The 57671-nt window shown below is 69.7% G+C and carries 47 protein-coding genes (2 of these 47 running past the window's edge); 26 read left to right on the top strand and 21 right to left on the bottom strand.

All coding sequences use genetic code 11. From position 1 onward, the window contains the following. The 4 genes in view from H7F49_RS00495 to speD are tightly spaced (each overlapping or abutting the next) and all read left to right on the top strand, a layout consistent with a single transcriptional unit that may run on beyond the window. A protein-coding gene (locus H7F49_RS00495; RefSeq protein ID WP_185681599.1) for a DUF350 domain-containing protein crosses the window boundary here: on the top strand, positions 1-104 show its 3' end. The gene continues 106 nt to the left of window position 1, outside the view; 104 of the gene's 210 nt are visible here — the last part of the coding sequence; its start codon lies beyond the left edge, outside the window; the stop codon is at positions 102-104. Further along, a complete protein-coding gene (locus H7F49_RS00490; RefSeq protein WP_185681598.1) occupies positions 97-1647 on the top strand; it encodes a polyamine aminopropyltransferase in 1551 nt (516 codons plus the stop codon). Before H7F49_RS00495 ends, H7F49_RS00490 begins: the two co-directional genes overlap by 8 nt. Then, the gene (locus tag H7F49_RS00485) at positions 1637-3256 is read left to right on the top strand and encodes a flavin monoamine oxidase family protein (RefSeq protein WP_185681597.1); all 1620 of its coding nucleotides are present in this window, start codon (positions 1637-1639) and stop codon (positions 3254-3256) included. The genes H7F49_RS00490 and H7F49_RS00485 overlap by 11 nt, the downstream gene beginning before the upstream one ends. Beyond that, positions 3256-3639 carry an adenosylmethionine decarboxylase gene (gene speD / locus H7F49_RS00480; RefSeq protein WP_185681596.1) on the top strand — a complete coding sequence of 128 codons (384 nt, stop codon included), beginning with the start codon at positions 3256-3258 and terminating at the stop codon, positions 3637-3639. The genes H7F49_RS00485 and speD overlap by 1 nt, the downstream gene beginning before the upstream one ends. On the opposite strand, the gene H7F49_RS00475 is transcribed toward speD, so the two are convergent. Beyond that, positions 3620-5227, bottom strand: a complete 1608-nt coding sequence (locus H7F49_RS00475; protein ID WP_185681595.1) for a hypothetical protein — start codon at positions 5225-5227, stop codon at positions 3620-3622. The genes speD and H7F49_RS00475 overlap by 20 nt on opposite strands. A 128-nt stretch (positions 5228-5355) precedes the next feature. On the opposite strand from H7F49_RS00475, the gene H7F49_RS19850 reads away from it, so the two are divergent. Further along, entirely contained in the window at positions 5356-6255 is a 900-nt protein-coding gene (locus tag H7F49_RS19850) for a sensor histidine kinase (protein ID WP_214647584.1), read from the top strand. A gap of 66 nt (positions 6256-6321) precedes the next feature. Here the strand turns inward: H7F49_RS19850 and H7F49_RS00465 are convergent, their stop codons facing one another. The 5 genes from H7F49_RS00465 to H7F49_RS00445 all read right to left on the bottom strand — a co-directional run bounded on the left by H7F49_RS00465 (position 6322) and on the right by H7F49_RS00445 (position 11979). Beyond that, entirely contained in the window at positions 6322-6852 is a 531-nt protein-coding gene (locus tag H7F49_RS00465) for a GNAT family N-acetyltransferase (protein WP_185681593.1), read from the bottom strand. Between the two features lie 9 nt (positions 6853-6861). After that, the gene (gene ggt, locus H7F49_RS00460; protein WP_235981491.1) at positions 6862-8637 is read right to left on the bottom strand and encodes a gamma-glutamyltransferase; all 1776 of its coding nucleotides are present in this window, start codon (positions 8635-8637) and stop codon (positions 6862-6864) included. Between the two features lie 123 nt (positions 8638-8760). After that, on the bottom strand, positions 8761-10428 hold the full coding sequence (locus H7F49_RS00455) for a M20/M25/M40 family metallo-hydrolase (RefSeq protein ID WP_185681592.1): 1668 nt from the start codon (positions 10426-10428) through the stop codon (positions 8761-8763). Positions 10429-10494: 66 nt separating this feature from the next. Next, positions 10495-11088, bottom strand: coding sequence for a TetR/AcrR family transcriptional regulator (locus tag H7F49_RS00450; protein ID WP_185681591.1), 594 nt, complete (start codon positions 11086-11088; stop codon positions 10495-10497). Positions 11089-11212: 124 nt separating this feature from the next. Next, positions 11213-11979 (bottom strand): IS5 family transposase gene (locus H7F49_RS00445; protein WP_185681906.1). Its coding sequence is split into 2 segments (ribosomal slippage): positions 11213-11655 and positions 11655-11979, totalling 768 coding nucleotides; the frame shifts between segments, so codons are not numbered across the junction. Between the two features lie 111 nt (positions 11980-12090). On the opposite strand from H7F49_RS00445, the gene H7F49_RS00440 reads away from it, so the two are divergent. Beyond that, entirely contained in the window at positions 12091-13113 is a 1023-nt protein-coding gene (locus H7F49_RS00440) for an IS110 family RNA-guided transposase (RefSeq protein WP_185681590.1), read from the top strand. A 297-nt stretch (positions 13114-13410) separates the two neighbouring features. Here the strand turns inward: H7F49_RS00440 and H7F49_RS00435 are convergent, their stop codons facing one another. Further along, positions 13411-14577 carry a glycerophosphodiester phosphodiesterase family protein gene (locus tag H7F49_RS00435; RefSeq protein ID WP_328806406.1) on the bottom strand — a complete coding sequence of 389 codons (1167 nt, stop codon included), beginning with the start codon at positions 14575-14577 and terminating at the stop codon, positions 13411-13413. 481 nt (positions 14578-15058) lie between these two features. On the opposite strand from H7F49_RS00435, the gene H7F49_RS00430 reads away from it, so the two are divergent. The 8 genes from H7F49_RS00430 (at position 15059) to H7F49_RS00395 (ending at position 26905) form a co-directional block, all read left to right on the top strand. After that, positions 15059-17629 (top strand): beta-glucosidase family protein, encoded by a 2571-nt coding sequence (locus H7F49_RS00430; RefSeq protein WP_214647583.1) that lies wholly within the window; start codon positions 15059-15061, stop codon positions 17627-17629. Between the two features lie 103 nt (positions 17630-17732). Then, complete coding sequence (locus H7F49_RS00425; protein ID WP_185681589.1) at positions 17733-18731, top strand: 2-dehydropantoate 2-reductase; 999 nt, start codon at positions 17733-17735, stop codon at positions 18729-18731. Between the two features lie 73 nt (positions 18732-18804). After that, a complete protein-coding gene (locus tag H7F49_RS00420; RefSeq protein WP_185681588.1) occupies positions 18805-19296 on the top strand; it encodes a TspO/MBR family protein in 492 nt (163 codons plus the stop codon). A 116-nt stretch (positions 19297-19412) separates the two neighbouring features. After that, a complete protein-coding gene (locus tag H7F49_RS00415) occupies positions 19413-22958 on the top strand; it encodes a hydantoinase B/oxoprolinase family protein (protein WP_185681587.1) in 3546 nt (1181 codons plus the stop codon). Continuing rightward, positions 22955-23638 (top strand): DUF969 domain-containing protein, encoded by a 684-nt coding sequence (locus H7F49_RS00410; RefSeq protein ID WP_185681586.1) that lies wholly within the window; start codon positions 22955-22957, stop codon positions 23636-23638. Before H7F49_RS00415 ends, H7F49_RS00410 begins: the two co-directional genes overlap by 4 nt. Continuing rightward, entirely contained in the window at positions 23635-24579 is a 945-nt protein-coding gene (locus tag H7F49_RS00405; RefSeq protein WP_185681585.1) for a DUF979 domain-containing protein, read from the top strand. The genes H7F49_RS00410 and H7F49_RS00405 overlap by 4 nt, the downstream gene beginning before the upstream one ends. Next, positions 24576-25574: a DUF2891 domain-containing protein gene (locus H7F49_RS00400; protein WP_185681584.1), complete on the top strand. Its 999-nt coding sequence runs from the start codon at positions 24576-24578 to the stop codon at positions 25572-25574. Before H7F49_RS00405 ends, H7F49_RS00400 begins: the two co-directional genes overlap by 4 nt. A 53-nt stretch (positions 25575-25627) precedes the next feature. Next, the gene (locus H7F49_RS00395) at positions 25628-26905 is read left to right on the top strand and encodes a dicarboxylate/amino acid:cation symporter (protein WP_185681583.1); all 1278 of its coding nucleotides are present in this window, start codon (positions 25628-25630) and stop codon (positions 26903-26905) included. Here H7F49_RS00395 and H7F49_RS00390 read toward each other — a convergent pair. The 3 genes from H7F49_RS00390 to H7F49_RS00380 form a co-directional block, all read right to left on the bottom strand. Next, complete coding sequence (locus tag H7F49_RS00390; protein ID WP_185681582.1) at positions 26865-27296, bottom strand: thermonuclease family protein; 432 nt, start codon at positions 27294-27296, stop codon at positions 26865-26867. The two genes, H7F49_RS00395 and H7F49_RS00390, sit on opposite strands and share 41 nt — an antisense overlap. A 308-nt stretch (positions 27297-27604) precedes the next feature. Then, complete coding sequence (locus H7F49_RS00385) at positions 27605-28933, bottom strand: sigma-54-dependent transcriptional regulator (protein ID WP_185681581.1); 1329 nt, start codon at positions 28931-28933, stop codon at positions 27605-27607. Continuing rightward, positions 28930-30654, bottom strand: coding sequence for a sensor histidine kinase (locus H7F49_RS00380; protein WP_185681580.1), 1725 nt, complete (start codon positions 30652-30654; stop codon positions 28930-28932). The genes H7F49_RS00385 and H7F49_RS00380 overlap by 4 nt, the downstream gene beginning before the upstream one ends. A 211-nt stretch (positions 30655-30865) precedes the next feature. Here H7F49_RS00380 and dctA point away from each other — a divergent pair, with 211 nt between their 5' ends. The 3 genes from dctA (at position 30866) to H7F49_RS00365 (ending at position 36417) form a co-directional block, all read left to right on the top strand. Continuing rightward, entirely contained in the window at positions 30866-32278 is a 1413-nt protein-coding gene (dctA, locus tag H7F49_RS00375; RefSeq protein WP_185681579.1) for a C4-dicarboxylate transporter DctA, read from the top strand. 31 nt (positions 32279-32309) lie between these two features. Further along, a complete protein-coding gene (locus H7F49_RS00370) occupies positions 32310-34898 on the top strand; it encodes a TonB-dependent receptor plug domain-containing protein (RefSeq protein ID WP_185681578.1) in 2589 nt (862 codons plus the stop codon). Between the two features lie 253 nt (positions 34899-35151). Continuing rightward, complete coding sequence (locus tag H7F49_RS00365) at positions 35152-36417, top strand: 2OG-Fe(II) oxygenase (RefSeq protein WP_185681577.1); 1266 nt, start codon at positions 35152-35154, stop codon at positions 36415-36417. 7 nt (positions 36418-36424) lie between these two features. Here the strand turns inward: H7F49_RS00365 and H7F49_RS00360 are convergent, their stop codons facing one another. The 3 genes from H7F49_RS00360 to H7F49_RS00350 all read right to left on the bottom strand — a co-directional run bounded on the left by H7F49_RS00360 (position 36425) and on the right by H7F49_RS00350 (position 39934). Beyond that, on the bottom strand, positions 36425-36757 hold the full coding sequence (locus H7F49_RS00360; RefSeq protein ID WP_235981489.1) for a hypothetical protein: 333 nt from the start codon (positions 36755-36757) through the stop codon (positions 36425-36427). Positions 36758-36927: 170 nt separating this feature from the next. After that, a complete protein-coding gene (locus tag H7F49_RS00355) occupies positions 36928-39030 on the bottom strand; it encodes a TonB-dependent receptor (RefSeq protein WP_185681576.1) in 2103 nt (700 codons plus the stop codon). A 133-nt stretch (positions 39031-39163) separates the two neighbouring features. Beyond that, positions 39164-39934, bottom strand: a complete 771-nt coding sequence (locus tag H7F49_RS00350) for a thioesterase family protein (RefSeq protein WP_185681575.1) — start codon at positions 39932-39934, stop codon at positions 39164-39166. A gap of 122 nt (positions 39935-40056) precedes the next feature. Between H7F49_RS00350 and H7F49_RS00345 the strand changes: the two genes are divergently transcribed. Together H7F49_RS00345 and H7F49_RS00340 are read left to right on the top strand one after the other, a co-directional pair. Next, positions 40057-40779 carry an alpha/beta fold hydrolase gene (locus tag H7F49_RS00345; RefSeq protein ID WP_185681574.1) on the top strand — a complete coding sequence of 241 codons (723 nt, stop codon included), beginning with the start codon at positions 40057-40059 and terminating at the stop codon, positions 40777-40779. A 149-nt stretch (positions 40780-40928) separates the two neighbouring features. After that, a complete protein-coding gene (locus H7F49_RS00340) occupies positions 40929-41954 on the top strand; it encodes an oxidoreductase (protein WP_185681573.1) in 1026 nt (341 codons plus the stop codon). Between the two features lie 4 nt (positions 41955-41958). On the opposite strand, the gene H7F49_RS00335 is transcribed toward H7F49_RS00340, so the two are convergent. Next, the gene (locus H7F49_RS00335; protein WP_185681572.1) at positions 41959-43014 is read right to left on the bottom strand and encodes a DUF2889 domain-containing protein; all 1056 of its coding nucleotides are present in this window, start codon (positions 43012-43014) and stop codon (positions 41959-41961) included. Between the two features lie 97 nt (positions 43015-43111). Beyond that, complete coding sequence (locus H7F49_RS00330; protein WP_185681571.1) at positions 43112-44008, bottom strand: LysR family transcriptional regulator; 897 nt, start codon at positions 44006-44008, stop codon at positions 43112-43114. Positions 44009-44098: 90 nt separating this feature from the next. On the opposite strand from H7F49_RS00330, the gene H7F49_RS00325 reads away from it, so the two are divergent. From H7F49_RS00325 to H7F49_RS00310, 4 genes are all read left to right on the top strand, one after another. Then, on the top strand, positions 44099-45598 hold the full coding sequence (locus H7F49_RS00325) for a CoA-acylating methylmalonate-semialdehyde dehydrogenase (protein ID WP_185681902.1): 1500 nt from the start codon (positions 44099-44101) through the stop codon (positions 45596-45598). Between the two features lie 57 nt (positions 45599-45655). Continuing rightward, a complete protein-coding gene (locus H7F49_RS00320; RefSeq protein WP_185681570.1) occupies positions 45656-46798 on the top strand; it encodes an acyl-CoA dehydrogenase family protein in 1143 nt (380 codons plus the stop codon). A gap of 166 nt (positions 46799-46964) precedes the next feature. After that, positions 46965-47837, top strand: coding sequence for a 3-hydroxyisobutyrate dehydrogenase (mmsB, locus tag H7F49_RS00315; protein WP_185681569.1), 873 nt, complete (start codon positions 46965-46967; stop codon positions 47835-47837). Positions 47838-48053: 216 nt separating this feature from the next. After that, entirely contained in the window at positions 48054-49424 is a 1371-nt protein-coding gene (locus H7F49_RS00310; protein WP_185681568.1) for an L-serine ammonia-lyase, read from the top strand. A gap of 274 nt (positions 49425-49698) precedes the next feature. Here the strand turns inward: H7F49_RS00310 and H7F49_RS00305 are convergent, their stop codons facing one another. Next, positions 49699-50358 carry an SDR family oxidoreductase gene (locus H7F49_RS00305; protein ID WP_185681567.1) on the bottom strand — a complete coding sequence of 220 codons (660 nt, stop codon included), beginning with the start codon at positions 50356-50358 and terminating at the stop codon, positions 49699-49701. Positions 50359-50605: 247 nt separating this feature from the next. Between H7F49_RS00305 and H7F49_RS00300 the strand changes: the two genes are divergently transcribed. Further along, entirely contained in the window at positions 50606-51379 is a 774-nt protein-coding gene (locus H7F49_RS00300; protein WP_185681566.1) for an SDR family oxidoreductase, read from the top strand. A 37-nt stretch (positions 51380-51416) separates the two neighbouring features. Here the strand turns inward: H7F49_RS00300 and H7F49_RS00295 are convergent, their stop codons facing one another. Further along, positions 51417-52820, bottom strand: coding sequence for an aldehyde dehydrogenase family protein (locus H7F49_RS00295; protein WP_185681565.1), 1404 nt, complete (start codon positions 52818-52820; stop codon positions 51417-51419). A 204-nt stretch (positions 52821-53024) separates the two neighbouring features. On the opposite strand from H7F49_RS00295, the gene H7F49_RS00290 reads away from it, so the two are divergent. Beyond that, on the top strand, positions 53025-54071 hold the full coding sequence (locus tag H7F49_RS00290; protein ID WP_185681564.1) for an enoyl-CoA hydratase/isomerase family protein: 1047 nt from the start codon (positions 53025-53027) through the stop codon (positions 54069-54071). Beyond that, positions 54068-54850, top strand: coding sequence for an enoyl-CoA hydratase-related protein (locus H7F49_RS00285; protein ID WP_185681563.1), 783 nt, complete (start codon positions 54068-54070; stop codon positions 54848-54850). The genes H7F49_RS00290 and H7F49_RS00285 overlap by 4 nt, the downstream gene beginning before the upstream one ends. Before the next feature lie 16 nt (positions 54851-54866). Here the strand turns inward: H7F49_RS00285 and H7F49_RS00280 are convergent. From H7F49_RS00280 to H7F49_RS00265, 4 genes are all read right to left on the bottom strand, one after another. Next, a protein-coding gene (locus H7F49_RS00280; protein WP_185681562.1) for an IS5 family transposase occupies positions 54867-55624 on the bottom strand; the annotation gives its coding sequence in 2 pieces (ribosomal slippage) (positions 54867-55291 and positions 55291-55624; 759 coding nt in all). A 158-nt stretch (positions 55625-55782) separates the two neighbouring features. Then, the gene (ribH, locus tag H7F49_RS00275) at positions 55783-56202 is read right to left on the bottom strand and encodes a 6,7-dimethyl-8-ribityllumazine synthase (protein ID WP_185681561.1); all 420 of its coding nucleotides are present in this window, start codon (positions 56200-56202) and stop codon (positions 55783-55785) included. Between the two features lies 1 nt (position 56203). Further along, positions 56204-57463, bottom strand: coding sequence for a 3,4-dihydroxy-2-butanone-4-phosphate synthase (gene ribB / locus H7F49_RS00270; protein WP_185681560.1), 1260 nt, complete (start codon positions 57461-57463; stop codon positions 56204-56206). Between the two features lie 113 nt (positions 57464-57576). Continuing rightward, on the bottom strand, positions 57577-57671 hold the 3' portion of the coding sequence (locus H7F49_RS00265) for a replication protein RepA (protein ID WP_185681559.1). 1210 nt of this gene lie beyond the right edge of the window; the window shows 95 of its 1305 coding nt (coding positions 1211-1305); its start codon lies off the right edge, out of view — the gene reads right to left on this strand; its stop codon occupies positions 57577-57579.

The following is a 57671-nucleotide window of genomic DNA, read 5'->3' as shown; positions in this document are numbered from 1 at the left end:
TGTGGCGGGAGATCATCGAGCGCAAGAACATGGCGGTCGCGCTGCTGGCCGGCGCCGTGGCCATCGGCATCTCGAACATCATCGCCGCGGCCGTGCATGGATGATCATGCCCCGGCGGCGAGCGAGCCGGGTGCCCCGCAGGCCCCCGCCCCGCTTGCGGTCATCCTGCTGGTCTCGGTCCTGGTCGTCGCCACCTGCGGGCTGATCTACGAACTGCTGGCCGGGACCCTCGCCAGCTACCTGCTGGGCGACAGCGTCACCCAGTTCTCCACCGTGATCGGCACCTACCTGTTCGCCATGGGGGTGGGCTCGTGGCTGTCGCGTCATGTCCACCGGCGCGAGCTGGCGGTGTTCGTGCGGGTCGAAATCCTGATCGCCGCGCTGGGCGGCTGGTCGGCCGCCGGGCTGTTCCTGCTGTTCCCGCTGGTCGGCGATTTCCGTATCGCGCTCTATGCCCTGGTGCTGAGCATCGGCGTGCTCGTGGGGCTCGAGATCCCGCTGCTGATCCGCATCCTGCGCCACCGCTTCGCCTTCCGCGAGCTGGTCTCGAACGTCCTGACCTATGACTATGTCGGCGCGCTGATCGCCTCGCTGCTGTTCCCGCTGGTGCTGGTGCCGCAGCTTGGCATGATCCGCACCGGGTTCGTCTTCGGGCTGGCCAATGTCGCGGTCGCCATCGCCCTGCTGGTCGCACTGCGGCGGCAGGAGCGGGTCGGCGCCGATCTTGCCGCCGCGCTGCTGGTCGCCGCCTCGCTGCTCGCCGGCCTCGCCATGGCCGACCGGCTGCAGCGCTGGAGCGAGATCGCCTTCTACAACGAACCGGTGATCTACGCCCGCTCGACCCCTTACCAGCGGATCGTCCTGACCCGCCGGAATGCCGACCTCCGGCTCTATCTCAACGGCAACCTGCAGTTCTCGACCCGCGACGAGTACCGCTATCACGAGGCCCTGGTCTGGCCCGTGCTCACCCGGGTGGCGCAGCCCCGCCGCGTGCTGATCCTGGGCGGAGGGGACGGGCTGGCCGCGCGCGAGGTGCTGCGCGATGCGCGGGTCGGCCATGTCACCCTGGTCGATCTCGATCCCGAGATGGCCCGGCTGTTCCGCGACACCCCGCAGCTCGCCCAGCTCAACGGCGGCGCCCTCGCCTCGCCGCGGCTGACCCTGGTCAACGCCGACGCCTTCCGCTGGGTCCGCACGGAGCAAGGGCGCTACGACGCGATCCTGGTCGACTTTCCCGATCCGACCGAATTCTCGCTCGGCAAGCTCTACACCGAAAGCTTCTATCGCGAGGTGGCCCGATTGCTCGCGCCGCAGGGGATGATGACAGTGCAGAGCACCTCGCCTCTGGTCGCTCCGCGCTCGTTCTGGACGGTGGCCAGCACCCTGGAAGCGGCCGGGCTGCAGGCGCGAGGCTATCATGCCTATGTCCCCAGCTTCGGCGAATGGGGCTTCACCATGGCGGCCCATGGCCCGATCGCCGCGGCCGCCCCCCTGCCGCCGGGCCTGCGCTTCCTCACCCCCGCCAGCGAGCGGGCGATGTTCGATTTTCCCCCCGACATGGCCCGCCGGCCGACCCCTGTGAACCGGCTCGACAACCAGGCGCTGGTGCGCAGCTTTGCCGAGGAGTGGGGCCGCTATGACGGCTGAGACCACCCGGCGCGCGGTGCTGGGCGGGGCACTGGCCGGATCGGCCGCTGCGCTGCTGGAGGGCTGTGGCGAGCCGCAATGGCCCGGCACGCTGGGCGGGGCGGACTGGCAGCGCGGGCACCTGCTGCGCGCGGCCACCCTTCCCGCGGCGACCGGCCCGGTCGAGGAGGTGGGCGTGCTGATCGCTGGCGGCGGGGTGGCCGGGCTCGCCACCGGCTGGCGCCTGGCCGAGGCCGGCTGGACCGACTTCAGGCTGCTCGAACTGGAGGACCGCGCCGGCGGCAATGCTCGGTCGGGCCGCAATGCTGTCAGCGCCTATCCGCTCGGCGCGCATTACCTGCCGGTGCCCAACCGCGAGGCGCGGGCGCTGCGCCACATGCTGGAGCGGCTGGGCATGATCGTGGGAGAGGAGGACGGGGCTCCGCTCTATGATCCCTACCAGCTCTGCGCCGATCTGGAGGAGCGGCTGCTGTGGCGCGGCGGGTGGCAGGAAGGGCTGGTGCCGCAGGGCGGCCTGTCTGCCGCCGACCGGGCGCAGTGGACCCGGTTCCAGGCCACCATGGCCGATTTCCGCAGCGCGGTCGGCCAGGACGGGCGACCGGCCTTCGCCTTGCCGATGGCCCTGTCGAGCAGCGATCCGCGCTTCCGGGCGCTGGACGCGCAATCCTTCGCCCAGTGGCTTGACCGTCAGGGCCTGACCGCGCCGACGCTGCGCGCCCATCTGCGCTATTGTTGCCGCGACGATTACGGGACCGAGCCCGAACAGGTCTCGGCCTGGGCCGGAATCCATTACTTCGCCGCGCGGCGCGGCTGGGCCGCACGCGGCGATGGCGACCGGGAGCTGACCTGGCCGGAAGGCAACGACCGGCTGGCCAGGGCCATGGCCGAGCGGCTGACCGGGCAGCTCCGCACGGGCCATTCGCTGATCCGCCTGACGCGCGACCCCGCCGGTCCCGGCGTGCTGGGAGACGTGCTCGATCATGCGCGCAACACGGTCCGCCGCATCCGCGCCCGCGCGGCGGTGCTGGCCATGCCGCACTTCGTCGCCCGGCGGGTGGCGGCGGACTTCACCGCGCCCGGCGGCTTCAGCTATTCCCCCTGGGTGGTGGCCAATGTCACGGTGCGCCGCCCACCGGGGGGCAAGGGCGTTCCGCTGGCCTGGGACAATGTCTCCACCGCCAGCGAGAGCCTGGGCTACGTCGTCGCCACGCACCAGAGCGCGGGTGCGGCGGGCGGACCGACCGTGCTGACTTGGTACCTGCCGCTCAGCCGCGAGGACCCCGCGCAGGTGCGCAAGCTGCTGCTGACCCGCAGTCTCGGTGCCTGGCAGCGTCAGGTCGCCGCCGATCTGCTGGCGATGAACCCCGATCTGGATGGGGCGATCGAACGGATCGACGTGTGGCGCTGGGGCCACGCCATGGTCCGCCCGACCCCCGGCTTCCTGACCGACCCGGCGCGTCTCGATGCCGCGGCGGGGCGGGCTCCGGTGTGGTTCGCCCATTCCGACCTGTCGGGGCTGTCCCTGTTCGAGGAGGCGCACTATCGCGGGGTGATCGCCGCCGAAGCCGCCCTGGCGCATTGCGGCCACCCGTTCGAGAGCCTGGCGTGATGGCCCATCCCCCCGGTACCAGCCTGCACCTGATCGCCGACCTGATCGTGGACCGGGCGGATGGCCACGGCCTGGGCGATGCCGTCCATGTCGAACAGGTGCTGCGCACCGCCGCCAGCGCGGCGCGGGCCACGATCGTGGGCGTGCACCTTCATCACTTCGGTCCGGGCATGGGCCTGACCGCAGTGGCCATGCTGGCGGAATCGCACATCTCGATCCACACCTGGCCCGAAGCCGGGGTGGCGGCGGTCGACCTGTTCGTCTGCGGCGTCCAGGCCGATGCCGAGGCCGGCCTGCAGGCGATTGTCACCGGTCTCGGCGCCCGGGTGGTCCGACGCGAGGCGATCGCACGCCTTCAGCCGGTCAGGGACCAATGTCCTTGAGCAGTTGCAGCGTGTCCGGGTCCTTGACGCGATAGGCCAGCGCGGCACGGGCTTCGGCGCGTGCCCCGGCGCGATCGCCCGCGGCCAGCAGGGCCCGGGCCAGTTCGCGGCGGACCGGAAAGTGCCAGGCGGGAGGATCGGACACGTTGGAGAAGGCCTTGCTCTCCTGGATCTCGGCCGCCTGGCGAAACGCGAAGGCGGCCTCGCGCGGGCGGCGGTCGAGCATGGCGGCGCGGCCGGCGAGGACATTGCGGGCAATGAAGGTGAACTGCTGCGCCTCACGCGAACCGTCATCGGGCAGGTCCCCGGCCAGCGCCCGGATCGCCGCCGCCTCAGCGCGCAGCCCGGCCGCATCGCGCTTGCGGGCAAAGGCTTCGCCCCGGGCATAGTGCCAGGCGACCGTCAGGACCGGCAGCCGGGGTTGCGGCAGGGCCAGCACCTCGGCCGGGTCGGCGAACTGCGCCAGGGCAAAGTAGCCGTTGGCCGCGATCAGTTGCGAGTAGGCGCCCTCATGTTCGCGCGTCTGGGCCCGTTCAACCAGCGGGCGGCCCAGCGCCAGCGCGGTCGTCGCATCCCCCGCCTCGAGCGCGCCGCCCAGGCCATAGGTCACGTTGTGCGCGTGATAGGGCAGGCCCCAGACCCCATCGGGCGGCGGCAGGCCCAGGGCCCTGGCGTTCTCGATCCCGATCTCGACCGCGCGCAGGTTGGTCAGCCCGGCCTCGCGGTAGCGACCGACCCAGTAATAGGTGTGGCTGGGCATGTGGACCAGGTGGCTGGCGTGCGGGGCCAGGCGCGCCAGCTTGTCGGCATAGGGTTCGGCCCTGCCTGCCACCCCGGCGATTTCCGTGGCATGGATGTAGAAGTGGATCGCACCGGTGTCGTCGGGGTGCCGCTTGAGCACGGCTTCCAGCAGGGGCATGGCCAGTTCGGCATTGATCCGCCAGTCCTCGGCATTCCCGGCTTCGGTCATCAGCCAGGCATCGGCCGTCATGATCGCGATCTCGTCATCCTCGGGGTAGCGGGCGGCCAGGGTCGCCATGGCCTTGGCGAAGGCCAGGTCCCCCGGCTTGCCACCGCCCCCGTCGCGATAGCGCAGACCGAGCGCACGGATCAGGGCGCGCTCGCGGTCGGTTCCGGCCGTGGCCGCCAGCGCGGCGGCCTTGTCGACCATGGCGACCAAGGGCTCCAGCTCGGCCTCGGACTTGCCGTAATTGATCGTCGGACCCGAGGCCCAGGCCTGGCCCCACAGGCACATCGCGCAGGCCGGATCGAGCCGCACCGCCTCGGCCATGGCCGCGATCGCCGCCTTGTGCGCGAAAGCGTGGGCCAGTTGCATGCCATTGTCGAAGAAGGCCTGGGCCTGCGGCACCCGGGTGGTGATCGGGAATCCCCCCGTCCCGTAACCCGACAGGATCTCGGGCACTTTCGGGGCGAGCATGTCGGCATGGTTCATGCCGGCGTGGTCCGGGCCCGCCTGGCCCAGTTCGGTCTGGGTGACCGGGACCGGAGGATCGGCCTGCACGACCGATGCCGCCAGGCCCAGAGCCAGACCACCCCCCCGGATCAGCCCGCGGATCGTCCTTCGCATCGTCCCGTCTCCCCGCGTGCCATGCCCTCGTGGGCCGTCTTTCGTGCCGATATTGTGCAATTGTAATAGACCGATAGGCAAGCCTCCCCACGCATGCCAGAAGAGCAACGGGAGAAGGAAACAAACCAGTGCGGACCAAGCCGGTGCAGGTAAGGCCGATGTGGCTGAGAGTGGCAGCATCGGTGGTCTTCTCGATCAGCGTCACGCTGGTGCTGATGTTCGCCATCTCGCGCTTCCCCGGCCTCGAAATTCCGCTGCCCTACTGGATCTTCGGCACGATCTGCCCCGGGGTGCTGTCACTGTCGGTGTCGCTGCTGCTTGCCCGCCAGACCGAGCGCATCCGCGAACTGCAGCGCCAGCGCGACGAGTTCATCGACCTGCTGTCGCACGACATGCGCGCGCCGCAGGCCTCGATCCTGGCCCTGCTCGACGATCCGGCAACGCCGTGGAACCCCGATCTGATCCAGCGCATCAAGAGCAACGCCCGGCGCACCCTCGCGCTGGCCGACGGCATGGTCCACTTGTCGCGCGCGCAGATGCCGCACTACCGGCTCGACGAGGTTGACCTGGTCGGCATCGCGCAGGATGCGGTCGATGCCCTGGCGCCCCAGGCCGGCATCCGGCGGGTGACGCTGGCCTTGTCGAGCGGCGAGGACAACCTGCCGGTCCGTGGGGAAGCCTCGCTGCTCGCCCGGGCGCTGATCAACCTTCTGGACAATGCGGTGCGGTTCAGTCCCGCCGGCAGCACGGTGCGGCTGGCGATCGCGCGCGCCGGACGCGAGCGCGCGGTCTGCGCGATCAGCGACAACGGCCCGGGCATCCCGGCCGACCGGCTGCCGGGCCTGTTCCAGCGGTTTGCGACCGGCGGGGTCTTGCGGAGCGGTCCCGGCACGCCCCCCGCAGGCGGAACGGGACTGGGGCTGGCCTTCGTCATGACCGTGGTCGGCCGCCATGGCGGAACGATCGCCTGCGACAGCCGCGAAGGGCTCGGCACGACCTTCCGGCTCGAGCTGCCCGCCCTGGCCTGACACCCCGCCGCCCAGCGCGGCGACATGGGTGGAAAGCGGCCCGCTGCCGCGTCAGGGGAAACGGCTTCAGAGCTGCTTGGTCATCAGCAGCAGAGGCACCGTCACGCCATCGATCGGGGCGGATTGCACCTCGCGCACCGGCGTGTAGCCGCAGGCGCGGTACAGCGGCACGCCGGCCATGGTGCCCATCAGCTCGACCCGGCCGAACCCCGCCGCCCGCGCCGCGTCCTCGCACAGCGCCAGCAGCAGCTTGCCCACCCCGCGCCGGGCGAAAGCCGGTTCGGTGTACATGGCCCGGACCTTGGCCGCATCGGTCGCAGGATCGAGCCGGACCGGCTCGCGCGCCACCACGCTGTCGTCACCACCGTAGAGGGTGGCGCGGAAGCTCCACCCGCCGCAGCCGGCCAGACGCCCGTCCTCCTCGATCATGAAGTAGGTCCGGTCCTTCACCAGTTGGGTGTCGAGCCCCATCACCTTGTGGCTGGCGCGGACCTGCGCAGGGGAGAGGAAATCGTCCTGCAACTGCTCGATCGCGCGGGTCATCAGCGCGCGCAGCGCGGGCAGGTCGGCTTCGGTGGCGATGCGGTGCGTGAACATCGGCGCGGCTCAATACCCTTCGGCGCTGCCCGTGGGGAGACGCGGATCGATCACCCCGTAAAGCCGTGCCGTGGCGCCGTTGGCCGGAGCACCGATGGGCCGGTCATCGGCGGCAGCCGGACCCGCCGCGGGCCGCCCCACCACGATCGCGGCGATCTGGTTGTGATAGCCCATCTCGACCAGTTGGTGGCCGCGGGCGCTCAGCGCCGCCATCGTGTCCGGGCTCAGCGCGAAGCGTTCGTAGGCGACCTCGTCGGGCAGCCACTGCGCGTGGATGCGCGGGGCTTCGACCGCCTCGGCCAGGTCCATCCCGTAATCGACCACATTGCGGATCACCTGGAGCACGCCGGTCGGGATGTGGCTGCCGCCGGGGGTGCCGACCACCATGGCAAGGCGCCCGTCGCGCGTGACGATGGTGGGCGACATCGAGGACAGGGGCCGCTTGCCCGGCGCGATCGCGTTGTTGCTCCCTTCGACCAGGCCGAACATGTTGGGGACGCCGGGCTTGGCCGAGAAATCGTCCATCTCGTCGTTGAGCAAGATCCCCGTGCCCGGTGCGGTGACCCGGGCGCCGAACCAGTCGTTGAGGGTATAGGTCAGCGAGACCGCATTGCCCGCCTTGTCGACGATCGAGACGTGAGTGGTGCTCTGCCCCTCCGGCAGGGCCGTCGGCAGGCCGAGGCTGGCCGAAGGCGTAGCCTTGTCCGGCGCGATCCCCTCGCGCTGGCGGGCGGCATAGCCCTTGTCGGTGAAGCGGGCGACGTCGAGCTTGACGAAAGCCGGATCGCCCAGCTGGGTGTTGCGATCATGGAAGGCCCGGCGCAGCGCCTCCACCTCGTAATGGACCCCCTGCGCCGAATGGAAGCCGAGCGCGGCCATCGGATAGCCTTCGAGGATGTTGAGCGTCTCGCACAGGACCACCCCGCCCGAGCTGGGGGGCGGGGCCGAGACGATCCGCCAGCCGCGGTATTCGCACGTGATCGGCTGGCGCTCGACCGCCTGATAGGCGGCGAAGTCGCCCGGCGCGAGGATTCCGCCGTTGGCGCGGGAGGCCGCGACAATCCGCTGCGCGATCGGCCCGGTGTAGAAGGCCGCCGGCCCATCGCGGGCGATCAGCGCCAGCGCAGCGGCCAGATCGCTCTGGACCAGGCGGTGCCCCGCCGGCCAGGGCTGCCCCCGGTTGAGGAAGATCGCCGCCGAGCCCGGATCGCGGGCGAAGTCCTCCGCCCCGCTGGCGAGGAACCGGGCATCGCCGGAGTCGAGCACGAACCCGTCCCGGGCCAACGCGATCGCCGGAGCCATCAGCTCGGCACGGGGGCGCGTGCCATAGCGCGTCAGGGCCAGCTCGAGCCCGGCCACCGTGCCCGGCACGCCGACCGCCTTGTAGCCGCGCGTGCTCTGCCCGGGGATGACCTTGCCCGCGGCATCCTGATACAGCGTGGGCCCGGCCGCGGCGGGGGCGGTCTCGCGGAAATCGATGAAGGTTTCCCGCCCGTCGGCCAGCCGGATGGTCATGAAGCCGCCGCCGCCGATATTGCCCGCCTCGGGATAGGTCACGGCCAGGGCATAGGCCACGGCCACCGCCGCATCGATCGCGTTGCCCCCGCGCTTCAGCACCTCCACCCCGGCCGTGCTGGCCAGCCGGTGGGCCGAGACGACCATGCCGTTGTCAGCGGCCACCGGCTCGCGCGAGGCGGCCGAGACGGCGGGAACCAGCCCGGGCAGGACCGCCGGAACCAGCGCCGCCGCGGCGACCATCGTGACGAGTTGGGCGAACAGGCGCATGGCATTCTCCTCCTGCCACGGCGGATCCGCCGCGAACCGAGCCCTGGGAAATGCCCAAGCCTCTGTCCCGGCGCAAGGGCACCGGGGGCTCCGTGCCGGATTGTGCCCGACCGGGGAGCGGGCTCAGCGCCCGTCGGCGGTCCGCGTCTGGCGGAACTCCGAGCCCTCGCGCCATTGCGGCCACCGGGTCGACATCGCGAGGTCGCGCCCGACCTGGTAGGCCAGGCCCACGTCCTGCGCAGCACCGGTGAAATCGAGCCCCGGGTTCCAGTCGTCGCAGGTCTGGTGGTAGCAGCGCATATAGCCTTCGAGCCAGGCCTGCCCGGCCCCGCGCCCGCCGCGCACCAGATCGGGCGCACCGCTGATCGCCATGAACAGCAGGGTCGGCACCCCGAGCTTGGCCAGCGGGAAGTGGTCGGCGCGGTAGAACAGCCCGCGTTCGGGCAGGGCTTCGGGCGTGACCGTGCGACCTTGCCGCGCCGCAGCGGCGACCAGATCGTCCTCGAGGCCGTTCTGCCCCTGCCCGACCAGCATAACATCCCGCGCGGGTCCGCCGGTCTGGAGGATATCCAGCGTGATGTTGGCGACCGTGTCCGCCGCGCGATAGACCGGGCGGTTGGCATAGGTTTCGGACCCGAGCAGGCCACGCTCCTCCGCGGTCCAGAAGGCGAAGACCACGCTGCGGTCCGGGCGGGGGCCGCGGCGGAACGCCCGCGCGATCTCCAGCAGGCCGGCCACCCCGGCGGCATCGTCATTCGCGCCCGGGCGCACGGTGCGACCCTGCGCATCGGGCGCACCCTGGCCATAGGCGTCCCAGTGGGCGCCGAACATCACCACTTCACCCGGACGCTTTGCCCCGGGCAACTTGGCCAGGACGTTGCGGCTCATCAGCGTCTCGTGCGTGACCGGCAGATCGGCGGACAGCGTCAGCCCCAGTTCGACCGGGCGGAAATCGGGTGAACGGGCGCGCAGCCGCTGCGCCGCCAGGTCCAGCCCGGCTGCGGCGAACAGGCGGCTCGCCGCCTCGCCCTCGATCCAGCCCTGCAGGGCCACCCGGTAGGGCGCGGCGGCGATATCGTAATTCTCGCCACCCGGGGCGACCACGGTGTTCCAGCCATAGCCCGCGCCCGGCGTATCATGCACGATCAGCGCCGCGATCGCCCCGCGCCGGGCGGCTTCCTCGAACTTGTAGATCCAGCGGCCGTAATAGGTCATCCGGCGGCCGCCGAAGCGCCCCGCCACCGGCTCGCCCGCGGCGGCCTCGAAGTCCGGATCGTTGATCAGGACAACCGCGACCTTGCCCTTCAGGTCGACCCCCTTGAAATCGTCCCAGCCGCGCTCGGGCGCGGTCACGCCATAGCCGACGAAGACCAGCGGCGCCGCGGCCACCCGGGCCCGCTCGGCGGCGCGGACGGTGCTCAGGTAGACATCGCGCTGCTGGACCCAATCGATCGGCTGCGAGCCACCGGCAACCGTGACCGGCCCGGCGCCCAACTGGGTGCGGACCAGCGGCACGGGCTGGGTCCAGGCCCCGTCAGGACCGCCGGGCGCCAGTCCGATCGCCTTGAGCTGGCCGACCAGCCAGTCGACCGTCTTCGCCTCGCCCGCGGTGCCCGGCGCGCGGCCGGCGAAGCCTTCGGAGGCCAGGGTCTTCACATCGGCGGACAACCGCTCGGGCGCGATCCCGGCATCGGGCGCAACGGGCGGAGTGGCAGCGGCGGTCACAGCGGAGGCGGAGGCAAAGGCGGCCGCAAGGGCCAGGGCGAGCAGTCGGGACAGCGGTCTGGTCATGCCTCCTGTCTAGCCCGTGGCAACGACCGGTCCAGACCTATTCGGCGCCCCGCCCTCTCTGCGCCGTCACTGGGCTGCCGCCGCCACCGCCTCGCGCACACGGGCCTGCGCTGCGGCCAGCGGATCGGACTCGCCCAGCAGCGCGAAGGTGCCGTTGAGCGCGAAGAAGCAGTGCCCGTGCACCGTCGCGAGGAGCGAGCGGGCCAGATCGGGGGCCCTCGCGCGGCGCGCCGGGGGGAGTGCCGCTGCCACCTCGGCGACCACCAGCCCGGTGATCGCGGCCACCTTCTCGGCATAGAACGGCGGCAATGGCGTGCCTTCGGGCAGGCGGAAATCGTACAGCGCGGTCCAGGCGTGGCGGTTTGCCAGGGCGAAGTCGAAATAGGCCCCGATCGCCGCGGTCAGCCGATCGCCCGGCGCCTCGTCCAGCCGCGCCGCCAGCTCGGTATGCCACAGGTCCAGCGTGCGCCCGTTGATCGCCAGCATCAGCCCATCATAGCTGCCGAACACGTTGTAGAGCGTACCGATCGAATAGCCGATCCGCTTGGCCACTTCGCGCGCGGAGAACCGGGCGAATCCGGCCTCGGCCAGATGCGCGTGTCCCGCCGCGACGATCAGTTCGGCCAGTTCCTCCCGGGTGTGATCGGACCTGCGGCCCATGGCTCCTACGTCCTGCAGCGCTGCCTGGTGCCCACCCGATAGGTGAAGAATTGAACAACGTCCATTACAGCGGGGCAAACCGATGGTCTGCTGCGGCGGATCGTGCGGCGCGGCGAGAGGGGGCCTAGGTAGTGGACTCATAAGCTCGGGTCCACAGGCGGGTTGAGGCGAGCATTACGGCGGCGAGGAAGTTTCTGGCGAGCTTAGCGAAGCGAGTAGCGATGCCTCGGAAGTGCTTGAGCTTGCAAAAGAAGCGTTCGACCAAGTTGCGCTGACGGTAAAGCGTTTTGTCTATGGAGCGCTGGACCTTGCGGTCCTTCTGGGTCGGGATGTGTGCCTCGCCACCGGCTTCGCGCACCAGGTCGATGATGGCTTTAGCGTCGTAGCCGCGGTCGGCAATCAGTGCCTTGGCCGGGGGCAGACCTTCGATCAGAGCGGGCACGGCGGTCTTGTCAGACGCCTGGCCCGCCGAGAGCACGATCCTGACGGGCAGGCCCTGTTCGTCTACCAGCGCGTTGATCTTGGTGCTCAATCCGCCACGAGAACGGCCAATGGCGTGATCCGGACCCCCTTTTTTCCACCGGCGGCGTGTTGGTGAGCGCGGATGATGGAGCTGTCTATCAGGTGCAGCGACTGAGGCGACTGCGCCGCCAAGGTCTCGAATATGCGCAGCCACACACCGGCCTTCGCCCACCGGTTGAAGCGGTTGTACACCGTCGTATACGGACCGTAGCGCTCGGGCAGGTCCCGCCACGGCGAGCCCGTCCGAAGCACGTAGAAGATCCCGTTGATCACCCGCCGATCATCCACTCGCGGAACACCTCGCGGCTTGTTCGGCAGCAGGGGCTCAATCAATCGCCACTCAGCTTCGGACAGATCATACCTCGCCATCATCAGGGCTCCTTTCAGCAGCCTTGATGAGGTGGACGGCCCCCACCCAACGGCATCGAGTCGTGCCATGATGGTGCTGTCATAGACCATCAGTAAGAGGGAGCCGCCCACATGGAGATTACCACGATAGGCCTCGATATTGCGAAGAACGTTTTCCAGCTTCATGGCGTCGATGGCGATGGCCGCGCCGTGCTGCGCCGAAAGGTAAAACGCGATCAATTACTTGCGCTGCTCGGAGATCTGGAGCCGTGTCTGATCGGGATCGAGGCCTGCGCGACGGCGCATCATTGGGCTCGCCAACTTCAGGCGCTCGGTCACGAGGTGCGGCTGATGCCGCCAGCCTATGTGAAGGCTTACGTGAAGCGGAACAAGAACGACGCGGCAGATGCCGAAGCGATCTGCGAGGCCGTAACGCGACCGACGATGCGGTTCGTGCCGATTAAATCAGCCGATGCCCAAAGCGTCCTGATGTTGCACCGCGCCCGTCATCTGCTGGTTCGGCAGCGGACAGCGCAAGTAAGCGCGATGCGGGCGCACCTGGCGGAATATGGGGTCATCGCTCCCAAGGGTCGCGCACATGTCCGCGACCTGGTCGAGACGCTGACTGACGGCACAGCGCCGATACCGGAACTTGCTCGACAGACACTGTTGCTGATCGCCGGCATGATCGAGGGCCTAAGCCGACAGATCCGCGCGATTGAGATCGAGCTGCTGGCATGGCATCGCGCCAATGCCATATGCCGTCGGCTGGAGACTATACCGGGCATTGGTTTCATTACCGCCACAGCACTTGCAGCTACCGTTGGCGACGCAAAAGTCTTCCGCTCAGGCCGCCAATTCGCCGCATGGCTCGGGCTTGTGCCCAAACAGCATTCCTCGGGCGGTAAAGAGCGGATGGGCGGAATATCCAAGATGGGTGACCGCTATCTACGCCACCTCCTTGTCGTCGGCGCCACCGCCGTCATTCGCTACACGCGCCGCAAGACAACGACAGTCAGCGCCTGGGCAGCTCAGCTGCTCGAACGCAAGCCGGCAAGGCTAGTAAGCGTCGCCGTTGCTAACAAAACAGCGCGGATTGCTTGGGCTGTCATGACGAGAGAAGAGAATTACCGCGCGGCTCCGGCCACCGCCTGAAGCATGCGCAGAACAAGTTTGGGCAGGAGAGAACGAAACGAATGATGCCAACCCGGTCATGCCGGGGATCGGAAGAACCTGACTGATTCAACGCGCTCACAGCGCGGCACCTTGATGAGGTTCCGATCCACCGACACCATCATGGCCAGCGGCCTTTCGCGCCGCGCGGACAGGCCGGACACATGAATGAACCTGACCAGGCAAACATCATCCGTTGAAAATCACTCTTGTCCAACGGGGGGCGTCCACACATGAATCAAGCTTCGGCCTTCACATCAAGCTTTATAGGTACAGAACCTAGGCCGTAAAGCCATTACCGTCGCGGGCGATCCGCCCCAGCGCCGGATCGTCGGTGAAGAAGGCGTCGAGCCCGGTGGCGAGATAGCGGCGAATCTCGGCGATGCTGCCGGCTTCGTGCCGCGCGCCGGGCTCGCTACCGTCGCGGAAGTCGGCCGCGAGGTAGCGGTTCTCGGGACGGAAGGTCCAGGTCCCGACCAGCAGGCCGGCCGCGTGTGCCGCCTCGACCAGCCCGCTGGGCGCGGCCAGGCGGTCGCCCGGGCCGAGCGGGATCAACTGGCGCATGTTCGGCGCGACATAGTCGGCATAGGCGGCGATCTCGGTCAGGCCCGCAGGGGTCAGCATGTCGCGATAGGTCGTGGTCAGGCCCGCCGCCCGCCAGTCCCATGGTGCCCCGTCCGGATCGTCGACAAGCTGCATCAGGCGGACATTGGCAAAACCGGAAAGATCGCGGCGCAGGGCTTTCAGGTTGCCGACCTCGAACGACTGCACGATCACCGGGGCCTCGCGCAGATACCGGCTGGCCGCCAGCTCGGCCCGGAACCGCGGTTCGAGCGGCAGGCCGATCCCGGCGAAAAAGGTCGAGTGCTTGATCTCGGGCACCAGGCCGATGGTCCGCCCGCGTGCCGTGGCCTCGGCCGCGACGAAGTCGGCGATCTCGGCGAAGGTGCACAACCGGAACATGCCATCATAGGCATGGCTCTCGGCCCGCATCCCGACGAGCCGTTCGCGCGCGCGCAGGGTCCGCAGTTCGGCGAGGGTGAAATCCTCGGTGAACCAGCCCTGCTGCGCCACGCCGTCGATGGTCTTGGTGGTCCGGCGTGCCGCGAATTCGGGCCGGTCGGCCACGTCGGTCGTCTCGGCGATGTTGTTCTCGTGCCGCGCGACCAGCCAACCGTCCCTGGTCCCAACCAGATCGGGCTCGATGAAATCGGCACCGTCGGCAATGGCCTGGGCATAGGCGCCCAGGGTGTGTTCCGGCCGCCGAGCCGAGCAACCGCGATGGGCAAGGAGCAGCGGCCGATCGGGGCGCGCCAGGGCTCCGCTGGCCCGGCCCGTCGGATTGGCAGCGGGCGGCAGGGCGGCGGCCCGCGAGGAAAGCGCGCTGGCCAGGGTCAGCACCCCGCCGCTTCGCAGCACGCCGCGCCGGGTCATGTCAGGCTGCACGGTGAACTCTCCCCTGAATTGCGGCCGCGACCCGCGGGACGGATCGGAGCCGGGGTGGCGGGCAGCGGCAAGGCCATCATCGCATTCTTCCATCGGGCGTCCATCGGGCTGATCCGGGTCTGGCCAGCCTTAACCCCGGTCCATGGCAATCTGGTGGCAGCCGGGCAACGGCAACGCCTGCGGGATGGTGACGGGTCATCGCACCCTTGTCGACAATGGGCCTCCGGGCCGGGCCGCAACGATACGCCTCGATTTTCCAGTCGGTCAGGGCACGATCCGGATATGGCGGCATTTTGGTAAGTCCAAATAACGGGAGTGCCGACTCCCGGAAATCGGCAAGGCCGACCCCCGCGCCCGACCCCATCGATCAAACCGGTTGGTTTTGCCTCTGAAATTTCACGCCAGATGGCGGTTGACCAAAGATGGGGGGCTGGCCATAATCGGTCTTACCAAAAAATCCGACACAACGGAGAGTGATTCCATGGCTGCGACAATCCCCTTCCGGGCCGCCCTGTTGGCTTGTGCCGCGATCGCGAGCCCCCTCGCGGCCGCGGCCCCCGCCCCGGTTCCTGCCGCGATTCCCGCAGCGGCTCCGGCTGCCACGGCGGTTCCGGCGCCGGTCAACCCGTGGATGACCCCGGCGATCGTGGCCGAACAGGCCGCCGCGGCCGGTGACGCCGGGCGCGAGGCGGTCGCCAACCGCCGTGCCAAGATGCTGGTCGCCGCGATGACCCTGCCGCAGAAGCTGCAGCAGCTCACCGGGGCCAAGCCCGAGATCCTGCCCGAGCTGCCGCAATGCTTCGGCGGTCGCCATGTCAGCGCGATCGCGGCGCTCAACATCCCCACGTTCCGCATCACCAACGGCCCGGTCGGGCTCGGCCAGAACGACTGCGTCTCGCCCGAGGTGGCGAACAAGCCGCTGACCATTCCGGGCTTCGGGGTGATTTCGGCCGCCTATGGCCACCCCAGCTCGGCCAAGGCCACCGCCCTGCCCTCGGCCACGGCCGTGGCGGCCACCTTCGATCCGGCGGTCGCCGCCCGGTTCGGCGAAGTGATCGCCAACGAGATGAACCAGTTGGGCCTGCACGTGTTCGAGGCGCCGGGGGTCAACCTGGCGCGCCTGCCGATCCTGGGCCGCAATTTCGAGTATTTCGGCGAGGACCCTTACCTTGCCGGGGCCATGGCCACGGCCGAGATCAAGGCGATCCAGGACCGCGGCCTGATCGCCATGGTCAAGCATTACGTGGCCAATGAGCAGGAGACCAACCGGATGCAGATCCAGGAGACGGTCGATCGCCAGGCCCTGCGCGAGCTCTATCTCCTGCCCTTCGAGATGGCCGTGAAGGATGGCAAGGTCGCCGCGGTGATGTGCTCGTACAACTATCTCAACGGCCAGTCGGCCTGCGAGAACCGCGAAGTGCTGACCGACGTGCTGCGCGGCGACTGGAAGTTCAGCGGCTATGTCCAGTCGGACTTCTTCGCCACCAAGAGCACGGTCGCCACCCTCGCCAACGGGCTGGACCACGAGATGCCCCTGCCGATCCACTGGGCCCCGGAAAAGATCAGCGGCGCACTGGGCAGCGGGGCGCTCAACGAGGCGCAGGTCGATACGGCGCTGGTGCGGCGGTTCACCCAGATGTTCAAGGCCGGGATCTTCGATCGCCCGGTGGTGCACCAGCCGATCGACTTCGCGGCCGGCGGCAAGGCCGCGCGCGAGATCGGCGCGCGGTCGGTGGTGCTGCTGCAGAACAATGGCGCGCTGCCCTTGAACCCTGCCGCCAGGTCGGTGGTGCTGATCGGCAAGGCCAGCCAGGTCTATGCCCAGCAGGCCGTAGCCGGAGGATCGGTCGTCGGGGAACCGATGGGCGGTGGCGGCGGCAGTTCGGACGTCGTGCCGAACTACACGGTCGCGCCGATCGACGGCCTGCGTCAGGCCATGACCGATGGCAGCCGGGCGCAACTGGTGCTGGTTGACGATGACAACCGCACGGCGACGGTCGACGGCAAACCGGCCAGCTTCGCCGAGGTGCTCGCGCTGGCGGGCAAGGCCGAGGCGGTGGTGATCATGGCCGGCACCGTGGCCGAGGAAGGGGCCGATCGCGCCACCTTCACCGATGCCAGCGGCCACCAGCTCGCGGCGCCCGCCGCCGCTGGCAGCACCCTCGACTGGTACGCCCGCCGCTCGAACCACATCGCGACGACGACCGGCGATAACGTCGCCAGGAACAGCCGCACCACCGACATGATCGCCGCCCTGATGGCGGCGCGCTCCACCTCGGGCCGGACCATGGCCGCCAAGTCGGTGCTGGTGCTCAAGGACAACGCCGGTCCGTCCCTGCCGGCCAGCCTGGTCGGCCCGCGCGGCCCGGCGATCCTGGAGGCCTGGCTGCCCGGACAGGAGGACGGCAACATCGTCGCCGATGCCCTGTTCGGGCGGACCAATCCGGCCGGCAAGCTCCCGGTGACGATCCCCCTGACGGGCAAGGGCTTCCTCGACCGGATAACCGCCGCCCAGTTCCCCGGCGTGGTCGGGTCCGATGGCAAGACCCAGACCGTGACCTACAGCGAAGGGCTCGCGATCGGCTACCGCTGGTATGACGCCAACGCGGACGGTCGCTGCGGCGTGGTGGCCGGGCGCAATCCCTGCGTCGCCTTCCCGTTCGGCCATGGCCTGTCCTACACCCGCTTCGCCCTGGGGCAGCCGCGGCTGGAGGCCGATGCCGCCAAGGGGACCTGGACGGCCCGGGTCCGCGTGAGCAACACCGGCCCGCGCACCGGGGCCCAGGTGGTCCAGGCCTACGTCACCCTGCCGCCTGCCCCGGGCCTGCCGCAGCCGCCGAAGCGCCTGATCGGCTTCGCCCGCCTGGACCTCGCACCCGGCGCCTCGGGCGAGGCGGCGATCACGCTTGATCCGGGCGCGAGCCATCACCCGCTGTCGGTCTGGAACGAGGCCGAGAAGCGCTGGGTGATCCCGCAGGGCACGTTCAAGGTCTGGCTCGGCACCTCGTCGGCGCCGGCCGACCTGGCGCTGGCGGGGACGTTCACCCGCTGACCCCGAAGACAGCCATGGGCCTTGCCTGCCCGCCTGCTGTAGGCCAGGGCCCAGCGGATGCGCCGCTCCTCGGCAGGAGCGGCGCTGGTGGGGGATTGCGGGCATGAGGATCGCCATCGTCGGGGCGGGTGCAATCGGCACCTGGCTGGGAGCGCGGATCGCGGCGGCCGGGCACGAGGTGAGCGTGCTGGCCCGGGGTGAGACCCTGGCCACCGTGGCGCGCGACGGCCTGCGGCTCGATCTTGACGGGGAGAGGATTGGCGCCCCGGTCCGCGCGAGCGACCGGGCAGAGGATCTCGGCCCCCAGGATGCCGTGCTGATCGCGGTCAAGGGCAATGCCCTGATCGATCTGGCCGGACAGCTCGCCCCGCTGATCGGGCCCGACACGCTGATCGTTCCCGCCATGAACGGGGTGCCCTGGTGGTTCATGCTGGGCGGGTCCGGGGACCATTCACCGCTGCCGCTTGACCCCATGCCCCTGACGAGCGTCGATCCTGCCGGAACGATTGCGGCAGCCCTCCCGCTGGACCTGGTGGTCGGGGCTGTGGTCCATGCCTCGGTGGGCTCGGCGGGGCCGGGTCATGCCGTGCACAAGGCGGGCAACCGGCTGATCCTGGGCGCGCCGTTCGGCCCGGCCGGGCCACGGCTGCAGGCGCTGGCGGAAACCCTGGCCGAATGCGGCTTCACGATCGAGCTGAGCGACAACATCCGCCAGGCGATCTGGTACAAGCTGTGGGGCAACATGACGATGAACCCGATCTCGGCGTTCACCGGCGCGACCTGCGACCGCATCCTGGACGACGACCTGGTCGGCGGCTTCGTGCTGGCGGTGATGGAAGAGGCGCGGGCGATCGGGGACCGGATCGGCTGTGCCATCACCGAGCGGGGCGAGGATCGGTGTGCGGTGACCCGTCAGCTGGGCGCCTTCCGCACCTCGATGCTGCAGGACGTCGATGCGGGCCGCCCGCTCGAGATCGACCTGCTGCTCTCCGCCCCGCGCGAGATCGCCGTGGCGCTGGGCATCGCCACGCCCTGCCTCGACGCGCTGACCGGCCTGACCCGCCTGTTCGCCCGGACGCGCGGGCTGTACCCGGACGTGTGACAAACGGCGCAAGCCCGGCCATTGCCCGCTGGCGCACGTTGTGCCGGAGCCCTGTCATCCCCATATGGGCCGGATGCCAGCACCCCATGTCATCGCGGCCGTCCTCTGGGCGGTCATCCTCGGCTTTGCCGGAGGCATCCTCACCGAGATCGGGCCCTGGTACCGCAATCTGCGCAAGCCCGCCTGGCAGCCGCCGGACTGGCTGTTCGGGCCGGCCTGGACCGTGATCCTGGGCCTGGCCGCCTGGGCCGCGGTGCTGGCCTGGAACGGCGCCACCGACGAGGCGGGTCGGATGACCGTGGCGGCCCTGTTCGCCACCAACTTCGTGTTCCACTTCCTCTGGTCGCCGCTGTTCTTCACCCGCCGCCGGCCGGACTGGGCCCTGGTCGAAGTGCCCTTCCTGTGGGTTTCGGTGCTGGCGCTGACCATCGGCCTGCGGCCCTATTCGGTGCTGGCCACCTGGCTGATCGTTCCCTACCTCGCCTGGGTCAGCTTCGCGGCCTGTCTGAACGTCACGATCGTGCGGCTGAACGCGCCGTTCGGCCGCGACGGGTCCGCAGACTGACCATCCGGCCGATCATCCGGCTCCGGGTCTGGACAGCGGGGGCGCCGAGCGCCTAGGTCCGGCGATCCGGAGCCGCGCGTCCCGTCGGGCGGCCATGGCGGCGAGGATCGAGCACAATGACAGCCTGGCGCTTCGCGGTGGATCGCGGCGGCACCTTCACCGATGTCGTGGCGACGACGCCGGACGGCCGGCTGGTCACCGAGAAGCTGCTGTCGCACAACCCCGCCGCCTATCCCGATGCCGCCAGCGAGGCGGTGCGGCGGCTGATGGCGCGGCATGGCGCCGGGCCGATTGCCGAGTTCCGCATCGGCACCACGGTGGCGACCAACGCCCTGCTCGAACGGCGGGGCGAACGGCTGGCCCTGGCGATCACCCGCGGGTTCGGCGATGCGCTGCGGATCGGCACCCAGGCCCGCCCCGCGATCTTCGCGCGGCACATCGTCCTGCCCGAGCAACTGCCCGAACGGGTGATCGAGATCACCGAACGCGTCGGCGCCGATGGCACGATGCTGTGCCCGCTGGACGAGGCCGGCACCCGGGCCGCCCTTGCTGCGCTGCGGAGCGACGGGTTCGACGCGCTGGCCATCGTCCTGCTGCACGGCTGGCTGCACCGCGATCACGAGGCCCGCGTGGCGGCCATCGCCCGCGAGCTGGGCTTTGCCCAGGTCAGCGTCAGCCACGAGGTCGCCCCGCTGATCCGGCTGATTCCCCGCGGCGACACCACCGTGGTCGATGCCTATCTCTCGCCCGTGCTGCGCCGCTACACCGATGGGCTGCGGGCCAGCCTGCCCCCGGGCGACAGCCTGCGCTTCATGCAATCGAACGGCGGGCTGGCCGATATCGATGCGTTCCGCGGGAAGGACGCGATCCTGTCGGGGCCGGCGGGCGGGGTGGTCGGGATGGTGGCGGCCAGCGCGCCGCTGGGCCACGACCGTCTGATCGGGTTCGACATGGGCGGCACCAGCACCGACGTCACCCATTACGCCGGCCACTATGAGCTGACCGGGGACAGCGTGATCGCCGGGGTGCGGATCGCCGCGCCGATGATGCAGATCCACACCGTGGCGGCAGGCGGCGGATCGGTCTGCCGGTTCGATGGCGCCCGCTTCCGGGTGGGTCCGGAGAGTGCCGGAGCGGACCCGGGGCCAGCCTGTTACCGCAAGGGCGGGCCGCTGACCGTGACCGACTGCAACCTGTTCCTCGGCCGGATCGATCCGGGCCTGTTCCCGGCCGTGTTCGGGCCGGAGGGAGACCAGCCGCTCGACCCCGCCGCCGCTGTCGCGCGGCTGGCGGAGGTGGCGGCGCTGCTGCCCGAGCCGCAGCCGCTGGAGGCCATTGCCGAGGGGTTCCTGGCCATTGCGGTCGACAACATGGCCCATGCCATCCGCAAGATCAGCGTGGCCCAGGGGCACGACGTGACGACCTATGCCCTGGCTTGCTTCGGCGGTGCGGGCGGTCAGCATGCCTGCCGCGTCGCCGATGCCCTGGGGATGCAAACCGTGCTGGTCCACCCGCTGGCCGGGGTCCTCTCGGCCTACGGGATCGGCCTGGCCCCGGTGAAGGCCATCCGCGAGGCCAGCCTGATGCGCCCGCTGACGCAAAGCTTCTCCGCCGAGCTGGCCGGGCTGGAAGACCTGGCGCGACAGACGCTGATCGACCAGGGGCTGCCGCCCGCCGCGGTCGAGCTGCGGCGCACGGCCCGCCTGCGCTTCGCCGGCAGCGACAGCACGCTCGACGTCGCCTGCGACGGGGCGGAGGAGATGGACCGGGCCTTCCGGGCGCTCCACCGGCAGCGGTTCGGCTACTCCGATGCCGGGGCGGCGATCGTCGTCGAGGCCCTGCGGGTCGAGGCGAGTGGGCAGGCGGGCGGTCTGGCGCGGCTTGCCCCCGCCCCGGCCGCCGTGACCGGGCAGGCGACCGGATCCTGGCCAAGCTTCGCCCGCGCTGAGCTGGCCCCCGGGCAGGTCGTGCGCGGGCCGGCGCTGGTGATCGATCCCGCCTCGACCACGGTGATCGAGGCGGGGTGGGCGGCCGAGCTCGCCGCCGAGGGCAGCCTGGTCCTCACCCGCGCCGTGCCCGCGACCCGGGCCCCGGCGGGCGGGACCGCGGTGGATCCGGTGCGCCTGGAGGTGTTCAACAACCTGTTCATGGCGATCGCCGAGGAGATGGGCGCCGTGCTCCAGTCGACCGCGACCTCGGTCAACATCAAGGAGCGGCTCGATTTCTCCTGCGCCCTGTTCGACCGGACCGGGGCGCTGATCGCCAATGCCCCGCACATTCCGGTCCATCTCGGCTCGATGGGGGACAGCGTGGCGCGGGTGATCGCGACACGCGGTGACGGGCGCGACGGGCGCGGAATCCGCCCCGGCGACGCCTATGTCCTGAACGATCCCTACCACGGCGGGACCCACCTGCCCGACATCACCGTGATCATGCCGGTGTTCCATGACGAACGCAGCGCGACACCCGACGCCTTCGTCGCGGCGCGCGGGCATCATGCCGACATCGGCGGGATCGCACCGGGATCGATGCCGCCGGACAGCCGCACGATCGCCGAGGAGGGCGTGCTGATCGACAATGCCCTGCTGGTCGACGCGGGGGTGCTGGACGAGGCCGGGATGCGCACCCGCCTGGGCGCGGGCCCGTTCCCGGCGCGCCGCCCGGATCGCAACCTGTCCGACCTGCGCGCCCAGTTGGCCGCCTGCACCCGCGGCGCCGAGCTGCTGCAGGGCGCCGCGCGGGATCATGGCGCGGCAACCGTCGCGGCTTACATGGATCACGTCCTGGCCAATGCCGAGGAGAGCGTGCGGCGCCTGCTCGACCGGCTTGAGGAAGGCCGCTTCGCCTATGCGATGGACAACGGCGCAACCGTGCAGGTGGCGATCCGGATCGATCGCGCCCGGCGCTCGGCGGTGTTCGACTTCACCGGCACCAGCGCGCAACTGCCCGACAACTTCAACGCCCCGCTGTCGATCACCCGCGCCGCCGCGCTGTACGTGGTGCGCACCCTGATCGACGACGCGATTCCGATGAACGACGGCTGCCTGCGCCCGATCACGCTGATCGTGCCCGAGGGTTCGATGCTCAACCCGCGGCCCGGGGCGGCAGTGGTGGCGGGCAATGTCGAGACCAGCCAGGTGGTGACGGACGCGCTGTTCGCCGCGACCGGCCGCCTGGCGCCGAGCCAGGGGACGATGAACAACTTCACCTTCGGCGACGCGCAGCACCAGTACTACGAGACGATCTGCGGCGGGTCCGGCGCCGGGCCGGATCACGACGGCACCAGCGCGGTCCAGACCCACATGACCAACAGCCGACTGACCGATCCCGAGATTCTCGAGACCCGGCTGCCGGTGCGGCTCGACCGTTTCGCCATCCGGCGCGGCTCGGGCGGGACCGGGGCGCATCGCGGTGGCGACGGGGTGGAGCGGGCGATCACCTTCCTCGCCCCGATGCGCGCCAACATCCTGGCCAACCGCCGCCGCGTCGCCCCGCCCGGGCTGGCGGGGGGTGGAGCCGCCCAGCCCGGCCGCAACTGGGTGGAGCGGACGGACGGCCGCCGCGAGGAGCTGGGCGCAACCGGCGCGGCCGAGATGAACCCCGGCGATCGCTTCGTCATCCTGACGCCCGGCGGCGGCGGCTTCGGAAAGGAACCGGCATGACCCTGTGGCCGCTGCTCGGCATCGTGATGGTGATCGCCGGCTTTGCCCTCCGGCTCAATCCGCTGCTGGTCGTGGTCTGCTCGGCGCTGGCGACCGGCCTGCTCGCCGGGCTGGAGCCGCTCGCCGTGGTTGCGGCGCTGGGCAAGGCGTTCAACGACAACCGCTACATCTCGGTCACCTGGATCATCCTGCCGCTGATCGGGTTGCTTGAACGCCACGGCCTGCAACAGCGGGCGCAGAGCCTGGTCCGGACCCTGCGCGGCGCCTCGCTGGGGCGCCTGCTGGTGGCGTACCTGGCCTTCCGCCAGATCACCTCGGCGCTCGGCATGAAAGACATTGGCGGCCATGCCCAGACGGTCCGCCCGCTGGTCGCGCCGATGGCCGAAGCGGCCGCCGCCCAGACCCATGGCGATCTGTCCGCCGAGCAACGCGAGCAGATCCGCGCCATGGCCGCGGCCACCGACAATGTCGGCCTGTTCTTCGGCGAGGACATCTTCTTCGCGATCGCCTCGATCCTGCTGATCCAGGGCGTGTTCGAAAGCGCCGGACACGCCCTGACTCCGCTGCAGCTATCGCTCTGGGCCGTGCCGAGCGCGCTCTGCGCCTTCGCCATCCATGGCAGCCGCCTGCTGCGCTTCGATCGCCGCCTGGGCCGGGGTGGCACGGGGGGCGGCCAATGATCACCTATGCCGCACTCTACACGCTGGCCGGCCTGGTCTTCGGCACCTGGGCCTTGCTCTCGCTGCGCGGCGGGCGCTGGGCCAATGCGGCGTTCTGGGGGCTGCTGGCGACCAGCTTCCTCGCGGGCGACCACATGTCCGACCTGGCCAATGGCGCGCTGGTCCTGGGGCTGGTGGCGCTGGCCGCTTCGGGTCGGCTGCGGCGCAGCACCCCCGCGACGACCGGCCCCGCCGAGCGTCAGGACCTGTCCGAGCGGCTGGGCAACCGGCTGTTCCTGCCCGCCCTGATCGTCCCGCTCACCGCGGTCTGCGGAACCCTCGCCTATACCTATACCCCGCTCGGCCGGACCGGGCTGCTCGAGGCCCGGCACGAGACGCTGATCCTGTTCGGCATCGGTGTGGTCGTGGCCCTGGCCACAACCCTGGCATGGCTCCGGCCGCCACCGGTCGCCGCGGCCGAGGAGGGCGGGCGCCTGCTCGATTCGATCGGCTGGGCGGCGATCATGCCGCAGATGCTGGCGGCGCTCGGCGCGGTCTTCGCCCTCGCCGGGATCGGGCCGCTGATCGGTGGGCTGGCCGGGTCGGTGATCCCGCCGGGCTCGGTCCTGCTCACCGTGGTGGTCTATGGCCTGGGCATGGCGCTGTTCACGATGGTGATGGGCAATGCCTTCGCGGCCTTCCCGGTGATGGCCGCGGCGATCGGCATTCCGGTGCTGGTCGAACAGTACGGCGGCCACGCCGCGGTGATCGGCGCCGGGGGCATGCTCGCCGGATTCTGCGGCACCCTGCTGACCCCGATGGCGGCCAATTACAACATCGTCCCGGCCGCCCTGCTGGAGCTGCGCGACCCCCACGGGGTGATCCGCCAGCAGGCTGGCACCGCCCTGCCGCTGTGGGTCTGCACCGTGGCGATCATCTATGTGGGAGCCTTCGTGCTGTGACCCTGACCCCCGACCTGGCCCGTCACTTCGCCGCGATCGCGCTGGGCCACGTGGTCCGGCCCTATCCCTGCAAGGACGATCACGTGCTGGACGGCGAGGACGACGTGCGCGCGCCGCGTCTGGCCCATCCGGTGTTCTACGGCAGCTACGATTGGCACAGCTGCGTCCACGGCTGGTGGACCCTGCTCACCCTGCGGCGGCGGCATCCCGCGATGCCCGAAGCTGCCGCCATCGCCGCGCTGGCCGGAGACACCTTCACCACGGCCAAGCTCGCGGTGGAGCGCGCCTACCTGGATCGGCCGAGTTCGCGGGGGTTCGAACGGCCCTATGGCTGGGGCTGGCTGCTTGCCCTTCACCATGAGGCGGAGCGGCATCCGGACCAGCCCTGGGGCGATCGGCTGGCCCCGCTGGCCAAGGCCTTCGCCGCGCGGCTGCACGATTACCTGGCCGTGCTGACCTATCCGATCACGGTCGGCACCCATGGCAACACGGCTTTCGCCCTGATCCTGGCACGCCGCTGGGCGCTGGACCATGACGCCGCCCTCGTGACCCGGATCGACACCTGGGCCGAACGCGTCTTCGCCGATCGGCGCGATTATCGCGGCTGGGAGCCCGGTGGAGACGAGTTCCTCTCCCCGGTGCTGACCGCAGCGCTGCTCCTGGCCGACATCCGTCCGCCTGCCACCTTCACCCCCTGGTTCCGGGCGCTGGTGGTGGACAACGGCTGGATCGACCGCGAATGCCGCCCGGTCACCGTGTCCGATCGCAGCGATGGCAAGATCGCCCACCTCGACGGGCTGAACCTGAGCCGCGCCTGGTGCCTGCGGCGGATCGCGGGGGTGGTCGACGACGAGACGCTGCGCGAGCCGCTGCGGCGCCGGGCGGACGAGCATGTCGCCGCCGCCCTGCCCCATGTCGCGGGCGACTACATGGGCGAGCACTGGCTGGCGAGCTTCGCCCTGCTCGCCCTGCTCGGCGAAGACGGCGCGCTCTAGCGTCCGGTCCCCGCCCTGGGCTAAGGCGGGGCGTTCGTCTGCCGGGAGCCCGCATGAGCCGCACGCAATGGATTCTCGCCGCCCTGGTCGCGGGCGTGCTGGCGGGCATGGGGGTCCGCTGGCTCGACCAGCCGGTGCTGACCGGAATCGCCACCGCGGCCATGCCGATCGGGCAGATGTGGGTCCGCGCGCTGCAGATGACGCTGATCCCGCTGATTTTCGCGATGATGACCCACGGGGTCGCCCAGGCGGTGATGGGGGGACGCGGCGGGCGCCTGATCTCGACCACCCTGGGCGTGTTCTTCGGGATCATGGTGGTGACGGTGATCCTCTGCACCATCCTGACCGAAACCGTGCTGCGGATCTGGCCGCTGCCGGCCCACGCGCTCGACAGCCTGCTCGGCAGCGCCGCGCCGCAGCCCCTGCCCGGCTTCGCCGAGCAATTGGTGGCGATCGTTCCCGACAATCCGGTGGCGGCGGCGGCGCAGGGACAGATCTTTCCGCTGGTGATCTTCGCGCTCGGTTTTGGGCTCGCCCTGGCGCGCCTGCCCCGCGCGGCGGACGGCGGCGAGCCGGTGGTGCTGCGGGGCCTGGCCGAGGTGGCGCAGGCGATGATGGTGCTGGTCGACTGGGTGCTGGTGGCCGCGCCGCCCGGCATCTTCCTGCTCTCGCTGGGGCTCGGCATGGCCTCCGGGGTGGGCGTGGCCCAGGTCCTGGGGGTCTTCGTCGCGCTGTGCTTTGCCACCACGTTGCTGATGGCGGCGCTGTGCTATGTCGTGGTCGCGCTGGCCGGCGGCATGCCGCTGCGCGAGTTCGCCGCGGCGATCGCCCCGGCCCAGGCCATGGGGGCGGGAAGCTGTTCCAGCATGGCGACCACCCCGGTGATGATCGAGGTCGCGCTCGAACGGTTGCGCCTGCCCGAGGACGTGGTCGGGCTGGTCATCCCGATGGCGGTCTCGATCTTCCGTCTCGGCACGACCGCCCATGCGGTCGCCGCCGTGCTGGTCGCCGCCCATGCGGTGGGGATCGAGCCGGGACCGGTGCAGCTTGTCCTGGCCGGGTTGGCGGTGATCCTGGGCAGCGTCAGCGGGGCGGGACTGCCGGGGGCGGCGGTGATCTATGCGATCTATGGCCCGGGCCTGCAGGTGCTGGGCGCGCCGATGGCGATGATCCCGCTCTACCTGGCGGTGATCGCCCTGCCCGATCCGGTGATCACCGGGACGACCGTGACCGGGGACCTGACCGCCGCGGTGCTGATCAACCGCCTGCTCGGCCGGCGCACGGGCGCGGTCAGTCGCAGCGATGGTCGCGCCAGTAGCGATCCCACCTGAGCACGGTCCCGGTCCGCAGCATCGCGCAGGACAGGTCGCGCCCGTCGGCAAGGACGCACCAGGCCGCGGTGCGGCTACCGCCCGCCGGACCGGCGGAACGGCAGGACAGGGCGGCGGTCCTCACGCGGACGTGGCCGATGGCCAAGGTGCCACGCGGCCCGCCGAGCAGATCGACCAGGGCATCGCGGGCCGCGATCGCTGTCGCATCCGGACAAGGCTGGTTGGCCCGGCAGTGCCCGTCCATCTCGCGCGCCGCGATCCCCGCCAGCCGCAGCCGCGGCCCCTCGGCGCACCACACCGGGCCATCGCCGTCCCATACCGCCGTGGGCGTGCAGGTGAAGGTTTGATCCTGAGGAACGACGGTCAGGGCCAGGGCCAGCAGCAGGGACATGCCGGCCCGCCTAGCAGAGGTACTTAGTCTATTGGATTAGTTTTCTACTCTGTTGGATGGGGCGCCTGGATCAGGTCAAGGGCCGCCTTCGCCCGATTGCGGACCTTTGCTTCCTCCCCGGCACGGGGAGGGGGACCATCCGCAGGATGGTGGAGGGGCACTCTCCTTGGGGCGCGGCAGTTGGTCAAGGCGGGGTGCCCCTCCACCACCTTCGGTGGTCCCCCTCCCCCGCTGGGGGAGTATCGAAGAACCTCCGCTCCCCACCCAGGCCGGTCATCCAGCCTGCCCATGGATCTGCCCCCAAAGCCCTAGATCCGCGCCCAGAGTTCGGAATTGCGCCGCAGGCCCGGCAGATCGATCCCCAGCTTGTGGACCCGGTTGTAGAAGGTCTTGCGCGGGATCCCCAGCGCCGCGATCGCCTTGCCGATCTCTCCCTTCGCCGCAATCACGGCATCGATGATGGCCTCGCGCTCGAAGGCCTCGACCCGTTCGGTCAAGCCCGGCTGGGCGGCAAGACCCGGCGCGGCCGAATCGAGATCGAGCAGGCCCAGCACGAAGCGTTCGGCGAAATGGGCCAGTTCGCGGACATTGCCGGGCCAGTCATGAAAGCGCAGGACATCGCGCACCGCCGGGGTCATCGGCGGGATCGGCTGGCGCAGCCGGGTCGTGACCAGGCCGACGTGATGCGCGAACAGCGCCGGGATATCCTCGCGCCGGTCGCGCAGGGCCGGCATGGTCAGCCGCACCGCGGCGATGCGGTAGAACAGGGCCGGGACAATGCTCTCCTCCGCCCGGCGCGCATTGGTTCCCGCCAGCGCGACGATCCTGAGGTCGAGCGGGATCGGCTCCTTGCTGCCGGCGGGACGCAGCGCCCGCTCCTCGGCGGTGTGGACCAGCCGCGCCTGGAGCCGGGGCGAGGCGAGGTCGAGATCGTCGAGGATCAGGGTGCCGCGATGCGCCGACAGCATCGAGGCCTGGCCACCCGCCGCGAACAGCTCGTCCTCCAGGGCGTCGGGCAGACCGGCGCAACTGATCGACAGGCAGCGGTGGCGGCGCCGCTTGCCGGCGCGGTGGAGCAGGCGGGCGAACAGCTCCTTGCCGGTGCCGCTCTCCCCCTCGATCAACACGTCGAGATCGCTGTCGGCCAGGGCCGGCAGCATGGCGCGGAGGCGAGTGATCGCCGCCGATTCCCCGATCAGGGCCGAGGCCTGGTCCGCCGTGGCCTGGGCCTTGAGCCGGCGGTTGTCGAGCACCAGCGACCGTGCCCGCGCCGCGCGCTCCACCGCCGCGAGCAGCGCTTCCGGGGCAAAGGGCTTGGTCAGGAAATCCCACGCTCCCGACTTCAGCAGATCGACCGCCATGGCGATGTCGCCATGCCCGGTCATCAGGATCACCGGCAGCTCGGCGTCCTTTTCGCGCAGGCGGCGGAACAGCTCGATCCCGGTGATGCCGGGCATCCGCACGTCGCTGACCACCACCCCGTCCCACTCGGCGTCGAGCGCCGCCAGGGCATCGGGCGCATGCGCGAAGGGCACCACCTCGTGCCCGGCCAGCGTCAGGTACTGGGTGACCGCATGAAGCAGGTCATGGTCATCCTCGACCAGCGCGATGCGGGTGGTGTTCGGCTCGGCGGTCATGACGCCCGCACCAGCACGATCTCGAAGCAGGCGCCCCCGGGGCCGTCGGCGGGAGGAAGTGCGGCCAGGGTGCCACCGAACTCCTCGACGATGTCCCGGGCGATCACCAGCCCCAGCCCCAGCCCGGACGGCCGGCTGGTGACGAATGGCATGAAGAGCTGCGGTGCGATCCCGGCATCGATGCCCGGGCCGTTGTCCTGCAGGCGCAGCCGGACCTCGTGAGGATCGGCGGCGATGGTCAGCCGGATCACCGGGTCGGCCACCTCCGCCACGGCCTCGGCGGCGTTCTGGATCAGGTTGACCACCACCTGCTCCAACCGCACCCGTTCGCCGCGGACCAGCAGGCCCGGCTCGGCGCAGTCGACGCGGAAGTCGATGGCCGAGAGCTTTTCCTTGAGGATCAGGCGCGCCCCTTCGATCACGGCATCCAGCGGCACGGCCCCGGCACCGCCCGCCCCCTTGCGGGCGAAACCCCGCAGGTGGGCCGTGACCGCGCCGATGCGATCCGCCAGCCGGGCGATCGCGGTCAGGTTGGTCCGCACCCCCTCGGCATCGCCGCGATCGAACAGCAGGGCGCTCGTCGCCGCATAGCTGCGGATCGCGGCGACCGGCTGGGCCGTCTCGTGCGCGACGCTCGCAGTGACCTGGCCCAGGGTTGCCAGGCGATTGGCCTGGCGCAACCCTTCGCGCAATTGCGCGGCCCGCGCCTCGGCCGAGGCGCGCTCGGAGATCTCGCTGCGCAGAGCGGCGGTCCGCTCGGCCACGGCGGCTTCGAGCTGGGCGGTGCGGGTGCGGCGCTGGCGGGCCCGCTCAACCAGGATCGCGGCCGTGCCCAGCAGGACCAGCGCGATCAGCCCGGCCCCGACCTGGGCCATCCGCACCGCCGAGCTTACGGTCGGTTGCAGCGGCAGGGCCAGGTTGACCTGCCATCCGGCGGCATCGGGGGCGGTGGTGGAGACAAGGTAGGGCCGGCTGTCGAGATCCGGCACGATCTCCCGCGGGCCGCTGACGCGATAGGGAACCCGGGCGATGGCGCTGACCCCGCTGGTCTGCTCCTCGGCCCGGCGGACCAGCTCGGACAGCGGACGGGTCGCCGCGAAGCGCCAGCGCGGCCGGCTCGAGACAAGGATCACGCCATTGCGATCGGTGACATAGGTGATGCCCTCGGCATCGCGCCACTGGCTCTCGATCAGATCGAACTCCAGCTTGACCACCACCACACCATCGTGCGGGGTGCGGGTGGCCAGGTAGAGCCCGGGCTTGCGGCTGACGCTGCCCAGCGCGAACTGTTCGCCCGCGCCATGGCGCAGGGCATCGCGGAAGTAGGGGCGGAAGCCATAGGCCTGGCCGACGAAGGAGTTGGGCTGGCGCCAGTTGCTGGCGCCCAGCGTGGTGCCGTCGCGCGCCATCACATAGATCACCGGAGCCCCCAGCTCGCGCGCCAGCACCTCGAGCTTGAGGTTCAACCGCTGCACGGCGCCGGGCTCGGGCCGGACGACCGCGGCGACCACGTCGCGATCGTCGGCGAGGACGCGGGGCAGCAGGCGGAACCGGGCGATCTCGCTGGCCATCAGCGCCTGGCGCAGGCGGGCGTCGGCCATGGCACGCGCCTCGAACCGGGCCAGGGCGACGCGGCGGGTGACCTCGCCGGCGATCAGGCCGACGGCCACGGCGCAGGCCAGGGCCACGACGATCGCGATCTTGCCGGAGTGCCTGACCATGCCGGGAAGGCTAACAGATGTGCCGACTTCGGCACAATTGCCGTGACGACGTGCCATAATTGGCACAAACGGCCCGACGACAATCGGTTAAGGCTATGAATTTCCTGTACTGTTCCGTGCTGCCAATTCCGCTTTGCCCCCGGGGAGAGCGCGGCCAGTCTGCGGCGTAACGGCTCGTGCAGAGGCCATCGAGAGGACGAATCAGAGGCCAATGGGTCAGGCATCCCCCACCAGTCCGATACCAGCCCCGGCGGGGCCGTGGTATGCCCGGCTCTATCCGCAGGTGATCGCGGCGATCGTCGGCGGAATTGTCGTGGGCCTGATCTGGCCCGGCTTCGGCGCCAGCCTGCAACCGCTGGGCGAGGGCTTCGTGAAGCTGGTCAAGATGATCATCGCGCCGGTGATCTTCCTGACCATCGTCACCGGGATCGGCGGACTGCAGCAGGCCTCGCAGATCGGCCGCGTTGCCGGGCGGGCCTTCGGCTATTTCCTCGCAGTGTCCTCGCTCGCCCTGGTGGTCGGGCTGGTCGTGGCCAACGTGGTGCAGCCCGGTGCGGGCATGAACATCGCGGTCTCCAGCCTCGACGCCGGGGCGGTGCGCGGCTTTGCCGCCAAGGCGCATGAAGCGACGATCACCGGGTTCCTGCTCGCCATCATCCCCACCACCGTGCTGTCGGCCCTGACCGACGGATCGATCCTGCAGGTGCTGCTCGTCGCCATCCTCTGCGGCGTTGCCCTGGTGACCAGCGGCCCCGCCGCCGCTCCGGTCCTGCGCGGCGCCGAGGCGCTGAGCCAGGTGGTGTTCCGCATGGTGGCGATCCTGATGCGCGCGGCCCCGATCGGCGCATTCGGGGCGATGGCCTTCACCGTGGGCAAGTACGGCCCCGAGGCCCTGCTCCATCTCGGCAAGCTGGTCGCGACTTTCTATCTCACCTCGGCCCTGTTCGTGGTCCTGGTGCTCGGGACGATTGCCCGGCTGGCCGGGTTCTCGATCCTGGCGCTGATCCGCTATCTTAAAGAAGAGCTGCTGCTCGTGCTCGGCACCTCGTCCTCCGAGGCCGCCCTGCCCGCGCTGATGCAGAAGCTGGAGCAGGCCGGTTGCGCCAAGCCGGTGGTCGGGCTGGTGATCCCCACCGGCTATTCCTTCAACCTCGACGGGACCAACATCTACATGACGCTGGCCGCCCTGTTCATTGCCCAGGCCACCGGGGTGGACCTGTCGCTGGGCGATCAGGTTGCGCTGCTGCTGGTGGCCATGGTCAGTTCCAAGGGCGCGGCCGGGGTCACCGGCGCCGGCTTCATCACGCTGGCGGCAACGCTGTCGATCACGCCCTCGGTCCCGGTGGCGGGCATGGCGCTGATCCTGGGCGTGGACCGCTTCATGAGCGAATGCCGCGCGCTGACCAACTGCATCGGCAATGCCGTGGCCGCGATCGTCATCGCCGGCTGGGAACGCGCGCTCGACCGCGATCGCCTGGCTGCGGCGCTGGGCGGACGGGCAACCGCCCTGTCCGATCCGGCGGCCATCGACGCGGCGCCCGCCGTCACATCGCCCATCGTCACACCACCATCGCAACCCATTCAGACGGGCCGGATCCATCCGGATCAAGCCCCCGCCGAATAGAACGAACAAGCAAACCAGGGGAGGTCAGAACATGGCTAGCACAACCACCATCCATCGCGCGCTGATCGGCGTTTCGCTCGCCGCGCTGCTCGCACCGGGCACCGGCTGGGCCCAGCAGGCCCCGGCCGCCGAAGGCCAGGGCGCCAGCGCCGAAGCGACCGCCACGGAGGCGGAAGCCGGGGCCGCGATCACCGTGATCGGTTCGCGCGGCAAGCCGCGCACCGATGTCGAGCGGCCGGTCGCGGTCGACGTGGTTTCGGGCGCCGAGCTGCGCGCGACCGGGCAGGTCGATCTGGGCCAGCAGATCCAGTTCACCTCGCCCTCGTTCAACTCGACCAAGTTCGGCATCAACGGCGCGACCAACTTCGCCGACCCGGCCTCGCTGCGCGGCATGTCGCCGGACCAGGTGCTGCTGCTGGTCAATGGCAAGCGCCGCCACCAGTTCTCGGCGCTGAACCTCAACGTCGCACCCGGGCTCGGCACGGTGGTGTCGGACCTCAACGCGATCCCCAGCGGGGCGATCCAGCGGATCGAGGTGCTGCGCGACGGCGCGGCGGCCCAGTACGGGTCGGACGCGATCGCCGGCGTGATCAACCTGACGCTCAACAACGCCAGCGAAGGCGGCACCGTCAACGTCACCACCGGGCTCAACAAGGAAGGCGACGGCTTCACCGTCCGCACCATGCTGAACCAGGGGTTCAAGCTGGGCGGCAACGGCGGCTTCATCAATTACACGCTGGAATACTTCAGCACCGAGGGCACCAACCGTTCCGACCCCTATGACGGCGTGCTCTATCCGGCGGCGCCGGCCAATTACACCGGGCCGACCGCCAACTTCCCCTACACCACGGCCAATCCGCGCGCGGACCGCGGGGTCTATCCGCAGGGTGCCTTCGTGGTCGGCAACTATGGCCAGAACCAGAACCGCACGTACCAGGCGTTCCTCAATTCCGAACTGCCCCTGTCCGATGCGGTCACCGCCTATCTGTTCGGCGGCTATTCGCGCAAGGACATCCGCGCCTTCGGCTTCTTCCGCGCGCCGGCGACCTTCGCCAACTCCAACCTGACAATCTATCCCGACGGTTACGTGCCGATCCTGCCGGGCCGGTCGATCGACTGGTCGGTCAACGGCGGCTTCAAGGGCGAGCTCGCCGGCTGGGATCTGGATCTCAGCTATGGCGTGGGCCACAACCATCTGGACCAGTGGGCCAACAACACGGTCAACGCCTCGCTCGGCGCGGCCAGCCCGACCTCGTTCTACATCGGCCGCAGCGCCTTCACCCAGCACGTGGTGGAGTTCACCGGATCGAAGGATTTCGGATCGGTGCTGGGCATGGATTCGCTGAACGTGGCGATGGGCGCGCAGTGGCGGCGTGACAACTTCCAGGTCGACCGCGGTGACCCCGCGTCCTATGCGATCGGCCCGCTGACCGCCTCGGGCAAGACCCCCGCGACCAATGGCCGCCCCGGCTATGCCCCGCAGGACGAGAACGACCTGAGCCGCCGCAACATCGGCGCCTTCATCGACGTCGAGGCCGACATCACCCCGAAGCTGCTGATCGCCGCCGCGCTGCGGTACGAGAACTACAGCGATTTCGGCGGCAACCTGTCGGGCAAGTTCGCCGGGCGCTTCAAGCTGAGCGAGCAAATCGGCCTGCGCGCCTCGTACAACCGCGGTTTCCGCGCGCCTTCGCTGGCGCAGCTCGGCAACCGGGTCAACACCTCGACCGTGCAGAACGGCCTGATCCTGCAGACCCAGCAGATTTCCAGCGACAACCCGCGGCTGGCGCAGCTCGGCATCCCCGCACCCAAGGCCGAAATCTCGAACAGCTTCGCCGCTGGCCTGACCGGGGATTTCGATCGGCTGACAGTGACCATCGATGCCTTCCAGATCAACATCAAGGACCGCATCGCGATCACCGACGGCATCCTGACCGCCAACTATCCCGCGGTCGCGGCCCTGTTCCCCGGGGTGCGTGAAATCCGCTTCTTCACCAACCAGGTGGATACCCGGACCCGCGGCATCGACGTGGTGGCGACCTACAAGATCCCCTTCGACAACGGCAACAAGCTGAGCCTGACCCTGGCCGGCACCCACGCCGAGACCAAGGTCCTGCGCCAGCGCGCCACCCCCGCCGCGCTCATCGCCGGCGCGACGGCCGCGAACCAGGCGGCGCCGCTGATCGGACTGACCGCGATCGAGCTGATCGAGGTGGCCCAGCCGCGGTCCAAGATCCTGTTCTCGTCGAACTTCGACGTGGGCAAGCTGACCCTGGGCGCGCGCGCGAGCTACTTCGGATCGGTCAAGGCGTTCAGCACCGGGCTCAATGCGGCGGACAGCAATGTGAAGTGCGATGCCAACAACCGCTGCGTGCAGACCTTCGGCGGCAAGACCCTGTTCGACATGAACGTGACCTATCGCGTCTCCGACCGGCTGTCGCTGACCGCCGGCGGCAACAACATCTTCGACACCTATCCCGACAAGTGGAACGCCCGCCGCAATGGCTTCACCGGCGAGGCCGCGTCCTATTCGAACGGTCAGACGCCCTACACCCGCAACGCCGGCCAGTTCGGCTTCAACGGGGCGTATTACTACCTGACGGCCAATCTGACGTTCTGATCCCCTTCTGGTCCGGAGCCGGTTTGCGCCCCGCGCGAAACCGGCCCGGACCGACCGGCTCTACCCTGCCTGAACCGGCGGCGGTCCCTTAACCGCTGCCGGTTCCCTTTTTCGTGACCCGTCCATGGTCCGGCTTGAGCCGAGTGGTGAGAACGACATTTTCGCGTACCCAAGGAGTCCCGAACCCTTGCACGCAGCGTAACCGGCGCATCCGTAAACCTCCTGGTAACCGTTGCCGTTTACCTTTGCCGCCATGTTTGGACCAGGCGATCCCATTCCATCGGTCTATCTGCGGACCGCAAACAAGGTTGACTACGCGCTCGACAGCGTGGGTGGCCGCTACATCGTGATCAGCTTCATTGCCGGGCGCAACCAGCCCGGGGCGGCCGATTACCTGGCGGCGCTGTATGGCAGCGGCGAACTGTTCGACGACGAGCGGGCGTGCTGCTTCGTGGTGTCCAGCAGTGCCGAGGACTGCATGAACCGGGCGATCGAGGATCGCCTTCCCGGCATCCGCGTGGTCTGGGACTTCGACCACCGCGTCTCGCGCGCCTTCGGCAACCTGGAGAGCGCCACGGCCGACACCGTTACCTTGCGGCTGGTCACCTTCGTGCTCGATCCGGCACTGCGCGTGGTCGAGGTGATCCCGGTCGACGATCTGCGTAACCATTTCGAGGCGGTCCGCGCGGTTGTCGCCGCCCTGCCCGATCCCCGCGCCCACACCGATGGCTGGGCGCCGGTGCTGCAGGTGCCGGGCCTGCTCGAACCCGAACTCTGCCGCGAGTTCATCGCCTATGCCGAGCGCACCGGGCTTGAGGACAGCGGCTTCATGACCACCGACCCGGCCACCGGGCAGACGGTGGGGATGATCAATCATCGCCACAAACGCCGCTCCGACTGCATGATCGAGGATGCGGACCTGCGCCGCGCGCTGGAAATGCGGGTGGTGCGGCGCCTGGTGCCGCAGATGGAAAAGGCGTTCCAGTTCAAGGCGACCCGGCTGGAGCGCTATCTGATCGCCTGCTACGAAGGCGAAACCGGCGGCTGGTTCCGCCCGCACAAGGACAACACCACGCTGGGCACGGCCCATCGCCGCTTTGCCGTGACCATCGCGCTCAACGACGAGTACGAAGGGGGCGGACTGCGCTTTCCCGAATTCGGTCGGCGGGTCTATCGTCCGGCTGCGGGGGAAGCGATCGTCTTTTCCTGCTCGCTGCTGCACGAGGCGCTGCCGGTCACGGGTGGGCGCCGGTTCTGCCTGCTGCCCTTCCTTTACGACGAGGCCGCCGCCGAGATCCGGCTGGCCAACGCCCGCCACCTGGCCGACGAGGACAAGGCTCGCCAGGTGATCGCCTCGGTCAAGGGCGAGACGGTCGCGGCCGGGCCGGAGAGCGATGGGAAGGCCAAGCGGGCCTCCGCCAAGACATCGCCCAAGTGCAGCCGCACGAAGCGGGCCGCATCCGATGCGGCCGGAACCGAGCGGCCGGCCCGCCGATCAAGACGCGCCGGCGCCGGCTGATCCGGTCTCAGCGGCCGATCGCCCGGCTCTGGACATTGAGCTGGCGATTGAGCTGGCGCTGCTCGCCGCGGGTGATGTAGCCGCCGTTGGCCTGGGCGTAGGCCCGGGTCTGCTGCGCGATTGCCCGGGTCGAGCCCTTCAGCGCGCGCGCCTCGGCCGGGGTGAGATCGCCTTCGCGACGCTCGTGATTGATCCGGGCGATCTGGTGATGGGTCCGTGCGAGAACCTGGGCCTGGCGGGGATGGGCCTGGACCCAGGGCCCGGCCATGGCGGGCGTACCCAGGCCGATCGCAAGGGCCAGCGAACCGAAGATCGCCGCGGATTTTGTCCGGTTGAACATGCCACTACTCCTTGAGTGATTGCGATGGACGGGCCGATACTGCGGCCCGGACCCGTCATCGCGCGGCGCGACTGAACGCGCCGTGACGAGGCGAGCAAGCCGGGGTTCATTGTTCTTGCGGTGTTTGGTTAAGGCGCGCCCCGGGTGTCTGGCCCCGGGGCTCGCCGGCCTCAGAACGCCAGTCGCACCGTCAGGCGGGCGTTGATCGGCGCTCCGGGGGTGATGTTGTCGTTGTTGTGGGCCGAGGCGAAGTAGGCGGTGTCGAGCAGGTTCTCGACATTGAGCTGCACGTCGATCCGCTCCCCCAGCTTGGCGAACAGGGCGGCGTCGAGCCGGGTGAAGGCCGGCACCAGCGTGGTCGTGGCACTGGTGCGGATCGCGGCATACTGGCTCGACTGGTGAACCACGCCCAGCCCCACGCCGAACCGGCGGCTGACATCGTAGCGGTTCCACAGGGCGAACTGGTGGCGCGGCACCTGGGCCAGACGGACGAAGCTGTTGCCCTTCAGGCGCGCGTCCTGGAAGGTGTAGCCGCCCGACAGTTGCCAGTGGCTCAGGATCTTGCCGGTCAGGCCGATCTCGGCACCACGCGTGCGGGTTGCGCCGACATTGATCGAGGCGGCGGGATTGGCCGGATCGGGCGTGGTCGCATTGTTGCGATCGAGCTGGAATGCCGCCGCGGTCAGGCTGAGGCCGCGCGGCAGGTCCCACTTCGCCCCGATCTCGTAATTGGTGAAGCTTTCCGGCGCCAGGTTTTGCGTCGTCGTGGTCAGGCTGAGGAACTGCTCGCCCGAGCGCGGCAGGAACGACTTGCTGACGCTGCCATAAAGCGAGACGTTCTCCTGCGGCTTGACCACCAGCCCCAGCCGCGGGCTGACGCTGCGATCGGTCCGGACGAAGGGTCGCGGCGTGCCGATCTGGTCGGTCCCGGTGATGCGGAACTGGTCGAAGCGCAGTCCGACCAGCAGGTCGAGATGGGGGCCGAAGGCGATCTGGTCCTGAACATAGGCCGATACCACGTCGACGTCCGACACCGTGTTGCGTGCCGGGATGTTGAACACCACAGTCGGGAACACGGGGTTGCGCAGGCTCAGCGTGGATGCCGAGAACGTGCCGTTGAGCCGCTGGCTGGCGGTGTGCTGGTTGCTCGCCTCCAGCCCGAGCAGCAGGGTGTGCTGGGTCGGCCCGAGCGCGCCCTTCCACACCAGGTTGCTCTGGGCGATCAGGTTGCGGCGCTGGGTCGCGTCGGCATAGTTGCCCAGCGGGACCAGGCCGGTGGCCAGATTGGCGGGGCCGTTGGCGAAGACGTTGCTGTAGTACTTGTCGTAATCACCAAACAGGAGCGTGTTGGACCAGGTCAGGTTGTCGGCCAGCTCGGCGTCGGCACGCAGCCGCACGATGTGCGCGGTCAGGCCGGTCCGGTTGACCCCGGGAATGCCGAAGAAGGTGTCGCGATAGCCGGTGATCGGGGTGTTGGGCCGCCCGGCCGCCGTGGCCACCGACGGCACGCCGCGATCCGCCACGCGATCGTCGTGGACATATTCGTAGGACAGGCCCAGCTTCCAGCGGCCCAGATCGGCACCGATCGTGGGATTGAAGGCATAGCGCTCACCGCCATAGTAATCGCGGTTGCTGGCCAGATTCTGGTACTCGCCGTTGACCCGCAGAGCGGCAGTGCTCGCCAGGGGCAGGTTGACATCGGCCGCCGCGATCCAGTCGCCGAAGGTGTTGACGCTGGCATTGCCACCCACGGCGAGCCGGTTGGCGATCGGGGCCTTCTGCACGCGGTTGACCACCCCGCCGCCGCCGCCACGGCCGAAGATCAGGGCCGAAGGACCCTTGAGCACCTCGACCCGCTCGATGTTGTAGAGCCCGCGATAGTACTGCACGTCATCGCGCACCCCATCGAGGAAGAAGTCGGCCGTAGTGTTCTGCCCGCGCAGCGTGATCTGGTCGCGGTTGCCCTCGCCCTGCCCCACGGTGGTGCCGGGAACATAGCGCAGCACATCGGCCATCGATGCCACGGCCTGATCATCCAGCCGCTCGCGGGTCACCACGGCGATCGACTGGGGAATGTCGATCAGCGGCGTGTCGGTCCGGGTGGCGCTGCTCGAGCTGTCGAGGCGATAGCCGCCGTGATGCCCGGTGACGACGATCACCGGCTCTCCCGCCGCCTCGTCGGCATCGGCCGCCGCCGCGCGCGCGGAGCCGGGAAGCGCCAGCGGCAAGGCGGTGAGGGTCAGGGCCGTGGCCAGGGTGGTGAAGTGCGACATGGTGTTCAACGGCCTCGATTGCGGTGTCGAGGTCGGGACTACCGCTATTGCGAGTGACTTGCAATAGCGAATCGAGACGATGGTCGCTCCGGCGGCAGCACAGGTGTCCCGCCGCGGGAATCGGCGTCGGACATCAGGTGCGACTGTTGGCGAGAGCCGTGGTGCTGACCGATCCGATCGGGCCGGTTTCGTCGTAGATCCGGCAGTGCCCGAGGGCGATTCCCTGCGAGGCATCGTGCAGGATCGCCTCGAGCCCGATCCATTCGCCGGCGGGCAAGCGGTGCAGTTGGGCGATCACATCGGTGTTGATGAAGTGAATCCCGGCGTCCGACCAGTGTGTCCACGGACTGGCAAAGTCCGAGGCATAGGCCACGCGGGTGAAGGGCGTCAGCGGTTCCCCGCCGACGATCGCGTACCAACTGCGCAGCCAGACCCGGCGCGGTCCATAGGTGCCGATCGTTCCCGCAATCGGCCGCAGCTCCGCCCGCCACATGCGCTGTGGATCGGGGACGGAGGCCACCTGGTCCGGATGCGGCGCGTCCCATGGTTCGTGCCCCGGCCAGACCTGTCCCGGCGGGACCGGGGCGGGCCGCAGCAACTGGCAGACCGCGCGGGCATACTCGTTGTCGCCGATCATCAGCCGCGCCTCGACCAGCCGCAGCCGGCCGCCGTCGCGAATCACCCGGGTTTCGACAGTGCACGGCTGCATCCGCGCGAGACGGTGCATGTCGACGCTCAACCGGGTCGGCACCAGCCCGTCCCCACCGTGGCGGCGTTCGATCTCGTGCCCGAGCAGCGCCACGCAGGCGCGGCCGTCCATCGAATCGGGCGTCCAGTACCCGCGCGCGAAGGCGTGCGGAACAAAGGCATCGCCGTCGCGGTCAAACAGGGCTTCTTGCATCATCGCCTCTCGGGTCATCTCTTGTCCGGTCGCGGTCGTGGCAGGTGGCGCCCTATCCGCCAGCCCAGCCCGGGCCGCAAGTCCTGCCTTGCCCGGTGCAGGCCGGACGATTAGCGTCCGCCGCCATGGCGACGTTCATTCTGATCCCCGGTGCCTGGCACGGGGCGTGGTGCTGGGAGCGGGTGGCTCCCCTGCTGGAAGCCGACGGGCACCGGGCCATCGCCCCCGAACTGACCGGCATGGGCGAAGATCGCGCCCGCGCGGCGGAGGGTACGCTGACCGGCTGGATCGACCAGATCACCGCTTGCGTCGAAGCCGAGCCGGAGCCGGTGGTCCTGGTCGGCCACAGCCGCGGCGGCGCGGTGATCAGCGGCGTGGCCGAGCGCCGGCCCGACCGGATCCTGCGCCTGGTCTACGCGGCGGCGCTGCTGCTACGCGACGGGGTAGCAGTGCGCGACCAGTTGGGCGGAGTGGCCGATGCGACGCCGACCCGGATCCACAAGGACGACGACGGCACCTGCCGGGTTGAACCGGACGACGTCGCTGCGGCGCTTTACAACACCACCGATCCGGCCTGGGTGGCACGGGCGGTGGCACAGCTCGGGCCGGAGCCGCGCGTCGCGCTGCGCACGCCCGTGTCCCTCTCGGCCGAACGGTTCGGACGCGTGCCACGCGGCTATGTGGAGTGCGCGCAGGATCGCACCATCCCCCTGGCCGCCCAGCGCGCGATGCAGGCGGACTGGCCGTGCGACCGGGCCGTCACGCTCGATTGCGATCATTCCCCGTTCTATTCGGCGCCGGCGGACCTGGCCCGGGCCCTGATCGCGATGGCCGCGCCGACGGACTGATCCGGCGCTCGGGCATCGGCCGCCTCAGCGCTTGTCTTGCCCGGGAGAACCACCCTAGCATGCCGGACACCCCGCAGGGGGGTGGCTGGCGCAAGAGTGCGGGAGGAAGCCGCAGGTGACGGAGATCGCAGGGTGACGGAGATCGCAGAGTGACGGAGATCGGGGTCGGACTGGTCGGCTACGGACTGGGCGGGCGGGTCTTCCATGCGCCCTTCGTGGCCGCCACTCCCGGTCTGAGGCTGCGCGCCGTCGTCTCGGGCGATCCGGCCAAGGTGCAGGCGGACTGGCCCGGCATGGCCGTGGTTCCCTCGATCGAAGTCCTGCTGGCCCTCCCCGGGATCGATCTGGTGGTGGTGTCGAGCCCCGACCACCTCCATGCCGATCACGCGCTGCAGGCGCTGGCCGCCGGCAAGCATGTGGTGGTGGACAAGCCCTTCGCCACCACGCTGGACGATGCCCGACGGATCACCGCCGCGGCCGAAGTGGCCGGGCGCCTGCTGACCGTGTTCCACAACCGCCGCTGGGACGCCGATTTCCTGACCCTGCAGGACCTGATCGCCAGCGGCCGCCTGGGCGAGGTGGTCCACCTCGACAGCCATTTTGACCGCTGGCGGCCCGAGGCCGCGCCGGTGTGGAAGGAGGCGCGCGAAGGGGGTTCGTGGCAGGATCTGGGGCCGCATCTGATCGATCAGGCGCTCTGCCTGTTCGGCGTGCCCCAGGCGGTGAGCGCGGACATCGCAACCTTGCGTCCCGGCGCGCCCGCTCCCGACTGGTTCCATGTCGTGCTGCATTATCCCGGGCGGCGGGCCACGCTCCACGGCAGCAAGCTGGCCGCCGACCACGGCCTGCGCTTCGCCGTGCACGGCACCGGCGGGAGCTGGATCAAGCACGGGCTCGACCCGCAGGAGGGAGCAATCCTTGCGGGGCAGAGGCCCGGCGATGAGGGCTGGGGAATCGATCCCCTGCCAGGTTTGCTGACCACCGGCGAACCGGGCACCACGCCGGGGCCGCACCCCAACCGCCCCGGCGACTACCGCCTGTTCTGGCAGGCGCTGGTCGCGGCCCTGCGCGGTGAGGGTGCGAACCCGGTCCTGCCGGGCGAGGCGCTGGCAGTGATGGAGGTGCTTGCCGCCGCGCAGCGCAGCGCGGCGGAAGGTCGCACCATCGCGCTGTGACGACTCAGCCCGGACCGGGCAGGGCGGCGGCGAGCACCTCGACCTCGGCCAGGGCGCGCAGGGCATCATTGAGATGGGTGCACCCGGCGGTGCGCCGCAAGCGCGCCAGCACCTCCTCGCGCAGCTCGCGTGCCGGAACGCCGATCAGTGCCACGGTGTTGGCCGGCGCGGCGCGGCACACCGCATAGGGCAGCGTCCCGGGCGTGGCCTCGAGCCGGGCGAGCCGGCCGTCCGGCCCGATGCGGGCATGGAGCAGGTATTCGTGAATCGCCAGGCGGGCGCCGCCGTCCGGGGCGGTCGCCGAATCCTGGAACAGCGCCTCGACCGCGATGGCATCGCCCTCGCGCCAGACGTCGATGCGGCGCGCCCGGCGAAAGGCCATGCCCGGCCAGTCGGGCAGAGCGTGCCAGCCGTGGGGGTCCGCCGGGTTCGGCAGCGGCTCGACGCGGGGCACGTTGTCGCTGGGAACCGCGGTGCCGTCCTCGTCCAGCCCCGGCGAACCGCGCCGCAGGCCCATGCAGACCCCGGTCATTTGCGGTTTGGGCAGGTCGACGAACAGGTTGGCCCAGTCATCGTGCCAGCGGGTGTAGGCCCAGCCCGAGACGAAGCTGGCCCCGGCGAGGTCATCGATCAGCAGATGCAGCGGGGTGCCTTGCGCCTTTTCCTGCGGCAGGGCCTCGACCAGCGCCTGGCGAAGATGCCCACCGGCGCGCGCGCCGACCAGGGCCGGCAAGCCGGCGGGCGACGGGTCCGCCGTGATCGACAGGATCGTCCGGTCGGCGATCACCGCGCGCAGCTCGGCCTCGGCCAGCAGGTCCGGGCGCTGCGCCGGATCGTCCGTCCGCGCATCGCGGCAGCGCCCCAGATAGTGCCCCGGCCGGGCGAAGCCCTCGGGCCAGTGAACGTCGATCGACATGGTCCGCCGCACCGATCCGGGCCGCCGCGGCGGCGTGGTGCCGTGCGGGGCGCAGATCGGGTCGGCAAAGTCCGGCAGCGGCGTGCCGGCCAGGGTCAGGCCCAGCTCGGCAGGCTCGAGGTCCGGGGGAAAATCTTGGGTCATCGGCCTCATGCGGGGGCGACGGGAACCGGATCTGGCCTGCCGCGCGATCCGCCCCTGTCACAGTCGGGCGGGCTTGGCCAGTCGCAGATGGCCCGGATCAGCGCGGCAGCAGCAGGTCGCGATGGCGATGGACCAGCGCGTCGATCCAGTCGCGTCCGGCCCGGATGCGGGCGAGCTGGTGCGTGTCCTGGTGCGTGACCAGCCAGAAGCTGCGCACGATCCGGCATTGCGGCAGGGGCGCGACCAGCGCCGGATCGGCATCGCCGATGAAGCAGGGCAGCACGCCGATCCCGCCCCCGCTGGCCAGCAGGCGGTGCTGGGCATTGATGCTCGACAGGCGCAACTGCGGGGCCAGGCCGGGATGCACCTCGTCCAGATAGCGCAGCTCGGGGGCATAGAGCAGATCGGGCACATAGCCGACCAGGCAATGCCCGTGGGCCAGGTCGGCCGGGTCGCGCGGAGGGCCGACGCGATCGAGATAGCCCGGGGTGGCATAGAGCGTCAGCGCATAGTCCGACAGCTTGCGCGCGATCACCGGTCCGGCCTTGGGTCGCGACAGGGTGACGGCGATGTCGGCCTCGCGCTTGGATGGGCTGAGGAAGCCCGAGCTGGCCACCAGATCGATGGTCAGCGCGGGGTGGGCCGCGGCGAATTCGGCGATGCGGCTGGCGAGGAACCAGGTGCCGAAGCCTTCGGACACGCTGATCCGCAGCAGGCCGGACAGGCCGGCCGCCGGGCCGCCCTGGTCCTCGATCTGGGCCGCAGCCTGGGCCATCGGCTCGACGCGGGCGAGCAGGGCCTCGCCCGCTTCGGTCAGGACCTGGCCCAGCCGGGTCTGTTCGAACAGGGTGGCGCCCAGCCGCGCCTCGAGCCTCCGCAGCCGCCGGCCCATGGTCGTGGGATCGACCCGCAAGGCCTGCCCGGCCTTCGACAGTTGCCCGGTCTGGGCAATGGCCAGGAAGACCTGCAGGTCATTCCAGTTGAGTGTCTGCATTTTTGCAGGCGATACTCGCAAACTTACCGGTTGTCTGCAAAAACCGCGAGGCCCATGGAGGCCGCGACCCTGTTCAGCGGAGCCTGTCCCATGCGCCTGATCGACCATTTCCTTGCCGGCGGTACGGCCGGGCTCGATTCCTCCCGCCACAGCGACGTGTTCGATCCCAACAACGGCGCGGTCCAGGCGCAGGTCGTGCTGGGCGGCGCCGACGCGCTCGACCGGGCGGTCGCGGCAGCCCAGGCGGCCCAGCCCGCCTGGGCGGCGACCAACCCGCAGCGCCGCGCCCGCGTGATGTTCGAATTCAAGCGGCTGGTCGAAGCCAACATGGACGAACTGGCGCGGATGCTTTCGGCCGAACATGGCAAGGTGATCGCCGACAGCAAGGGCGATATCCAGCGCGGGCTGGAAGTGGTGGAGTTCGCCTGCGGCATCCCCCACGTCCTGAAGGGCGAATACACCCAGGGCGCCGGCCCGGGGATCGATGTCTATTCGATGCGCCAGCCGATCGGGATCGGCGCGGGCATCACCCCGTTCAACTTCCCTGCGATGATCCCCCTGTGGATGAGCGCGGTGGCGATCGCCTGCGGCAACGCCTTCATCATCAAGCCCAGCGAACGCGACCCCTCGGTGCCGGTGCGGCTGGCCGAACTGTTCCTGGAAGCCGGCCTGCCTGCCGGAATCTGCCAGGTGGTCCAGGGCGACAAGGCCATGGTCGACGCGATCCTGGATCACCCGGCGATCGGCGCGGTCAGCTTCGTCGGATCGTCCGACATCGCCCATTACGTCTACAACCGCGGCGTCGCGGCGGGCAAGCGGGTCCAGGCGATGGGCGGGGCCAAGAACCATGGCATCGTCATGCCCGACGCCGATCTGGACCAGGTGGTCAACGACCTCGCCGGGGCGGCCTTCGGCTCGGCGGGCGAGCGTTGCATGGCCTTGCCGGTGGTGGTCCCGGTCGGTGCGGACACGGCCGAGCGGCTGCGCGCCAAGCTGATCCCGGCGATCGAGGCGCTGCGCGTGGGCGTGTCGACCGATCCCGAGGCCCATTACGGCCCGGTCGTCACCCAGGCGCACAAGGCGAAGATCGAAGGCTGGATCGCCACCTGCGCCGCGGAAGGCGGCGAGCTGGTGATCGACGGTCGCGGCTTCACCCTGCAGGGGCACGAGAACGGGTTCTTCGTCGGACCCACGCTGATCGACCACGTCACCCCGACGATGGAGAGCTATCACAACGAGATCTTCGGCCCGGTGCTGCAGATCGTCCGGGCGAACGATTTCGACGAGGCCTTGGCGCTGCCCAGCCAGCACCAGTATGGCAATGGCGTCGCGATCTTCACCCGCAACGGCCACGCCGCGCGCGAATTCGCGGCGCGGGTCAATGTCGGGATGGTCGGGATCAACGTGCCGATCCCGGTGCCGGTCGCCTACCACACCTTCGGGGGGTGGAAGCGTTCGGCCTTCGGCGATACCAACCAGCACGGGATGGAAGGCGTGAAGTTCTGGACCAAGGTCAAGACCGTGACCCAGCGCTGGCCCGACGGCTCACCCGACGGCGGCAACGCCTTCGTCATCCCGACGATGGGGTGACCGCGAGCCAGCGACAGCCTATCTCCCGTTCGTGTCGATGACCCACGAAGGACCACAATGACCGGACAGTTCGAACTCACCGAGGACCAGCTCGCGATCCAGGAGATGGCGCGGCGCTTCACCGCCGATGCGATCACCCCCTTCGCGGCGCAGTGGGACGAGGAGCATCGGTTCCCGCGCGAAACGATCAAGACCGCGGCCGAGCTGGGCTTCGCGGCGATCTACGTCAGCGAGGCCTCGGGCGGGATCGGGCTGGGCCGGCTCGAGGCAGCGCTGATCATGGAAGCCATGGCCTATGGCTGCCCGACGACCAGCGCCTTCATCTCGATCCACAACATGGCCGCCTGGATGATCGACACCTTCGGCGACGACGCGCTGAAGGCGCGCTACCTGCCCGATCTCGTCACGATGGAGCGGATGGCGAGCTATTGCCTGACCGAACCGGGCTCGGGCTCGGACGCGGCGGCGCTGCGCACCACGGCGCGGCGGGATGGCGACGATTACGTGCTCAACGGGACCAAGCAGTTCATCTCGGGCGGCGGGGTCAACGACGTCTATGTGGTGATGGTCCGCACCGGCGAGGACGGCCCCAAGGGCATTTCCTGCCTGGTGGTCGACAAGGACACCCCCGGGGTCAGCTTCGGCGCGCCCGAGCGCAAGCTGGGGTGGAACGCCAGCCCCACCGCCCAGGTGATCTTCGACAATGCCCGCGTGCCGGTGGCCAACCGCGTCGGCGCCGAGGGCGACGGCTTCCGCTTCGCCATGGCCGGGCTCGATGGCGGGCGGCTCAACATCGGCGCCTGCTCGCTCGGCGGGGCGCAGCGCTGCCTCGACGAGGCGGTCGCCTATGTGAAGGACCGCCGCCAGTTCGGCCGCGCCGTGGCCGAGTTCCAGAACACCCAGTTCACCCTGGCCGACATGGCGACCGATCTCGAGGCGGCCCGCGCGCTGCTCTATCTCGCCGCGGCGAAGGTCAGCGCCGGGGCGCCCGACAAGACCCGTTTCTCGGCCATGGCCAAGAAGCTGTCCACCGATACCGGGTCGTCGGTGGTGGACCGGGCGCTGCAACTGTTCGGCGGCTATGGCTATCTCAAGGACTATCCGATCGAGCGTTTCTGGCGCGACCTGCGCGTGCACCGCATCCTCGAAGGCACCAACGAGGTGATGCGGATGATCGTCGGACGCGACCTGCTGAAGTAACCGTCGGCCGGAAGGCCAACCGACCGAGAGCAGGTATTGCGCAGAGCTCAAGCCCCTCCCCTTCAGGGGAGAGCCCCCACCCCAACCCCTCCCCTGAAGGGGAGGGGCCAACAGCTCGGATCGTCCGGGCTGTGCTGTGTTCAACCCTGTATCGGGAGAGACTGCCATGATCATCGCCTTCATCGGCCTGGGCAACATGGGCGGCGGCATGGCCGCGAACCTGGTCAAGGCGGGGCACACCGTCCGCGCCTTCGACCTCGCCCCCGCCGCGCTCGAGCGCGCCGCGGCGAGCGGCTGCGCCACCTTCACCTCGGCGCGCGAGGCGGTGGACGGGGCCGAAGCGGTGGTCTCGATGCTGCCCAACGGGGCGATCGTCCGCGCGGTCTACACCGCCGACGTGTTCGGCACGGCCCCGGCCGGGGCACTGCTGCTCGACTGTTCGACCATCGACGTGGCGACTGCCCGCGACGTGGCCGATACCGCCGCGGCCGCGGGCTATGCTATGCTCGACGCGCCGGTCTCGGGCGGGATCGGCGGGGCCAATGCGGGGACGCTCACCTTCATGGTCGGCGGCACCCCGGAAGGCTTCGCCCGGGCCGAACCGATCCTCAAGGCCATGGGCAAGGCGGTGATCCACGCCGGTGCGCCGGGCGCGGGCCAGGCGGCCAAGATCTGCAACAACATGATCCTGGGCGGCACGATGATCGCCACCTGCGAGGCCTTCGCCCTGGCCGAGAAGCTCGGGCTCGATCTGCAGACCTTCTACGACATCTCGTCGGTCTCGTCGGGCCAGTCGTGGTCGATGACTTCCTATTGCCCGGTCCCGGGGGTCGGCCCGCAAAGCCCGGCGGACAACGGCTATCAGGGGGGCTTCGCCGCCGCGCTTATGCTGAAGGACCTGAAGCTCGCGCTCGAGGCCGGGGCGGCGACCGGCACCCCGCTGGCGATCGGCACCCGCGCCGCCGAGCTTTACACCGCCTTCGCCGAGTCCGGCCACGGCAACACCGATTTCAGTGGCATCATCGAAACCCTGCGCTGAGGCGCGGGCTTGTCTGATGCCCGGCGGAAGCCGATCTAGAGCCTGTCCCGTTGAGGTGGATTCGCCGTGACGGAGCCGATTTTGGTTCAGCGCGAGGAGAGAGGAGGGAGCTATGCCGATGCATAGTGACCGACGATGGACGCTGCGGCGGACCAAAATCGGCCCGCTCCGCCCAATCCCGGCGCATCCACCTAAAGAGGACAGGCTCTAGACCTCATGCTTTCGATTCTCGCGCTGTTCCGCATCGGCATCGGTCCGTCCAGTTCGCACACGGTCGGACCGATGCGCATCGCCCGCCGGTTCGCCCTCGGACTCGAGCACACCGGACGGCTGGCGCAGGTGCGGCGGGTCGAGGTGGAGCTGCAGGGGTCGCTCGCGCTGACCGGGGCGGGCCACGGCTCGATCGGTGCCTCGGTGCTGGGCCTGCTCGGCGAGGAGCCTGACCGGATCGATCCGGATCGCGTCCCGACGCTCCTGGCCGAGGCCGATCGGGGCACCCTTTGCCTGCTGGGCCGCCAGCCGATCGACTTCGTCACCACCCGCGACGTGGTGCTGGCCTGCGATGTGATCCCGGCGCTCCATCCCAACGGCATGCGCCTGCGCGCCTTCGCGGCCGATGGCACGGTGCTGGTCGACGAGACCTGGTATTCGACCGGCGGCGGTTTCATCGCCACCGCCGCGCAGCTCGCCGCACCCTCTGCGGATGACCTGGTGGCAAGTCGGGTCCAGGCCCCCTTCCCCTTCGCCTCGGCGGCGGACCTGCTTGCGCTCTGCGCTTGCGAGGAGCGCTCGATCGCCGAGCTCGTGCTCGCCAACGAGGGCGCCTGGCGTCAGGAGGCGGAGACGCTCGCCGGGCTCGACGCGGTGATCGCGGCGATGAACGCCTGCATCGATCGCGGCCTCACCCGCGAAGGCCAACTGCCCGGCGGCCTCGCCGTGCGCCGCCGGGCGCCCGAACTGTGGCAGCGGCTGCGGGCAGGCCCGGCGAACGAGACCGAAGTGCTGCTCGACCGGCTCAACGTCTTCGCCATGGCGGTGAACGAGGAAAACGCCGCAGGCGGCCGCGTGGTGACGGCGCCGACCAATGGCGCGGCGGGAATCCTGCCCGCCGTGCTGCGGCAGTACTGCCACGAAGGACCGCAGGCCCCGGAGCTGGCGCGGCGCTTCCTGCTCACCGCCGGCGGGATCGGCCTGCTCTACAAGCAGCGCGCCTCGATCTCGGGGGCGGAGATGGGTTGCCAGGGCGAAGTCGGGGTGGCCTGCTCGATGGCCGCCGGGGGCCTCGCCGCGGTCTGGGGCGGCACCCCGCAGCAGGTCGCCGCGGCGGCCGAGATCGGGATGGAACACAATTTGGGCCTGACCTGCGATCCGGTTGGCGGGCTGGTGCAAATCCCCTGCATCGAACGCAACGCGATCGGCGCGGTCAAGGCCGTCAATGCCGCCCGGCTCGCCCTGCACAGCCACGAGAAGCCCAAGGTCTCGCTCGACCAGGTGATCGAGACGATGCGCCAGACCGGGCTCGACATGTCGGCCAAGTACAAGGAGACCAGTCTGGGCGGACTGGCGGTCAACGTCGCCGCATGCTGAAGGGACGAGGGGCGGTGTTGGGTGGGAAGGGGAGGTTGGGCGCACGGGGACGGGGACGGCCAAGCCGGTGCTGACCCGAAAAAGATCATCGTCGTCCCGGGCTTGACCCGGGACAGGGCTTTTCTTCTCCGGCCGTTGCCACGCAAGCCCTGCCCCGGGTCAAGCCCGGGGCGACGATTAGGAGCTCGTGTGCTCTTTGCGGAGGGGATCGGAATGTCCGATCCCGGGCGAATCCAGACGATCAGTCGGTCGGACTCACCCGGCCGCAGAGCGCTCAGACCCGGCCCGTCACCGGAATGCACGCCCCGGTCACCGCCGAGGCCGCGTCCGAGAGCAGGAAGGCCACGACGGCAGCAAGCTCCGCGGGGCGAACCCATTTGGCCGCATCGGCCTCACCCATGTCGGCGCGGTTGGCCGGGGTGTCGAGGATCGAGGGCAGCACGGCATTGACCCGCACCCGGCCCTTGAGCTCCTCGGCCAGCGCCTCGGTCAGGCGGGCGACGCCGGACTTGCTGGCGGTGTAGGCACCCATGCCCATCCCCGCCTTGAGCGTGGCCGCGGCCCCGACGTTGACGATCGCCCCGCCGTCCAGCAGCGGGACCGCGGCGCGCGCGGCGTTGAGCGCGGTGCGCACGTTGATGCGGTAGAGGAAGTCCCACGAATCCGGGCTTCCGTCCATCACGGTTTCCCAGCGGAAGCCGCCGGCGATGCTGGCAAGCCCGGCGATCCCGCCGGCCAGCGCCGGAGCGGCAAAGGCCGCGGTGGTTGCAGCGGCGTCGGTCAGGTCGATTCCGCCCAGGAAGGTCCCGGGGAAATCCGCCGCTTGCGGGGCGAGGTCGATCCCGACCACCGCATGGCCGGCTGCAGCCAGTTCGCGGGCGACCACGCTGCCGAGAAATCCGGCGGCACCGGTGACGACGATGGGCTTGGACATGATGGTGAATCTCCCTGACATCTACGAAAGCCAGCGATCACTGGCCAATCACTTTACGAATATGCCGAGTTATCGACCCATCCGGAATCCAGCTGCGTCTCAATCCGGCCAAAAAATCTTCGCCTAGCCGGCTGCCGGGCAACCCGCTGCCCCTGCCTGTACCAAGCCCTTCTCCGGCCGGAAAGGGCGGTTGCGCGGCGCCCTCGCCCTGCCCTAGGCTGACGCCAAACCGGGAGAGGACGGCGACATGGCAGGACGGGTTTCAGGCAAGCGGGCGCTGGTGACCGGAGCGGCCCAGGGCCTGGGCGCGGCCATCGCGAAGATGCTCGCCCGTGAAGGGGCCAAGGTGGCCCTGGCCGACATCAACCGCGCCGGCGTGGACGCCCTGGCGGCCGAGATCGACGCGGCGTGCGGCCCAGGTACCGCCGTCGCGCTGACACTCGACGTGACCCAGCCCGACGCCTGGTCCGAGGCCATCGCGGCCGCCGCCGTCGCGATGGGCGGGCTTTCGGTGCTGGTCAACAACGCCGGGATCGCCTCGCTCGGCAGCATCGAGGCGGTCGACCCGCTGGTCTGGGACCGGACCATGGCGGTGAATGTCGATAGCGTGTTCCACGGCTGCCGCGCAGCTCTGCCCGTGATGCGCGAGAGCGCGCCTGGATCGATCATCAACATCTCGTCGATCGCCGGACTGCTCGCCAGCCCGTCCTTCGCCGCCTACAACACGTCGAAGGCGGCGGTGTGGATGCTGACCAAGTCGATCGCCCTGCACTGCGCCAAGGAGGGCTACAACATCCGCTGCAATTCGGTCCATCCCGCCTTCGTCCGCACGCCGATGATCGCCCAGCTCGGGCGCGGCACGACCGAAGAGCGCGAGGCCCGGCTGGCGCAGCAGAACCCGCTGGGCATTCTCGGCGATCCGGACGACGTGGCCTATGCCGTGCTCTACCTGGCCAGCGACGAAAGCCGGATGATGACCGGGGCCGAGCTCAAGCTTGACGGGGGCATGTCCGCCATGTGAGCCGGGGGCCGAAGGACCGGCCGACCCCGACCGGGGTTCAGCCCAGCGCGATATTGACCACGTGTCCCTGGGTATAGGCCGCCAGCCCCTCGTCCCCGCCTTCTCGCCCGATCCCCGATTGCTTGGCCCCGCCAAAGGGAATGTCGAACGGCAGATCGAGGTGCTTGTTGACCCAGACCGTGCCCGAATCGATCTTCATCGCCACGTCGACCGCGCGGTCGAGATCCTTGCCCCAGACGGTGCCGCCCAGGCCATAGTCGCCGGTGTTGGCGCGCGCGATCACCTCGTCGACATCGGTATAGCGCAGCACCGGCAGCACCGGGCCGAACTGCTCCTCGCGGACCAGCCGCGCATCGTCGGGAATGTCACGCACGATGGTCGGGGCGATGAAATAGCCGTCGCGGTCGAGCGGCTTGCCCCCGGCGATCACGGTCCCGTTCGCCTCGGCATCCTCAAGGTAGCCCAGCAGCTTCTCGAACTGCATGCGGTTCTGGACCGGGCCGATCTGGGCGCCCTGGCGGGTGCCGTCATCCACCGTCGCGGCCTCGGCCAGGCGGGCAAGTTCGGCGCAAAGCTCGTCATAGATCGCATCGGGGGCATAGACCCGCTTGATCGCCAGGCAGACCTGGCCGGCGTTCATCATCGCGCCGTTGAACAGCTTCGGCGCGATTTCGCGGGGATCCATGTCGTCGAGCACGATGGCCGCATCGTTGCCGCCCAGCTCGAGCGTGATGCGTTTCAGCGAATCCGCCCCAGCAGCCATGACCTTGCGCCCGGTGGCGGTCGAGCCGGTGAAGCTGACCTTGGCGACGTCCGGATGGTTCGACAGGGCCCCGCCCAGGTCGTTGGCGTCGACGATGACGTTGAGCACCCCGGCCGGGAAGATCCCGGCCGCCAGCTCGGCGATGCGCAGCGCGCAGACCGGGGTGGTCGGAGCGGGCTTGAGCACCACGGTATTGCCGGTGATCAGCGCCGGCCCGATCTTCTGGGTGACCATCAGCACCGGGAAGTTCCAGGGCGTGATCGCCGCGACCACGCCCAACGGGGTGCGATGCTCGACAATGCGGCAATCGGCGGTTTCGCGCAGCACGATCGGTTCGCCAGTTTGTGCCGCATAGTGGCGCAACTGGAAGATGCCGGCCCGCACCTCGCCCTGGGCCTGGGCCAGCGGCTTGCCCTGTTCGGTGGTCAGGAGATGGGCCAGCGCATCCTGCTCGGCCGCCATGGCGTCGGCCAGACGGGCGATCAGGACGCCCCGCGCCGCATAGCCGAGCGCGGTCCAGCCGGGCGCTGCCGCCCTGGCCGCCGCGACCGCTTCCTCGAGTTGCGCCTGATCGGCGCGGGCCACGGTGATGAACGGCTGGCCCGTGGCCGGATTGATCACGTCGAGCGTGGCGGCGCCGTCCACCAGGGCGCCGTTGATAAGCATCTTGCCGGTCATGAGCCTCTTGTCCCTGTCGGGCCGATCCGGTCGGGCCCCGCCCCCGTTTGCCCGCTGTCGCGATGCGCCGCAAGCATCGTCGCGACGATCGGACGACCCGCTGCGTGCAGGCCCAACTCACGATAACAACGGTTGTTTCCCGCGCCGCAAGGCGGCATGGAGCGGCTCAGCCGGGCAGACGGCAGTGACGGGCGGAGGACCTTGGTGACGACAGAGGTGGTGGTGCGGACCGATGGTGCGGCGGGTATCCTGTCGCTTAACCGGCCCAAGGCGATTCATGCCCTGACCCAGCCGATGGTGGCGGCGATGACCGCGGCGTTGCTGGCCTGGCGCGACGATCCGGCCGTGGCCGTGGTGCTGATCGACCATGCCGAAGGGCGCGGGTTCTGCGCCGGGGGCGACATCACCCTGCTGCGCGAATCCGCCCTGAACGATGGCGGCGCGGCCGGGCGGCGGTTCTTCTTCGAGGAGTACCGCCTCAATCACCTGATCATGACCTATCCCAAGCCGGTGGTGGCCTTCATGGACGGGATCACCATGGGCGGCGGCGTGGGCATTTCCGGCCCGGCGCGCTACCGCGTGGCGACCGAGCAGACCCGGCTGGCCATGCCCGAGACCGGGATCGGCCTGTTTCCCGATGTCGGCGGCGGCTGGTACCTTTCGCGCCTGGCCGGACGGCTCGGTCAGTACCTGGCGCTGACCGGCGCGCGGCTGGATGGCAGTGAAAGCCTGTGGGCGGGCCTGGCCACCCATTACCTGCCCGCCGCCGCGCTGGCCGAGGCCAAGACCCGGATCGCCGCCGCGCCGGGCGAGATCGAAACCGTGCTGGCCGACCTGGCCGAGCCCCCTCCCCCGCCCCGGATCGCCACCCATGCCGACGAGATCGCGCAGCTCTTTGCGGCGGACCGGTATGAGGACGTGCTCGCCGCGCTGGCCGCCAGCGGCAGCGACTTTGCCCGCGCCACACTGGACACGCTGGCCGGCAAGAGCCCGCAGGCCTGCAAGGTGGCGCTGCGCCAGCTCGCCACCAGCCTGACCCTGCCCGATTTTGCCGCGAACATGGCGATGGAATACCGCATCGGCGGCCGCGTGCTGGTCCGCCCCGACTTCGCCGAAGGCGTGCGCGCGGTGATCATCGACAAGGACCATGCCGCACGCTGGAATCCCGCAACCCCCGAGGAGGTGAGCGACGAGCTGCTCGACGCGATCTTCGCCCCCCTCCCCGCCAACGAGGAATGGACCCCGCTATGACCTACAGCAACATCCTGGTCGAACAGCACGATGCGGTGACGCTGATCACGCTGAACCGCCCCCAGGCGCTGAACGCGCTCAACTCCGGGGTGCTGGAGGAACTGATCGAGGCCTTCGCGGCGTTCCAGGCCGATCCGTCGCAGCGCTGCGCGGTGCTGACCGGCGCGGGCGACAAGGCCTTTGCCGCCGGCGCCGACATCAAGGAGATGGCCGACAAGCCCGCCGCCGACTTCTATGCGGGGGACTTCTTCAGCCGCTGGACCAGCCATGTCGTCCAGACCACGCGCAAGCCGTGGATCGCAGCGGTCAACGGCTTTGCCCTGGGCGGCGGGTGCGAGCTGGCGATGATGGCCGACTTCATCATCGCCGCCGACACGGCGCGGTTCGGCCAGCCGGAAATCAAGCTTGGCGTCGCGCCCGGCATGGGCGGATCCCAGCGCCTGACCCGGGCGATCGGCAAGGCCAAGGCCATGGATATGTGCCTGACCGGGCGCATGATGGGCGCCGAGGAGGCCGAGCGCTCCGGGCTGGTCGCCCGCGTGGTGCCGCTGGCCGAGCTGCGCGACACCGCGCTGAAGGTGGCGGCCGAGATCGCCGCCATGCCGCCCCTGGCCGCCATCGCCAACAAGGAAATGGTCAACGTCGCCTTCGAGACCACGCTCGAGCAGGGGCTCCTGTTCGAGCGGCGTCTGTTCCAGGTCCTGACCGCGACCGAGGACAGGGTCGAGGGCATGGCCGCCTTCGTCGAGAAGCGCCCGGGGGTCTGGAAGGGCCGCTAGGCTCAGGACTCACTGATCACAGCCAGAAGAGCACGGTGGCGGCGAGTGCGAGGGCGGAGAAGAAGACGGTTGGACAGCGGTCGTATCGCGTTGCCACGCGTCGCCAGTCCTTGAGACGGCCGAACATGATCTCGATGCGGTTGCGCCGCTTGTATCGGCGCTTGTCGTATTTGACGGGGATGGAGCGGGATTTCCGGCCCGGAATGCAGGGCTTGATGCCCTTTTGCTCAAGCGCGTCCCTGAACCACTCGGCATCATAGCCCCGATCGGCAAGCATCCACTGTGCCTTGGGCAGGTCGTCGAGCAGGGCCGCTGCGCCGGTGTAATCGCTGACTTGGCCGGCCGTGATGAAGAAGCTCAGGGGGCGGCCGTTGGCATCGGTTATCGCGTGAAGCTTGGTGTTCATGCCGCCCTTGGTCCGTCCGATCAGACGCCCGAGATCCCCTTTTTTACCCCAAGGCTGGAAGCCGTGCGGTGAGCCTTGAGATAGGTCGCGTCGATCATGAGTGTCTGAGGTTCGGCCCTCTGGGCGGACAGGCCTTCCATCATCCGGCCAAACACGCCCATCGCGCCCCACCGTTTCCAGCGGTTATACAATGTCTTGTGCGGCCCATACTCCCTTGGCGCATCCCGCCAGCGCAGGCCGTTCCGGTTGACGAAGATGATCCCACTCAGAACCCGCCGGTCGTCAACCCGCGGCTTGCCGTGGCTCTTGGGGAAATACGGCGCAAGCCGCGCCATCTGCTCGTCCGTCAGCCAGTACAGGTCGCTCATGCTCAGTCTCCTCGCGGAGCCTGAATCACATCCCCCTCAGCCAATCAATGGGTCCTGAGCCTAAGGCAAGAATGATCGGCCGGGTCCGCCCGGCCGATTGGCTGCAGGTCAGCGCAGGACCCGACCGCTCGGGTCCGGAGACCCTGGGCGCAGAAAGCCTAAGCCCAGCGTTCGCGCAGCTTGAGCAGGGCCAGCGCCGCCTTGGCCGCCTCGCCGCCCTTGTCCTTCTGCCCCGGATCGGCCCGGACGATGGCTTGCGCCTCGTTCTCGACGGTCAGGATGCCATTGCCGATCGCCAGCCCGTCCATCGTCAGCGCCATGATGCCGCGCGCGCTTTCGCCGGCGACAAGCTCGAAGTGGTAGGTCTCGCCCCGGATCACCACACCGATCGCGACATAGCCGTCGTAGCGGTCGGCCTGGTCGGCCAGGGCGATGGCTCCGGGGATTTCCAGCGCCCCGGGCACCGTGATCACGTCGACCTCATGGCCGGCCTGGGTGAGCGCCGCCTTGGCACCGGCGACCAGCATGTCGTTGAGATGGTCGTAGAACCGGGCTTCGACGATGAGGAAACGGGACATCTTATGCGTTCTCCGGAGGAATGGCCTGTTCGCCCACCACGTTGAGGCCATAGCCGTCAAGCGCGACCAGGTTGCGGTGGGCATTGGTCAGCAGGATCATGTCGTGCACCCCCAGATCGGCGAGGATCTGCGCCCCGACGCCATAGGCGCGGAAATCCATCTCGGCGCCTTCGGGACGGCCGCTGCCCTGCGGCGGGACAAGCAGCACGATCACCCCCGCCCCGGCCTTGCCGATTTCCACCATGGCGCGCTGCAGGGTCCGCTTCTTCGGGCCCGGCTGGCCGAGCATGTCATCGAACAGCGAGATCGCGTGGACCCGGGTCAGGGTCGGCACGTCCGGAACAACCTGGCCCTTCTGCAGGACGAAGCTGTTCGATCCGTCGATCTTGTTGCGATAGGTCAGCAGCTTCCATTCGCCGCCGTAGTCCGAGGTCATCCGGGTTTCGGCCACCTTTTCGACCAGATGGTCATGGCGGCGGCGGTACTCGATCAGGTCGCGGATCGTCCCGATCTTCAGCCCGTGCTTGCGGGCGAAGGGAACCAGATCGTCCATCCGCGCCATGGTCCCGTCGTCGCGCATGATCTCGCAGATCACGCCGGAGGGATTCAGGCCCGCCAGCCGGGAGATATCGACCGCGGCCTCGGTATGACCGGTGCGGACCAGGACGCCGCCATCGCGCGCGATCAGCGGGAAGACGTGGCCGGGGGTGACGATATCGTCGCGGGTCTTGGCCGCATCGATCGCCACGGCGACGGTGCGGGCGCGATCCCCGGCGGAGATGCCGGTGGTGACCCCTTCTCGCGCCTCGATCGAGACGGTGAAAGCGGTTTCGTGGCGGGTGCCGTTGTTGCGGCTCATCAGCTCGAGCCCAAGCTGTTCGCAACGCTGCCGGGTCAGGGTCAGGCAGATCAGGCCGCGGCCGTGGGTGGCCATGAAGTTGATCGCATCGGGCGTGGCCATCTGCGCGGGGATCACCAGGTCCCCTTCGTTCTCACGGTCCTCGTCGTCGACCAGGATGAACATCCGGCCGTTGCGCGCCTCTTCTATGATCTCCTCGATCGGGACCAGCGCCGGGGTGTCGTCACTGTCCGAGAGGAAGCGTTCGAGCTTGGCAAGGGTTTCCGCCGTGGGGTTCCAACCCGGTTCGGTCAGGTCCCGCAGCGTGTTGGCGTGAAGCCCGGCGGCCCGGGCGAGGCCGGAGCGGGACATGCCACCTTCGACGACGAGGCGGCGGATACGATCGATGAGTTCGCTGGACATGGCGGCCGTGTCTCACATTGCGATGTGATACGCAAGCGCCCTGATCACATTGCTGCGGATAGGGCCTCCCCTGCCCTGCCCGCGCGACCGTTCGGCGGCGCGGACATCATCGGTCAGCCTTCGCGGGTCTGGCTGCGCCGTTCGGCGTAACGGATGACAAAGGCCTCCCACACCCGTAGCCATTCGCTGTCGGGGCGAAGCTCCTTGA

It is taken from the genome of Novosphingobium aerophilum, assembly GCF_014230305.1.
In the GTDB taxonomy this organism is placed as follows: Bacteria; Pseudomonadota; Alphaproteobacteria; order Sphingomonadales; family Sphingomonadaceae; genus Novosphingobium; species Novosphingobium aerophilum.
The sequence above is the reverse complement of the archived record's forward strand: the minus strand, read 5'-3'. Positions and strand labels throughout refer to the sequence as shown.

Excerpts from the sequence above, each read along its gene's own strand:
- H7F49_RS00395 (WP_185681583.1), top strand. The coding sequence starts at position 25,628 with ATGAGCCGCACGCAATGGATTCTCGCCGCCCTGGTCGCGGGCGTGCTG.
- H7F49_RS00295 (WP_185681565.1), bottom strand. The coding sequence starts at position 52,820 with ATGACCGGCAAGATGCTTATCAACGGCGCCCTGGTGGACGGCGCCGCC.
- H7F49_RS00455 (WP_185681592.1), bottom strand. The coding sequence starts at position 10,428 with ATGACCAGACCGCTGTCCCGACTGCTCGCCCTGGCCCTTGCGGCCGCC.
- H7F49_RS00440 (WP_185681590.1), top strand. The coding sequence starts at position 12,091 with ATGGAGATTACCACGATAGGCCTCGATATTGCGAAGAACGTTTTCCAG.
- ribB (WP_185681560.1), bottom strand. The coding sequence starts at position 57,463 with ATGTCCAGCGAACTCATCGATCGTATCCGCCGCCTCGTCGTCGAAGGT.
- H7F49_RS00305 (WP_185681567.1), bottom strand. The coding sequence starts at position 50,358 with ATGTCCAAGCCCATCGTCGTCACCGGTGCCGCCGGATTTCTCGGCAGC.
- H7F49_RS00345 (WP_185681574.1), top strand. The coding sequence starts at position 40,057 with ATGGCGACGTTCATTCTGATCCCCGGTGCCTGGCACGGGGCGTGGTGC.
- H7F49_RS00465 (WP_185681593.1), bottom strand. The coding sequence starts at position 6,852 with ATGTTCACGCACCGCATCGCCACCGAAGCCGACCTGCCCGCGCTGCGC.
- H7F49_RS00385 (WP_185681581.1), bottom strand. The coding sequence starts at position 28,933 with ATGACCGCCGAGCCGAACACCACCCGCATCGCGCTGGTCGAGGATGAC.
- H7F49_RS00320 (WP_185681570.1), top strand. The coding sequence starts at position 45,656 with ATGACCGGACAGTTCGAACTCACCGAGGACCAGCTCGCGATCCAGGAG.
- H7F49_RS00390 (WP_185681582.1), bottom strand. The coding sequence starts at position 27,296 with ATGTCCCTGCTGCTGGCCCTGGCCCTGACCGTCGTTCCTCAGGATCAA.
- H7F49_RS00285 (WP_185681563.1), top strand. The coding sequence starts at position 54,068 with ATGACCTACAGCAACATCCTGGTCGAACAGCACGATGCGGTGACGCTG.
- dctA (WP_185681579.1), top strand. The coding sequence starts at position 30,866 with ATGGGTCAGGCATCCCCCACCAGTCCGATACCAGCCCCGGCGGGGCCG.
- H7F49_RS00475 (WP_185681595.1), bottom strand. The coding sequence starts at position 5,227 with ATGCGAAGGACGATCCGCGGGCTGATCCGGGGGGGTGGTCTGGCTCTG.
- H7F49_RS00350 (WP_185681575.1), bottom strand. The coding sequence starts at position 39,934 with ATGATGCAAGAAGCCCTGTTTGACCGCGACGGCGATGCCTTTGTTCCG.
- H7F49_RS00370 (WP_185681578.1), top strand. The coding sequence starts at position 32,310 with ATGGCTAGCACAACCACCATCCATCGCGCGCTGATCGGCGTTTCGCTC.
- H7F49_RS00415 (WP_185681587.1), top strand. The coding sequence starts at position 19,413 with ATGACAGCCTGGCGCTTCGCGGTGGATCGCGGCGGCACCTTCACCGAT.
- H7F49_RS00335 (WP_185681572.1), bottom strand. The coding sequence starts at position 43,014 with ATGACCCAAGATTTTCCCCCGGACCTCGAGCCTGCCGAGCTGGGCCTG.
- H7F49_RS00300 (WP_185681566.1), top strand. The coding sequence starts at position 50,606 with ATGGCAGGACGGGTTTCAGGCAAGCGGGCGCTGGTGACCGGAGCGGCC.
- mmsB (WP_185681569.1), top strand. The coding sequence starts at position 46,965 with ATGATCATCGCCTTCATCGGCCTGGGCAACATGGGCGGCGGCATGGCC.
- H7F49_RS00410 (WP_185681586.1), top strand. The coding sequence starts at position 22,955 with ATGACCCTGTGGCCGCTGCTCGGCATCGTGATGGTGATCGCCGGCTTT.
- H7F49_RS00355 (WP_185681576.1), bottom strand. The coding sequence starts at position 39,030 with ATGTCGCACTTCACCACCCTGGCCACGGCCCTGACCCTCACCGCCTTG.
- H7F49_RS00405 (WP_185681585.1), top strand. The coding sequence starts at position 23,635 with ATGATCACCTATGCCGCACTCTACACGCTGGCCGGCCTGGTCTTCGGC.
- H7F49_RS00310 (WP_185681568.1), top strand. The coding sequence starts at position 48,054 with ATGCTTTCGATTCTCGCGCTGTTCCGCATCGGCATCGGTCCGTCCAGT.
- H7F49_RS00420 (WP_185681588.1), top strand. The coding sequence starts at position 18,805 with ATGCCAGCACCCCATGTCATCGCGGCCGTCCTCTGGGCGGTCATCCTC.
- ribH (WP_185681561.1), bottom strand. The coding sequence starts at position 56,202 with ATGTCCCGTTTCCTCATCGTCGAAGCCCGGTTCTACGACCATCTCAAC.
- speD (WP_185681596.1), top strand. The coding sequence starts at position 3,256 with ATGGCCCATCCCCCCGGTACCAGCCTGCACCTGATCGCCGACCTGATC.
- H7F49_RS00365 (WP_185681577.1), top strand. The coding sequence starts at position 35,152 with ATGTTTGGACCAGGCGATCCCATTCCATCGGTCTATCTGCGGACCGCA.
- H7F49_RS00485 (WP_185681597.1), top strand. The coding sequence starts at position 1,637 with ATGACGGCTGAGACCACCCGGCGCGCGGTGCTGGGCGGGGCACTGGCC.
- H7F49_RS00325 (WP_185681902.1), top strand. The coding sequence starts at position 44,099 with ATGCGCCTGATCGACCATTTCCTTGCCGGCGGTACGGCCGGGCTCGAT.
- H7F49_RS00360 (WP_235981489.1), bottom strand. The coding sequence starts at position 36,757 with ATGTTCAACCGGACAAAATCCGCGGCGATCTTCGGTTCGCTGGCCCTT.
- H7F49_RS00450 (WP_185681591.1), bottom strand. The coding sequence starts at position 11,088 with ATGGGCCGCAGGTCCGATCACACCCGGGAGGAACTGGCCGAACTGATC.
- H7F49_RS00330 (WP_185681571.1), bottom strand. The coding sequence starts at position 44,008 with ATGCAGACACTCAACTGGAATGACCTGCAGGTCTTCCTGGCCATTGCC.
- H7F49_RS00380 (WP_185681580.1), bottom strand. The coding sequence starts at position 30,654 with ATGGTCAGGCACTCCGGCAAGATCGCGATCGTCGTGGCCCTGGCCTGC.
- H7F49_RS00490 (WP_185681598.1), top strand. The coding sequence starts at position 97 with ATGGATGATCATGCCCCGGCGGCGAGCGAGCCGGGTGCCCCGCAGGCC.
- H7F49_RS00425 (WP_185681589.1), top strand. The coding sequence starts at position 17,733 with ATGAGGATCGCCATCGTCGGGGCGGGTGCAATCGGCACCTGGCTGGGA.
- ggt (WP_235981491.1), bottom strand. The coding sequence starts at position 8,637 with ATGCGCCTGTTCGCCCAACTCGTCACGATGGTCGCCGCGGCGGCGCTG.
- H7F49_RS00430 (WP_214647583.1), top strand. The coding sequence starts at position 15,059 with ATGGCTGCGACAATCCCCTTCCGGGCCGCCCTGTTGGCTTGTGCCGCG.